The 56440-nt window shown below is 67.5% G+C and carries 52 protein-coding genes (1 of these 52 only partly in view); 25 read left to right on the top strand and 27 right to left on the bottom strand.

Features of this window, described 5'->3' with window-relative positions; all coding sequences use genetic code 11:
- The 6 genes from TX88_RS20660 to TX88_RS20635 form a co-directional block, all read left to right on the top strand.
- On the top strand, positions 1–487 hold the 3' portion of the coding sequence (locus tag TX88_RS20660; RefSeq protein ID WP_044521464.1) for a YflT domain-containing protein. 20 nt of this gene lie to the left of the window's left edge; the window shows 487 of its 507 coding nt (coding positions 21–507); its start codon lies off the left edge, out of view; it ends in the stop codon at positions 485–487.
- Positions 488–646: 159 nt separating this feature from the next.
- Positions 647–2044 (top strand): ABC transporter substrate-binding protein, encoded by a 1398-nt coding sequence (locus TX88_RS20655; protein ID WP_044519772.1) that lies wholly within the window; start codon positions 647–649, stop codon positions 2042–2044.
- On the top strand, positions 2041–2931 hold the full coding sequence (locus TX88_RS20650; protein ID WP_044519769.1) for a carbohydrate ABC transporter permease: 891 nt from the start codon (positions 2041–2043) through the stop codon (positions 2929–2931). The genes TX88_RS20655 and TX88_RS20650 overlap by 4 nt, the downstream gene beginning before the upstream one ends.
- An 8-nt stretch (positions 2932–2939) precedes the next feature.
- Positions 2940–3764 carry a carbohydrate ABC transporter permease gene (locus tag TX88_RS20645; RefSeq protein WP_209447101.1) on the top strand — a complete coding sequence of 275 codons (825 nt, stop codon included), beginning with the start codon at positions 2940–2942 and terminating at the stop codon, positions 3762–3764.
- Positions 3765–3768: 4 nt separating this feature from the next.
- Positions 3769–5073, top strand: coding sequence for an ABC transporter ATP-binding protein (locus TX88_RS20640; RefSeq protein WP_044519765.1), 1305 nt, complete (start codon positions 3769–3771; stop codon positions 5071–5073).
- Positions 5070–5690, top strand: a complete 621-nt coding sequence (locus TX88_RS20635; RefSeq protein WP_044519763.1) for a suppressor of fused domain protein — start codon at positions 5070–5072, stop codon at positions 5688–5690. Before TX88_RS20640 ends, TX88_RS20635 begins: the two co-directional genes overlap by 4 nt.
- A gap of 6 nt (positions 5691–5696) precedes the next feature.
- On the opposite strand, the gene corA is transcribed toward TX88_RS20635, so the two are convergent.
- Entirely contained in the window at positions 5697–6800 is a 1104-nt protein-coding gene (corA, locus tag TX88_RS20630) for a magnesium/cobalt transporter CorA (RefSeq protein ID WP_044519762.1), read from the bottom strand.
- A gap of 109 nt (positions 6801–6909) precedes the next feature.
- Here corA and TX88_RS20625 point away from each other — a divergent pair, with 109 nt between their 5' ends.
- Both TX88_RS20625 and TX88_RS20620 read left to right on the top strand, forming a co-directional pair.
- Positions 6910–8145 carry an NAD(P)-dependent malic enzyme gene (locus tag TX88_RS20625; protein WP_210742829.1) on the top strand — a complete coding sequence of 412 codons (1236 nt, stop codon included), beginning with the start codon at positions 6910–6912 and terminating at the stop codon, positions 8143–8145.
- 8 nt (positions 8146–8153) lie between these two features.
- Positions 8154–8996, top strand: a complete 843-nt coding sequence (locus tag TX88_RS20620; protein WP_044519758.1) for a glycine betaine ABC transporter substrate-binding protein — start codon at positions 8154–8156, stop codon at positions 8994–8996.
- 88 nt (positions 8997–9084) lie between these two features.
- On the opposite strand, the gene TX88_RS20615 is transcribed toward TX88_RS20620, so the two are convergent.
- Positions 9085–9909, bottom strand: coding sequence for an SDR family NAD(P)-dependent oxidoreductase (locus TX88_RS20615; protein ID WP_044519757.1), 825 nt, complete (start codon positions 9907–9909; stop codon positions 9085–9087).
- A gap of 43 nt (positions 9910–9952) precedes the next feature.
- Positions 9953–10264 (bottom strand): helix-turn-helix domain-containing protein, encoded by a 312-nt coding sequence (locus TX88_RS20610; RefSeq protein ID WP_044519755.1) that lies wholly within the window; start codon positions 10262–10264, stop codon positions 9953–9955.
- A 47-nt stretch (positions 10265–10311) separates the two neighbouring features.
- On the opposite strand from TX88_RS20610, the gene map reads away from it, so the two are divergent.
- Positions 10312–11076, top strand: a complete 765-nt coding sequence (gene map, locus TX88_RS20605) for a type I methionyl aminopeptidase (protein WP_044521462.1) — start codon at positions 10312–10314, stop codon at positions 11074–11076.
- Positions 11077–11085: 9 nt separating this feature from the next.
- On the opposite strand, the gene TX88_RS20600 is transcribed toward map, so the two are convergent.
- The 3 genes from TX88_RS20600 to TX88_RS20590 all read right to left on the bottom strand — a co-directional run bounded on the left by TX88_RS20600 (position 11086) and on the right by TX88_RS20590 (position 17167).
- Entirely contained in the window at positions 11086–12390 is a 1305-nt protein-coding gene (locus TX88_RS20600) for an MFS transporter (protein ID WP_110918171.1), read from the bottom strand.
- A gap of 160 nt (positions 12391–12550) precedes the next feature.
- On the bottom strand, positions 12551–16279 hold the full coding sequence (locus TX88_RS20595) for a multifunctional oxoglutarate decarboxylase/oxoglutarate dehydrogenase thiamine pyrophosphate-binding subunit/dihydrolipoyllysine-residue succinyltransferase subunit (RefSeq protein ID WP_044519750.1): 3729 nt from the start codon (positions 16277–16279) through the stop codon (positions 12551–12553).
- Between the two features lie 105 nt (positions 16280–16384).
- The gene (locus TX88_RS20590) at positions 16385–17167 is read right to left on the bottom strand and encodes a hypothetical protein (RefSeq protein ID WP_209447100.1); all 783 of its coding nucleotides are present in this window, start codon (positions 17165–17167) and stop codon (positions 16385–16387) included.
- 127 nt (positions 17168–17294) lie between these two features.
- Here TX88_RS20590 and TX88_RS20585 point away from each other — a divergent pair, with 127 nt between their 5' ends.
- Both TX88_RS20585 and TX88_RS20580 read left to right on the top strand, forming a co-directional pair.
- On the top strand, positions 17295–18581 hold the full coding sequence (locus TX88_RS20585; protein WP_044519747.1) for a multidrug effflux MFS transporter: 1287 nt from the start codon (positions 17295–17297) through the stop codon (positions 18579–18581).
- Between the two features lie 79 nt (positions 18582–18660).
- Positions 18661–20379 carry a DHA2 family efflux MFS transporter permease subunit gene (locus TX88_RS20580; RefSeq protein ID WP_044519746.1) on the top strand — a complete coding sequence of 573 codons (1719 nt, stop codon included), beginning with the start codon at positions 18661–18663 and terminating at the stop codon, positions 20377–20379.
- On the opposite strand, the gene TX88_RS20575 is transcribed toward TX88_RS20580, so the two are convergent.
- The 3 genes from TX88_RS20575 to TX88_RS20565 are packed head-to-tail and all read right to left on the bottom strand — an operon-like array spanning position 20342 to position 25701.
- On the bottom strand, positions 20342–21706 hold the full coding sequence (locus tag TX88_RS20575; protein ID WP_044519745.1) for an FAD-binding oxidoreductase: 1365 nt from the start codon (positions 21704–21706) through the stop codon (positions 20342–20344). The genes TX88_RS20580 and TX88_RS20575 overlap by 38 nt on opposite strands.
- Positions 21699–25124 carry a TM0106 family RecB-like putative nuclease gene (locus tag TX88_RS20570; protein WP_044519744.1) on the bottom strand — a complete coding sequence of 1142 codons (3426 nt, stop codon included), beginning with the start codon at positions 25122–25124 and terminating at the stop codon, positions 21699–21701. Before TX88_RS20570 ends, TX88_RS20575 begins: the two co-directional genes overlap by 8 nt.
- Before the next feature lie 40 nt (positions 25125–25164).
- Positions 25165–25701, bottom strand: coding sequence for an LppP/LprE family lipoprotein (locus tag TX88_RS20565; RefSeq protein ID WP_044521460.1), 537 nt, complete (start codon positions 25699–25701; stop codon positions 25165–25167).
- A 111-nt stretch (positions 25702–25812) separates the two neighbouring features.
- On the opposite strand from TX88_RS20565, the gene TX88_RS20560 reads away from it, so the two are divergent.
- Genes TX88_RS20560 through TX88_RS20550 form a run of 3 tightly spaced genes read left to right on the top strand, consistent with a single transcriptional unit; the run spans position 25813 to position 29470 of the window.
- A complete protein-coding gene (locus tag TX88_RS20560) occupies positions 25813–27582 on the top strand; it encodes a DEAD/DEAH box helicase (protein ID WP_044519743.1) in 1770 nt (589 codons plus the stop codon).
- Complete coding sequence (locus TX88_RS20555; RefSeq protein ID WP_044519742.1) at positions 27579–28739, top strand: acyltransferase family protein; 1161 nt, start codon at positions 27579–27581, stop codon at positions 28737–28739. The genes TX88_RS20560 and TX88_RS20555 overlap by 4 nt, the downstream gene beginning before the upstream one ends.
- A gap of 26 nt (positions 28740–28765) precedes the next feature.
- Positions 28766–29470 (top strand): siderophore-interacting protein, encoded by a 705-nt coding sequence (locus TX88_RS20550; RefSeq protein WP_044519740.1) that lies wholly within the window; start codon positions 28766–28768, stop codon positions 29468–29470.
- Positions 29471–29480: 10 nt separating this feature from the next.
- Here the strand turns inward: TX88_RS20550 and TX88_RS20545 are convergent, their stop codons facing one another.
- From TX88_RS20545 to TX88_RS20535, 3 genes are read right to left on the bottom strand one after another with little or no spacing between them, the layout of a single operon-like run.
- Positions 29481–30317, bottom strand: coding sequence for a DUF5995 family protein (locus TX88_RS20545; RefSeq protein WP_044519738.1), 837 nt, complete (start codon positions 30315–30317; stop codon positions 29481–29483).
- A gap of 45 nt (positions 30318–30362) precedes the next feature.
- On the bottom strand, positions 30363–30953 hold the full coding sequence (locus TX88_RS20540) for a TetR/AcrR family transcriptional regulator (protein WP_044519737.1): 591 nt from the start codon (positions 30951–30953) through the stop codon (positions 30363–30365).
- Positions 30953–32191, bottom strand: coding sequence for a cytochrome P450 (locus TX88_RS20535; protein WP_044519736.1), 1239 nt, complete (start codon positions 32189–32191; stop codon positions 30953–30955). The genes TX88_RS20540 and TX88_RS20535 overlap by 1 nt, the downstream gene beginning before the upstream one ends.
- Positions 32192–32284: 93 nt before the next feature.
- Here TX88_RS20535 and TX88_RS20530 point away from each other — a divergent pair, with 93 nt between their 5' ends.
- Positions 32285–33157: a rhomboid family intramembrane serine protease gene (locus tag TX88_RS20530; RefSeq protein ID WP_167333302.1), complete on the top strand. Its 873-nt coding sequence runs from the start codon at positions 32285–32287 to the stop codon at positions 33155–33157.
- 3 nt (positions 33158–33160) lie between these two features.
- Here TX88_RS20530 and TX88_RS20525 read toward each other — a convergent pair whose 3' ends face one another.
- Genes TX88_RS20525 through TX88_RS20515 form a run of 3 tightly spaced genes read right to left on the bottom strand, consistent with a single transcriptional unit; the run spans position 33161 to position 35729 of the window.
- Positions 33161–34516: an FAD-binding oxidoreductase gene (locus TX88_RS20525; RefSeq protein WP_044519734.1), complete on the bottom strand. Its 1356-nt coding sequence runs from the start codon at positions 34514–34516 to the stop codon at positions 33161–33163.
- Positions 34517–34538: 22 nt separating this feature from the next.
- A complete protein-coding gene (locus TX88_RS20520; protein WP_044519733.1) occupies positions 34539–35027 on the bottom strand; it encodes a DUF3237 domain-containing protein in 489 nt (162 codons plus the stop codon).
- A 12-nt stretch (positions 35028–35039) separates the two neighbouring features.
- On the bottom strand, positions 35040–35729 hold the full coding sequence (locus TX88_RS20515; RefSeq protein WP_044519732.1) for a maleylpyruvate isomerase family mycothiol-dependent enzyme: 690 nt from the start codon (positions 35727–35729) through the stop codon (positions 35040–35042).
- Positions 35730–35805: 76 nt separating this feature from the next.
- Here TX88_RS20515 and TX88_RS20510 point away from each other — a divergent pair, with 76 nt between their 5' ends.
- Positions 35806–36456 (top strand): HxlR-like winged helix-turn-helix transcriptional regulator, encoded by a 651-nt coding sequence (locus tag TX88_RS20510; protein ID WP_044519729.1) that lies wholly within the window; start codon positions 35806–35808, stop codon positions 36454–36456.
- Here TX88_RS20510 and TX88_RS20505 read toward each other — a convergent pair.
- The gene (locus TX88_RS20505) at positions 36453–36947 is read right to left on the bottom strand and encodes a DUF4262 domain-containing protein (RefSeq protein ID WP_049925226.1); all 495 of its coding nucleotides are present in this window, start codon (positions 36945–36947) and stop codon (positions 36453–36455) included. The genes TX88_RS20510 and TX88_RS20505 overlap by 4 nt on opposite strands.
- Before the next feature lie 9 nt (positions 36948–36956).
- Complete coding sequence (locus tag TX88_RS20500; RefSeq protein ID WP_044519727.1) at positions 36957–38201, bottom strand: multidrug efflux MFS transporter Tap; 1245 nt, start codon at positions 38199–38201, stop codon at positions 36957–36959.
- Positions 38202–38269: 68 nt separating this feature from the next.
- On the opposite strand from TX88_RS20500, the gene TX88_RS20495 reads away from it, so the two are divergent.
- Complete coding sequence (locus tag TX88_RS20495; RefSeq protein WP_044519726.1) at positions 38270–39100, top strand: uracil-DNA glycosylase; 831 nt, start codon at positions 38270–38272, stop codon at positions 39098–39100.
- A 16-nt stretch (positions 39101–39116) separates the two neighbouring features.
- Positions 39117–40178 (top strand): LLM class flavin-dependent oxidoreductase, encoded by a 1062-nt coding sequence (locus TX88_RS20490; protein WP_044519725.1) that lies wholly within the window; start codon positions 39117–39119, stop codon positions 40176–40178.
- Positions 40179–40198: 20 nt separating this feature from the next.
- On the opposite strand, the gene TX88_RS20485 is transcribed toward TX88_RS20490, so the two are convergent.
- The 3 genes from TX88_RS20485 to TX88_RS20475 are packed head-to-tail and all read right to left on the bottom strand — an operon-like array spanning position 40199 to position 41570.
- Positions 40199–40642: a nitroreductase family deazaflavin-dependent oxidoreductase gene (locus tag TX88_RS20485; RefSeq protein ID WP_044521456.1), complete on the bottom strand. Its 444-nt coding sequence runs from the start codon at positions 40640–40642 to the stop codon at positions 40199–40201.
- A 10-nt stretch (positions 40643–40652) separates the two neighbouring features.
- Positions 40653–41090: an HIT family protein gene (locus tag TX88_RS20480; RefSeq protein WP_044519724.1), complete on the bottom strand. Its 438-nt coding sequence runs from the start codon at positions 41088–41090 to the stop codon at positions 40653–40655.
- A 9-nt stretch (positions 41091–41099) separates the two neighbouring features.
- A complete protein-coding gene (locus TX88_RS20475) occupies positions 41100–41570 on the bottom strand; it encodes a VOC family protein (protein WP_044519721.1) in 471 nt (156 codons plus the stop codon).
- A gap of 27 nt (positions 41571–41597) precedes the next feature.
- Between TX88_RS20475 and TX88_RS20470 the strand changes: the two genes are divergently transcribed.
- Positions 41598–42455, top strand: a complete 858-nt coding sequence (locus TX88_RS20470; protein ID WP_044521455.1) for an AraC family transcriptional regulator — start codon at positions 41598–41600, stop codon at positions 42453–42455.
- Here TX88_RS20470 and TX88_RS20465 read toward each other — a convergent pair.
- From TX88_RS20465 to TX88_RS20455, 3 genes are all read right to left on the bottom strand, one after another.
- The gene (locus tag TX88_RS20465) at positions 42424–42717 is read right to left on the bottom strand and encodes a CDGP domain-containing protein (RefSeq protein ID WP_044519719.1); all 294 of its coding nucleotides are present in this window, start codon (positions 42715–42717) and stop codon (positions 42424–42426) included. The two genes, TX88_RS20470 and TX88_RS20465, sit on opposite strands and share 32 nt — an antisense overlap.
- Positions 42718–42815: 98 nt before the next feature.
- Positions 42816–44339, bottom strand: coding sequence for an HNH endonuclease signature motif containing protein (locus tag TX88_RS20460; RefSeq protein WP_044519718.1), 1524 nt, complete (start codon positions 44337–44339; stop codon positions 42816–42818).
- 51 nt (positions 44340–44390) lie between these two features.
- Positions 44391–47558 carry an ATP-binding protein gene (locus TX88_RS20455; protein ID WP_044519717.1) on the bottom strand — a complete coding sequence of 1056 codons (3168 nt, stop codon included), beginning with the start codon at positions 47556–47558 and terminating at the stop codon, positions 44391–44393.
- A gap of 84 nt (positions 47559–47642) precedes the next feature.
- On the opposite strand from TX88_RS20455, the gene TX88_RS20450 reads away from it, so the two are divergent.
- Entirely contained in the window at positions 47643–47918 is a 276-nt protein-coding gene (locus TX88_RS20450) for a ribosomal protein L7/L12 (RefSeq protein ID WP_044519716.1), read from the top strand.
- Here the strand turns inward: TX88_RS20450 and TX88_RS20445 are convergent.
- From TX88_RS20445 to TX88_RS20435, 3 genes are all read right to left on the bottom strand, one after another.
- The gene (locus TX88_RS20445; protein WP_044519715.1) at positions 47881–48396 is read right to left on the bottom strand and encodes a DNA-deoxyinosine glycosylase; all 516 of its coding nucleotides are present in this window, start codon (positions 48394–48396) and stop codon (positions 47881–47883) included. The two genes, TX88_RS20450 and TX88_RS20445, sit on opposite strands and share 38 nt — an antisense overlap.
- Positions 48393–49097 carry a polysaccharide deacetylase family protein gene (locus TX88_RS20440; protein ID WP_044519714.1) on the bottom strand — a complete coding sequence of 235 codons (705 nt, stop codon included), beginning with the start codon at positions 49095–49097 and terminating at the stop codon, positions 48393–48395. Before TX88_RS20440 ends, TX88_RS20445 begins: the two co-directional genes overlap by 4 nt.
- Positions 49098–49181: 84 nt before the next feature.
- On the bottom strand, positions 49182–51011 hold the full coding sequence (locus TX88_RS20435; RefSeq protein ID WP_044519713.1) for a flavin-containing monooxygenase: 1830 nt from the start codon (positions 51009–51011) through the stop codon (positions 49182–49184).
- 128 nt (positions 51012–51139) lie between these two features.
- Here TX88_RS20435 and TX88_RS20430 point away from each other — a divergent pair, with 128 nt between their 5' ends.
- The 5 genes from TX88_RS20430 (at position 51140) to TX88_RS20410 (ending at position 56129) form a co-directional block, all read left to right on the top strand.
- Positions 51140–52195: a 2,3-butanediol dehydrogenase gene (locus TX88_RS20430; RefSeq protein WP_044519712.1), complete on the top strand. Its 1056-nt coding sequence runs from the start codon at positions 51140–51142 to the stop codon at positions 52193–52195.
- Entirely contained in the window at positions 52192–52971 is a 780-nt protein-coding gene (locus tag TX88_RS20425; protein WP_044519711.1) for an acetoin reductase, read from the top strand. Before TX88_RS20430 ends, TX88_RS20425 begins: the two co-directional genes overlap by 4 nt.
- Positions 52972–53016: 45 nt before the next feature.
- Positions 53017–54303 (top strand): GAF domain-containing protein, encoded by a 1287-nt coding sequence (locus tag TX88_RS20420; protein WP_044519710.1) that lies wholly within the window; start codon positions 53017–53019, stop codon positions 54301–54303.
- Complete coding sequence (locus TX88_RS20415; protein WP_044519709.1) at positions 54303–55409, top strand: adenylate/guanylate cyclase domain-containing protein; 1107 nt, start codon at positions 54303–54305, stop codon at positions 55407–55409. Before TX88_RS20420 ends, TX88_RS20415 begins: the two co-directional genes overlap by 1 nt.
- A 63-nt stretch (positions 55410–55472) precedes the next feature.
- Entirely contained in the window at positions 55473–56129 is a 657-nt protein-coding gene (locus TX88_RS20410) for a DUF305 domain-containing protein (RefSeq protein ID WP_044519708.1), read from the top strand.
- On the opposite strand, the gene TX88_RS35230 is transcribed toward TX88_RS20410, so the two are convergent.
- A partial coding sequence (locus TX88_RS35230; RefSeq protein WP_044519707.1) for a sensor histidine kinase occupies positions 56126–56440 on the bottom strand: 315 nt, incomplete at its 5' end. The two genes, TX88_RS20410 and TX88_RS35230, sit on opposite strands and share 4 nt — an antisense overlap.

Here is a 56440-nt window from a genome sequence, read left to right as displayed (position 1 = left end):
CGGTCAGACACCGGGTACCGCGCCCGCTGCGCGCGGGGCGTTGCCGACGCCGCCCAAAGGCTGGCCGATCGGTTCCTATCCGACGTACGCGGAGGCCCAGCGTGCCGTCGACTACTTGTCCGACCAACAGTTCCCGGTGCAGCAGGTGACCATCGTCGGGGTGGACCTGATGCAGGTCGAGCGGGTCACGGGACGGCTGAGCTGGCCCAAGGTGCTCGGCGGCGGTGTGCTGTCGGGAGCCTGGCTCGGCCTGTTCATCGGCCTGATCCTCGGCTTTTTCAGCCCCAACCCGTGGAGTGCACTGCTCACCGGCCTGATCGCCGGTGTCTTCTTCGGCTTGATCACCTCGGCCATCCCGTATGCGATGGCTCGCGGCACAAGAGATTTCAGTTCGACGATGCAGCTGGTCGCGGGCCGCTACGACGTCCTGTGCGATCCGCAGGGTGCCGAACAGGGCCGGGATCTGCTGGCGCGCTTGACGATCTGACCCGCGACCCGGCGGCGGGCCGGACGCGGTGGCAAAGGTGCCCAGGTCACGATTGTGACGCGGCACGCCCAAACTGTTGCACATACGCGGGCAGAGCTCTACGGTTTGCGCGCGGGAGCCGCTCCGGCGGCGACAGATTACTCGGACGGAGGCACAGCGGTGCGCGCTCGGCGGCTATGTGCTGCGGCAGTGGCCGCGTTGGCGACGGCCTCGGTGGTGTCGGCTTGTGGTAAGGGCGACGACGGGATCGTCATCAACTACTACACCCCGGCCAACGAGATGGCGACTTTCACCGCCGTGGCCAAACGGTGCAACGCCGAACTCGGCGACCGTTTCACCATCAAACAGGTGAGTTTGCCGAAAGGCGCTGACGACCAACGGTTGCAGCTGGCCCGGCGGCTCACCGGCAACGACAAGACCCTCGACATCATGGCGCTCGACGTGGTCTGGACCGCCGAGTTCGCCGAGGCCGGCTGGGCCGTCCCGCTGTCCGAGGATCCGGCGGGTGAGGCCGAGTCCGATGCGGAGTCGAACACGCTGCCCGGACCGTTGGAGACGGCCCGCTGGCAGGGCAAGCTGTACGCATCGCCGATCACCACCAACACCCAATTGCTGTGGTATCGAGCCGATTTGATGGATGAGCCGCCGTCAACCTGGGACGGCATGGTCTCCGAGGCGAATCGTCTGCACGCGGCGGGCAAGCCCAGTTGGATTGCGGTACAGGCCAAGCAGTACGAGGGCCTGGTGGTGTGGTTCAACACCCTGCTGGCCAGCGCGGGGGGCCAGGTGCTCTCCGATGACGGCAAGACCGTCACCCTGACCGATACGCCGGAGCATCGCGCGGCGACGGTCAAGGCGCTGCAGATCATCAAATCGGTTGCCACCGCGCCCGGCGCCGATCCGTCGGTGACCCAGACCGATGAGGCGACTGCCCGGCTCGCACTCGAACAGGGCAAGGCCGCGCTCGAGGTCAACTGGCCGTTCGTGCTGCCCTCGCTGCTGGAGAACGCCGTCAAGGGCGGCGTGAACTTCCTGCGGCTCGACGAACGTGCCGATCTCGCGGACGCCATCAACGATCTGGGCACCTTCTCGCCGACCGACGAGCAATTCCAGTCGGCGTACGAGGCGAGCAAAGACGTGTTCGGGTTCGCCAACTATCCGGGTGTGACCGAGGGGGAGCCTGCCAAGGTGACGCTCGGCGGGTTGAACCTCGCGGTGGCCGAGACCAGCCGGCACAAGGCCGAGGCGTTCGAAGCCATCCGCTGCCTGCGCAACGTCGAGAACCAGCGCTACACCTCGGTCGAGGGCGGCTTGCCCGCGGTGCGCGAGTCGCTCTACGACGATCCGGCATTCCAGACGAAGTATCCGCAGTACGCGATCATCCGCGAGCAGCTGACCAATGTCGCGGTACGCCCCGCGACGCCGGTGTATCAGGCTGTGTCCACCCGCATTTCGGCCACCCTGGCCCCGATCACCGACATCGATCCGGAGCACACCGCCGATGAGCTGACCGAACAGGTGCAGAAGGCCATCGACGGCAAAGGGCTGATCCCGTGAGCACGAAGAGCGGCAACCGCACCTCCGAACGCAAGTTGGCGTTCGGACTGATCGCACCCGCGGTGATCCTGATGATCGCGGTGACGGCCTACCCGATCGGCTACGCGGTGTGGCTGAGCCTGCAGCGCTACAACCTGGCCGCCCCCGACGACACGGCCTTCGTCGGGTTCGCCAACTACCAGACCATCCTCACCGACCGTTACTGGTGGACGGCGTTCGTGGTGACGTTGGTGATCACCGTCGTCTCGGTGACGATCGAGTTCGTACTCGGCATGGCGCTCGCACTGGTCATGCACCGCACCATCTTCGGTAAGGGCGTGGTCCGCACCGCGGTGCTGATTCCCTACGGCATCGTGACGGTGGCCGCCTCGTACAGCTGGTACTACGCCTGGACACCGGGCACCGGTTACCTGGCCAACCTGCTGCCCGACGGCAGCGCCCCGCTGACCGAACAGTTGCCGTCACTGGCCATCATCGTGCTCGCCGAGGTCTGGAAGACCACGCCGTTCATGGCGCTGCTGCTGCTGGCAGGCCTGGCGCTGGTGCCGCAGGACCTGCTCAACGCGGCCCAGGTCGACGGTGCCGGAGCCTGGACGCGGCTGGTGAGAATCATTCTGCCGCTGATCAAACCGGCCATCCTGGTCGCGCTGCTGTTCCGCACCCTGGATGCGTTCCGGATCTTCGACAACATCTATGTGCTGACCGGGGGTGCCAACAACACCGGATCGGTGTCGATCCTCGGCTATGACAACCTGTTCAAGGCCTTCAATCTCGGATTGGGTTCGGCCATCAGCGTGTTGATCTTCCTGTCGGTGGCGATCATCGCGTTCGTCTTCATCAAGATCTTCGGTGCGTCGGCGCCCGGTGCAGAGGTGGAGGGACGATGACCGAGCGAGTGGGCGCGCGGCGCGCGACCGGGTGGACGGTCGTGAACATCCTGGTGGTGCTCTACGCGCTGATACCGGTGTTGTGGATCCTGTCGCTGTCGTTGAAGCCGACGTCAAGTGTCAAGGACGGCAAGCTGATTCCGTCGCAGATCACGTTCGAGAACTACAAGGGCATCTTCACCGGAAACATCTTCACCTCGGCGCTGATCAACTCGATCGGTATCGGCCTGATCACCACGGTCATCGCCGTGGTGATCGGCGGCATGGCCGCCTACGCGGTGGCACGGCTGGAATTCCCCGGCAAGAAGCTGTTGGTGGGTATCGCCCTGCTGATCGCGATGTTCCCCCAGATCTCGCTGGTGACACCGATCTTCAACCTGTGGCGGAGCATCGGGTTGTTCGACACGTGGCCCGGCTTGATCATTCCGTACATCACCTTCGCGCTGCCGCTGGCGATCTACACGCTCTCGGCGTTCTTCCGCGAGATCCCATGGGATCTGGAGAAGGCCGCCAAGATGGACGGAGCCACCCCGGCGCAGGCGTTCCGCAAGGTGATCGCACCGCTGGCCGCTCCTGGCATCGTCACGGCGGCCATCCTGGTCTTCATCTTCGCGTGGAACGACCTGCTGCTGGCACTGTCGCTGACCGCGACACAGCGGGCGATCACCGCGCCCGTGGCGATCGCGAATTTCACCGGCAGTTCGCAGTTCGAGGAGCCGACCGGGTCGATCGCGGCGGGCGCGATGGTCATCACCATCCCGATCATCATCTTTGTTCTCATTTTCCAGCGGCGCATCGTCGCTGGCCTGACATCCGGTGCGGTAAAGGGGTAATTGGATGGCCGAAATCGTGTTGGACCGGGTCACCAAGAGTTACCCCGACGGCGCAGGCGGCACCAGGGAAGCCGTCAAGCAGTTCTCGATGACCATCGCCGACGGCGAGTTCATCATCCTGGTGGGACCGTCGGGCTGCGGTAAGTCCACCACCCTGAACATGATTGCCGGGCTTGAAGACATCTCGTCGGGCGAGCTGCGGATCGGCGGGGAGCTGGTCAACGACAAGGCGCCCAAGGACCGCGACATCGCGATGGTGTTCCAGTCCTACGCGCTCTACCCGCACATGACGGTGCGCCAGAACATCGCGTTCCCGCTGACCCTGGCCAAGCTCAAGAAGGACGAGATCGCGGCCAAGGTCGAGGAGACCGCCAAGATCCTCGACCTGACCGAACTGCTCGACCGCAAGCCGGCCCAGCTGTCCGGCGGGCAGCGCCAGCGGGTGGCGATGGGCCGGGCGATCGTGCGCCGCCCCAAGGCATTTCTGATGGACGAGCCGCTGAGCAACCTGGACGCCAAGCTGCGCGTGCAGATGCGCGCCGAGATCGCCCGGCTGCAGAGCCGGTTGGGCACCACGACGGTCTACGTGACACACGATCAGACCGAGGCGATGACGCTCGGTGATCGAGTTGTGGTGTTGCTGGCCGGCGAGATCCAGCAGATCGGCACGCCTGACGAGCTGTACAACAACCCGGCGAACCTGTTCGTGGCCGGCTTCATCGGATCACCCGCGATGAACTTCTTCCCGGCCACGTTCACCGATGTCGGGGTGCGACTGCCGTTCGGCGACGTCACCCTGACCCCGCAGGTGCACGATCTGCTGGCGCGTCAGCCCAAGCCCGACAACATCATCGTGGGAATCCGTCCCGAGCACCTGGAGGACGCGTCGCTGCTCGACGGGTACGCCAGGATCCGGGCGCTGAGCTTCCCGGTGCGTGCCGACATCGTCGAGTCGCTCGGTGCGGACAAGTATGTGCACTTCACCATCGACGGTGCAGGTGCCGAGGCGGCGCAGCTCGCCGAGTTGGCCGCCGATTCCGGGGGCGGCGTCAACGAGTTCGTGGCTCGGGTGTCGGCAGAATCGACGGTGGCCAACGGTCAGCAGATCCAGCTGGCGTTCGACACCTCCAAGCTGGTGATCTTCGACGCCGCAACCGGGGCGAACCTGACCCGCACCGAACCGGTGGCGGCCGAGGAGCCCGAGGTCGAAGAAGCCGAGGCATCCGAAGAAGCAGAAGTATCCGAGGAAGCCGAGGCCGCTGAGCCCGCCGAGTCGGCCGAACCGGCCGGAGAACCGACAGAAGAGTGATCGACGTCCTGGCTGCGGTTCGCGCCCATGTGGTCGAGTACTTCGGCGCGGCGGGCATCACTGCCGAACCTGTCAGCGCTAGCGTCACCTTCCTGGGCACCGAGCGCATCGACGTGCTGCGGTTCGGGCCCGACCTGAGGGCCGGCGGTGCCGACGGTTCCGGCCGCGATCTGTATCACTATGTGACGCTTGGGTGTTCGCGTCACCCGATGTTCGATCCGACGGAGCTGGTCTCCGACCCGATCCACGGTCCGCGGGCCGAGGTGGTGCTGTCGCTGCGGGGCCCGACCCCGGGCGGGCTGGCCCGGTCGCTGGCCGTCCTGGCCGCCGCGCCCGCCGTGGAGGGTCTGGTGCTGGAGGCCGACGCACTCATCGACCTGGAGACGCAGTTGTTCGACTCCGCACCGTTCAGCGCATTCCTGCTGGGCCCCAGCGATATCGGCGAGGTAACCCTGCCCGATCCGCTGTCGCCGGTCACGGTGCTCTCGGCCACGCCGATCACCGCGACCGAGGCGGCCTGGGTGCGGCTCAAGGGTGCGGATGCGATGCGCGAGGCATGGCAGACCGATGGCGTCGACGTGCTCGACCCGACCCGAAGGGCTGCCAGCCCAAGCTGATTCCGGCTAGAGCCAGTCGTTGTGCCGGAACGTGCGGTACAGCACGAAGCAGATGGTGGCCATCGTCAGCAGCACGGCGGGATAGCCCCACGTCCACTGCAATTCCGGCATGTGCTCGAAGTTCATCCCGTAGATCCCGGCCATCGCGGTCGGCACCGCGGCGATCGCCACCCACGCCGAGATCTTGCGCATGTCCACGTTCTGCTGCATCGCGACCTTGCCGAGCGCGGCCTGCACCAGTGAGCTGAGCATCTCGTCGTAGCTCGTGACACGGTCGGAGGCCTGCACGTTGTGGTCGTGCACGTCGCGCATGTACCGGCGCACCTCGACCGAGATGAGGTCGTTGTGGTCGGTCAGCAACCGTGCCAGCGCGAGGGTCAACGGCGCCACCGCCCGGCGCATCTCGACGACCTCCCGCTTGAGCAGGTAGATGCACTCGATGTTGGTGTGCGTGCCGGGGGAGAAGATGTCCTCCTCCATGGCGTCGATGTCGGTTTCCATCAGGTCGGTCACGTCGAGGTAGCTGTCCACCACGTGGTCGGCGATCGCGTGCATTACCGCGAACGGTCCGAGTTTGAGGGTGGCCGGCGAGGATTCGAGCCGTTTCCGCACGCCGGCCAGTCCGCCGTGTTCACCGTGCCGGACGGTGACCACGAAGTCCGGTCCGACGAAGATCATGATCTCCCCGGTCTCGACGATCTCGCGGGCCAGGGCCACCGACTCGTGCTCGACGTAGTTGATGGTCTTGAGCACCAGGAACAGTGTCTTGTCGTACCGCTCCAGCTTGGGGCGCTGATGTGCGTGCACCGCGTCCTCGACGGCCAGCTCGTGCAATCCGAAAACATCTGCCACCGACTGCATCTGGAATTCGTCGGGCTCGTGCAGGCCGATCCAGACGAACGCCTTCTGACCCGCTGCCTGTAGTTCGCGGACCTTGTTCAGCGCTGCGGCGTGGGTGTATTTGCCGGGCAACCGGTCACCACCGCTGTACACACCGCAATCGACCATGGCCCGTGCCACCGGGACGTGGATCGCCTTGGCATCGGGCTCCGCGGGCCGGGGCCTTGCGGTCGACCGCAGGGCCGGTGGCAAAGCGCGGAATGAGGGCATGGACTCCGACCTTCCTGCGCGGTGTGCAGCAACCTGATCAGCACAACGAATGCTACGCGTACCTACTGTTAAGTAACGCTCACCAGCGGGGAACCCGGCCCTGTGAGAAATGGCATTGAAGTACCCTTGCGCCGTGTCGGAAAGTACAGTCGCCTCCTCGCCCGAGCGCTCGCCTGCGGAGCGCACCCCGCAAGTTGTCATCGAAGACGCCGAGATCTTCGATCATCACGAAGGCGGAAAGCTCTCGGTCGAGTTGAAGGAGCCGCTGGACACCCAGCGTGCGCTGTCGATCGCTTACACACCCGGGGTCGCCCAGGTGAGCCGGGCGATCGCCACTGATCACACCCTCGCAGCCAAGTACACGTGGGCCAACCGCCTGGTCGCGGTGGTCAGCGACGGTACTGCGGTGCTGGGCCTCGGCGATATCGGCCCCGCGGCGTCGCTGCCGGTCATGGAGGGCAAGAGCGCGCTGTTCAAGTCCTTCGGCGGGCTGAACTCGATCCCGATCGTGCTCGACACCAAGGATCCCGACGAGATCGTCGAAACCCTGATCCGGCTGCGTCCGACGTTCGGCGCGGTGAACCTGGAGGACATCTCGGCCCCACGCTGCTTCGAGATCGAGCGCCGGGTCATCGAGGCGCTGGACTGCCCGGTCATGCATGACGACCAGCACGGCACGGCGATCGTGGTGCTGGCCGCGCTGCTGGGCGCCACCAAGGTGCTCGAGCGTGACATCCATTCACTGCGCGTGGTCATCTCGGGCGCCGGTGCAGCGGGTGTGGCCTGCGCCAACATCCTGCTGAACAAGGGCATCACCGACGTCGTCGTGCTCGATTCGCAGGGCATCGTGCACTCCGGCCGTGACAACCTCAATGCCTTCAAGTCGGAGCTGGCCGGGCGCACCAACCCGCGCAAGCTCACCGGCGGTGTGGCCGAGGCGCTCGAGGGCGCCGATGTCTTCCTCGGGGTGTCGGCCGGCGTCGTGCCCGAGGAGCTCATCGCCACGATGGCTCCCAACGGCATCGTCTTCGCGCTGTCCAACCCGGATCCCGAGATCCACCCGGACGCCGCCCGCAAGTACGCGGCGGTCGTGGCGACCGGGCGCAGCGATTTCCCGAACCAGATCAACAACGTGCTGGCCTTCCCCGGGGTGTTCCGCGGTGCGCTGGACGCCGGTGCCCGCCGCATCACCGAGAAGATGAAGGTGGCGGCTGCCGAGGCGATCTTCTCGGTCGTCGGCGACGATCTCGCGGTCGACCACATCGTGCCCAGCGCGCTGGATCCGCGGGTCGGCCCCGCGGTTGCGGCCGCGGTCGCAGCGGCGGTTGACCCCGCAGAGTCCTGAGCTCACGAATGCGCCGCACCCTGGCGTCGGCACTACTGCTGTTGTCGGCGCTGGTGTTCACCGGTTGCGGTGGCCATTCGGCCCCGGCCGTTCTCGCGGTCGGGGCAGGGCAGGGGCCCGAGTCGGCGCTGCTCGGCCATCTGTACGCGGCGGCGCTGCGCTACTACGGCACGCCGGCCGCGGTCACCGAGACGGACGCTGTCCCCAGCGTGCTGGATTCCGGATCGGTGACGGTGCTGCCGGGGTTCACCGGCCGGTTCCTGACCGAGCTGAATCCGAACGCGACGGCGCGGGCGGACGAGCAGGTCTACCGGGACCTGGTATCGGCGTTACCCGAGGGTGTCGCGGCCGGTGACTACACCATGTCGGCGCAGGACAAGCCCGCTCTGGTGGTCACCGAGGCCACGGCCACGGCGTGGGGCGGGACCGATCTGAGCGCGCTGCGCCGCAACTGCGCACAGGCGCGGCCGGGCGCGGTTTCCGGCGCCAAGGTGCCCAACGTCGTGGGCTCGTGCACGCTGCCCAAGGCGCTCGTGTTCCCCGACGACAAGAGTCTGTTCGCGGCGCTGCGGGCCGGCAAGATCAACGCGGCCTGGTCGACGACGGCCGATCCGGCCATCCCGTCGGACCTGACCGTGCTGGCCGACAAGACGTCGCTGATCCGTGGCGAGAATGTGGTGCCGCTGTATCGCCGCAACACGCTCGACGAGCGCCAGATCCTGGCACTCAACGAGATCGCCGGTGTCCTCGACACCGGGTCACTGGCCGATATGCGCAGGCAGGTCGCCGAGGGCAAGGATCCCGGTGCGGTGGCCGATGCGTTCCTCCAGGCCAACCCGCTGGGCCACTAGACCCACTCCGCGAGCGACCGTGTCTGTACGCCGACACGCCGCGCATCGCGTACCTCGACGGTCGCTCGCGGGGCAAAGGGCAAAGAGATCAGCGAGGGATCATGCGGCCCATCGCGGAGGCGAACAGCTTCTGGTATCCGGAGCCGGTGATCCGCACGATCACGTCGAGGATCTTGGCGTCGGGACCGACGAGTACGCGCGCCTTGTCCTTGCGCACCGCCTCGAGGATGATCTTGGCCGCGCGCTGCGGGGTGGTGTTGGCCAACTTCCGGTCGAAGGTCTCCGCGAGCGCCTTCTGGTCCAGTCCCTCGGCGACGGTGGCGTTGCGCGCGATGGCGGTCTTGATCCCGCCCGGGTGCACGCAGGTCACCTTGACCGGATGCTTGGCCAGGGCCATTTCCTGACGCAGGGCCTCGGTGAAGCCGCGCACCGCGAACTTGGCCGAGTTGTAGGCGGCCTGGCCGGGAACCGAGAAGATGCCGAACAGGCTGGAGACGTTGACGACGTGTCCGTCGCCGGAGGCGATCAGGTGCGGCAGGAAGGCCTTGGTGCCGTTGACGACGCCCCAGTAGTCGACGTCCATGACCCGCTCGATGTCCTTGAACTGGCTGACCTCGACGTCGCCGCTGAATGCGATGCCTGCGTTGTTGTAGATCTGGTTGACCTTGCCGAAGTGCTCCTTGACGGCGTCGGCGTAGAGCAGGAAAGCCTCGCGCTCGGTGACGTCCAGCCGGTCGGTCTTGACCTCGGCGCCGATCGCCTTGAGGCGTTCCTCGGTGACCGCCAGGCCTTCGGTGTCGACGTCGCTGATCGCCAGTTTGGCGCCCGAACGTCCCAGCTCGATGGCCAGCGCCTGCCCGATGCCCGATCCGGCGCCGGTGACAACGGCGACCTTTCCGGCGAAGCCCTCCATAGAACACTCCCTCGCGTAGTCCGACACGTGTTGAGTTACGAGGCTACGCGGTACCGGCGGTCTCGCATATGGCGGCCTCCGCTGCGGCGGCCTCCTGCCACACATCGGCCAGGACCTGCAGCGGGACGTCCAGAGCGGTGCTCAATCCGACGACCGTGCCGAACGCGGGGGAGGGCAGCCGGCCGGTCTCGATCTTGCGCAAGGTCTCCGGGGAGATGCCGGCGTGCGCGGCCACCTCGTCGAGCGAGCGGTCTCCCCGGGCGGTACGCAGGGTCTCGCCGAGTCGGCGGCCGGCGGCGATCTGCGCGGGGGGTGAGCGGGGTACGGGACCACGACACCACGGTAGCGCTGGTATTTATATACCGCTAGTGTTGGTATTTAAATACCGAGGAGGATGTGGACATGATCGAGCTGAAGACCGGGGCCGAGATCGAGAAGATGCGGGTCACCGGGCGGTTCGTGGCCGAAGTGCTCGGCGAGCTGAGCGGGCTCGCCGCGATCGGGGTCAACCTGCTCGACCTCGAACACCACGCCCGCGACATGGTCAAACGGCGCGGCGCTGAGTCCTGCTACTGGGACTACGACCCGTCGTTCGGCAGGGGGCCGTTCCGCAACGTCATCTGCCTGTCGGTCAACGACGCCGTGCTGCACGGCCTCCCGCACGACTACCGGCTGCGTGACGGTGACGTGCTCAGCATGGACTTCGCGGTGTCGATCGACGGCTGGGTCGCCGACGCGGCCCGCACCGTGATCGTCGGGACCCCCGCGGCCGCCGACGTGCGCCTGGTCCGGGCCACCGAGGAGGCGCTGGCCGCCGGAACCGCCGCGGCCCGGCCCGGTAACCGGCTCGGCGACATCTCGGCCGCCATCGGCGCCGTCGCGGCCGATTACGGCTACCCGGTCAACCTCGAATTCGGTGGGCACGGTCTGGGCCGGACCATGCACGAGGACCCGCATGTGCCCAACCGGGGCAAGCCTGGCCGCGGCATGAAGTTGCGGGCCGGGATGACGCTGGCCCTCGAGCCGTGGCTCGCCGCGGGCACCAACCGCATCGTCTACGACCGCGACGGCTGGACCATCCGATCGGCCGACGGCTCCCGCACCGCCCACACCGAGAACACCGTGGCGATCACCGAATCCGGCCCGCTGGTGCTGACGACGTGCTGAGCGCCGCGCTCAGTGCTCGGGGCGCAGCAGCAGCGTGGCGATGACACTGATGACCGCGGTGGCCACCAGGTATCCGCACGCCAGCCACGGTGCGCCGCCACCGGCGGCGATCAGCGCCGTGAGGATCAGCGGTGTGAGGCCCGAGGCGTAGACGCCGGAGAGCTGATACACCGTCGACAAACCCGTGTAGCGGGTGCGGGTCGGGAACAGGGACGCGTAGAGCGTGCCCTGCGCGCCGTAGAACCAGGCGTGAATGACGCCGAACGCCAACAACATTCCCACCGCGTACGCCACGATGCTGCCGGTGCCGAACAACGCGAACGCGGGGAACACCACCACGGCGTACGCGGCGATACCCGACGCGTAGACAGCCTTCGGGCTGAACCGGTCGGCCAGCAGGCCCGAGACCGGCAGCAGTACCGCCATGAGCAGCGCCGCCGCGGTCACCACGACCAGCACGGGCACCTTGCCCAGGTGCAGGGTCGCGGTGGCGTACGAGATGGTGAACACGCCCCAGGTGTTGAACGCGGCGCCCTCGCCCCAGCGTGACAGCAGGCCCAGCACGGTCGAGCGCAGCGTCGGGGGACGGAAGATCTCCTTGACGGGGACCGCCGAGCGTTCGTCGTCATCGCGCAGCTTCTCGAACGCCGGGGTCTCGGCCACCCGGAACCGCACCACGACACCGAAGATCACCAGCACGACGCTGAACAGGAACGCGATCCGCCACCCGTAGGCCTGGAATGCCTCGGCCGACAGCCAGAGCTGCAACAGCACGAACACCCCGGTGCCCAGCGCCAGGCCCAGCGCCAGACCGACCTGCGGGATGCTGCCGAACAATCCGCGGCGATGACGAGGGCTGTGCTCGACGGCCAGCAGCACCGCGCCGGCCCACTCACCGCCGAGGGCGAATCCCTGGACCACCCGCAACACCAGAAGCAGGACCGGTGCCAGCACTCCGATCTGCGCCGCGGTGGGCAGCACGCCCATCAATGCGGTCGCCACGCCCATCAACAGCATGGTCAGGGCGAGCGTCTTCTTGCGGCCGATCCGGTCGCCGATGTGACCGAAGACGAATCCGCCGATGGGCCGGACCAGGAACCCGACCGCGAAGGTGGCGAATGCCAGCATCGTGCCGACGAAGGAGCTCTGGTCCGGGAAGAAGGTGTGGTTGAACACCAGGCTCGCGGCCGTGGCGTACAGGAAGAAGTCGTACCACTCGATCGTCGTCCCGAGCACGCTGGCCAGGACCGCGGTGCGCACCGTGTTGGGCGCAGCGGGTGCCTGCGCCTCATCGACGAGCGGGTCAGCTTCGATAGTCACCCTAGATGAGTAGCCGCCGGCCCTGGTGCGGCCCAGGGTTGTACGCGCGGTGATTCGAATGCACGCGCGCCCGGGCACCCCCAGAACAACGAAATGGTCGCTACCGTCGTGCGGCAGCGACCATTTCGTTGATTTCGGTGATCAGGCGAAGCGGTTACCCGAATGCCAGGTCGATGATCTCCTGCTGCTCGACGGCATGCACCTTCGACGACCCCGAGGACGGAGCCGACATCGCGCGCCGGGAGATCCGCTTGATCGGGTTGAAGTACTCCGGAAGCACCTCGGGCAGGGTCAGTCCCAGCGACGGCCACGCACCCTGGTTGGCCGGCTCCTCCTGGACCCAGAACTTCTCCGTGACGTTCGGGTAGCGGTCCAGCGTCTCGGCCAGCCGGCGCCGCGGCAGCGGGGCGAGCTGTTCGAGACGCACGATCGCGACGTCCTCACGGTTGTCCTTGGCCTTGCGCGCCGCCAGGTCGTAGTAGATCTTGCCGCTGCACAGCAGGACCCGGGTGACCTTGCCGCGGTCGCCCTCACCATCGGTGTAGGAGGACTCCTCCAGCACCGAGCGGAACTTGTTCTCGGTGAAGTCGCGGATGTCGCTGACGGCGGCCTTGTTGCGCAGCATCGACTTCGGGGTGAAGACGATCAGCGGACGCTGGATGCCGTCGAGGCCGTGCCTGCGCAACAGGTGGAAGTAGTTCGCCGGGGTCGACGGCACCGCGATGGTCATCGAACCCTCGGCCCACAGCTGCAGGAAGCGCTCGATGCGGCCCGAGGTGTGGTCGGGACCCTGTCCCTCGTGGCCGTGCGGCAGCAGCAGCACGACGTCGGAGAGCTGGCCCCACTTGGCCTCACCCGAGCTGATGAACTCGTCGATGATCGACTGCGCGCCGTTGACGAAGTCGCCGAACTGGGCTTCCCACAACACCATTGCGTCGGGGTTGCCCACCGAGTAGCCGTACTCGAAGCCCACTGCGGCGTACTCCGACAACGCCGAGTTGTAGACCAGCAACTTGCCGCCTGTCGGGGTGCCGTCGGAGTTGGTGGCCAGCAGCTGCAGCGGCGTGAACTCCTCGCCGGTCTTACGGTCGACGATCACGGCGTGACGCTGGGTGAACGTGCCGCGCTGGGTGTCCTGGCCGCTCAACCGGACCAGCTTGCCCTCCGAGATCAGCGACCCGAGCGCCAGCAGTTCGGCGAACGCCCAGTCGACCTTGCCTTCGTAGGCCATCTCGCGGCGCTTCTCCAGCACCGGCTTGACGCGCGGGTGCACGGTGAAGCCGTCCGGCAGGGCCAGATGGGCATCGCCGATGCGGGCCAGCAGCGACTTGTCCACGGCGGTCGCGAGCCGCTGCGGGATCTGCTGGTCGGATTCGACCGACTCGCTGGGCTCGGCCGCGTGCTTCTCCAGTTCGCGGACCTCGTTGAACACCCGCTCCAGCTGGCCCTGGTAGTCGCGCAGGGCGTCCTCGGCCTCTTTCATCGAGATGTCGCCACGGCCGATCAGGGCTTCGGTGTAGGCCTTGCGGGAGCCGCGCTTGGTGTCGATGACGTCGTACATGTACGGCTGGGTCATCGACGGGTCGTCGCCTTCGTTGTGTCCGCGGCGGCGGTAGCACAGCATGTCGATGACGACGTCCTTCTTGAACGCCTGGCGGAAGTCCACTGCCAGCCGCGCCACCCAGGCGCAGGCCTCCGGGTCGTCGCCGTTGACGTGGAAGATCGGCGCGCCGATCATCTTGGCGACGTCCGTGCAGTACTCGCTGGAGCGCGAATCCGTTGGCGCCGTGGTGAACCCGATCTGGTTGTTGACCACGATGTGGACGGTGCCGCCGGTCGTGTAACCGTTGAGCAGGGCGAGGTTCAGCGTCTCGGCGACCACGCCCTGGCCGGCGAATGCCGCGTCGCCGTGCAGCATCAGCGGGACGACGGGGTACTCGCCGGAGACGTCGGCGTCCCTGCTGCCGTCCAGCAGATCCTGCTTGGCCCGCACCAGACCCTCGAGCACCGGGTCGACCGCTTCGAGATGTGAGGGGTTGGCGGTCAGCGACACCTGAATGTCGTTGTCGCCGAACATCTGGATGTAGTTGCCGGACGCGCCGAGGTGGTACTTCACGTCACCGGAGCCGTGGGCCTGGCTCGGGTTCAGGTTGCCCTCGAACTCGGTGAAGATCTGGCTGTACGGCTTGCCGACGATGTTGGCCAGCACGTTGAGCCGGCCGCGGTGCGGCATACCGATGACCACCTCGTCGAGGCCGTGCTCGGCGGCCTGGTCGATCGCGGCGTCCATCATCGGGATGACGGTCTCGGCGCCCTCCAGCGAGAAGCGCTTCTGCCCAACATATTTGGTCTGCAGGAAGGTTTCGAACGCCTCGGCCGCATTGAGCTTGGACAGGATGTACTTCTGCTCGGCGACGGTCGGCTTGTCGTGCTTGATCTCGATACGCTCTTGCAGCCACTTCTGCTGCTCGGGCTCGAGGATGTGGGTGTACTCGACACCGATGTGGCGGCAGTACGCGTCGCGCAGCACCGACAGCACGTCGCGCAGCTTCAGGTACTGCTTGCCGGCGAACCCGTCGACCTTGAACTCGCGGTCGAGGTCCCACAGCGTCAGGCCGTGGGTGAGCACGTCGAGGTCGGGGTGGCTGCGGAAGCGGGTCTTGTCCAGGCGCAGCGGATCGATGTCGGCCATCAGGTGACCACGGTTGCGGTAGGCCGCGATCAGCTCGATGATCCGGGCATTCTTGTCCGTGATCGAGTCGGGGTTGTCGGTCCGCCAGCGCACCGGCTCGTACGGGATGCCGAGTTCGCGGAAGATCTCGTCGTAGAACTCGTCGTCGAGCAGCAGCTGGTGGATGGTGCGCAGGAAATCGCCCGATTCCGCGCCCTGGATGATGCGGTGATCGTAGGTCGAGGTCAGGGTGATCAGCTTGCCGATGCCGACCTCGTTGATGCGTTCCTCGCTGGCGCCCTGGAACTCGGCCGGGTACTCCATCGCGCCCGCGCCGATGATGGCGCCCTGGCCGGCCATGAGCCGCGGCACCGAGTGCACGGTGCCGATGGTGCCCGGGTTGGTCAGCGAGATGGTGACACCGGAGAAGTCCTCGGCGGTCAGCTTGCCGTCGCGGGCCCGGCGCACGATGTCCTCGTAGGCGGCGATGAACTGGCCGAAGTGCATGGTCTCGCAGCGCTTGATCGCGGCCACGACCAGTGAGCGGTTGCCGTCCTTGCCGGGCAGGTCGATGGCCAGGCCCAGGTTTGTGTGGGCCGGCGTGACCGCGGCGGGCTTGCCGTTGGCCTCGGCGAAGTACCGGTTCATGTTCGGGAACTTCTTGACCGCCTGCACGATGGCGTAGCCGAGCAGGTGGGTGAAGCTGACCTTGCCGCCGCGGGTGCGCTTGAGGTGGTTGTTGATGACGACGCGGTTGTCGATCATCAGCTTGGCCGGGATGGCCCGCACGCTCGTCGCGGTGGGCACCTCCAGCGAGGCGTTCATGTTCTTGACGACGGCCGCGGCGGCGCCGCGCAGCACCTGCGTCTCGTCACCCTCGGCCGGCGTGGGACCCGCCTTGGCGGGCTTGGCCGGGGCCGCCTTCGCCGGAGCGGCCGGAGCGGCCGGAGCCGGAGCAGGAGTTGCCGGCGCGGGAGTTGCGGGTGCGGCCGCCGCGGGAGCGGCGGGAGTTGCTGCCGCAGGCGCCTGCGGCGCTGCCGGTGGTGTCGACTGTCCGTTGGCGACGGTGTTGTCGGTGGTGGGCTCAGGGGAGTAGTCGACCAGAAATTCGTGCCAACTCGGATCCACCGAAGAGGGATCCTCGCGGAACTTGCGATACATCTCCTCGACCAACCACTCGTTCTGCCCGAATGGTGAAGGTGAACTGCTCACGGCAGACACTCGCCTCGATTCTTGTGTCCGGCCAGCCGTCACAAGGAGGCTTGCCGCTTGTGTTCTTCTGTGGGCGGTCGACCCCGTTCGACCGCCGCATAAAGGCTATCGCCTTTCGGCGCCACCCGAGGTCGGCATGGGGGTGGCGGACTTAGCGGACGGCAGCACATGCAACGTTGCAGGCCACCGCGGCGGGGGCGCGCCGAACGCCTGGCGGGCGTTGGCGACGATCTTCTTACCCATCAACCGGTTGCCGACGCCGCCGATGACAGCACCGATGCCGACCGGCAGCATCTTGCCGAAAGCCATCGCGCCGCGCTTGAGCGTATACCGCTTGACGAAGTACTTGACCAGCCGGGAGTTGAGCTGGGAAACCGCGGGCAACGGCAGTGTCGCGGCACCGTCGGACAGCCACGCGCCGCTGGTACGTCCGGTGCCGAGCAGGTCGGCGATGGCGTGCTTGCTGTCGTCGCCGACGAGCACCGAGAGCACCAGGGCGCGGCGCCGTTCGCGGTGGTCGGCGGGGATGCCGTACACCTCGGCGACCGCGAGCACGAACACCGACGTCGCCTCGAGGAACACCACCGTCTCCCCGGCCACGGCCGAGAGCGCCACCAGCGTTCCGATACCGGGGAATGCCGCCGCCGAGCCGACGGCCGCGCCGCTGGCCATCACCGCGGCCAGGTAGTGCTTCTCCAGCCGGGTCACGATCTCGGCCGGGGTGGCATCGGGCTGCTGGCTGCGCAACCGGTCCACGTATGCCTTGACCGCGGGGGCCTGCACGCGTGAACTGCCCTCGATGATCGCCGAGAGCACCTTGGCCGCGGCGCTGGGATCGGTCGTCTCTTCGACCTTGGCCGGTAATTGGGCTTTGGACCGCGCAAACACTTCGGGGCCTCCCAGGTGTGAACCCATCGTTGACTGCCAGGCTAACGAACGACGACCCGCCGTGGGTGCCCGAGGGTGACCGCTGTCACCGGGAACAAAAAACTCGAATGCGGGGCTGTTCAGCTTCATGGCATCATCGCGCGACGTGGACCAGACGACATCGCCAGCCGCGCCGAGCCGGATCCGGATGATCCTGGTGCTGGGGGCCCTCGTCGCGTTGGGGCCGCTGACCATCGACATGTATCTGCCTGCGCTGCCGCGGATCGCCGACGAGCTCTCGGTTTCCTCCTCGGTGTCCCAGTTGACGCTCACCGGAACCCTGGCAGGCCTGGCGCTCGGGCAACTGATCGTCGGCCCGCTGTCGGACTCGCTGGGCCGCAGGCGCCCGTTGATGTGGGGCATCGTGCTGCACATGGTGGCCTCGGTGCTGTGTGTGCTGGCGCCCGACATCGCGATCCTCGGGCTGGCGCGCGGACTGCAGGGCATGGGCGCGGCGGCCGCCTCGGTGGTGGCCATCGCCGTGGTCGGTGACCTGTTCAGCGGCACGGCGGCGGCGACGGTGATGTCACGGTTGATGCTGGTGCTCGGGGTGGCCCCGGTGCTGGCCCCGTCGCTGGGCGCGGCGGTGCTGCTGCACGGGTCCTGGCACTGGGTGTTCGTCGCGTTGGTGGTAGTGGCCGGCGGCCTGCTGCTGATGGCCGCGCTCGCCCTGCCCGAGACGCTGCCGGTTTCACACCGGCGCCCGCTGGCGGTGGGCGGCATCATCGGCACCTACATCGAGCTCCTGCGCGACTCGCGGTTCGTGATCCTGGTCCTGGTGGCCGCGCTCGGCATGTCGGGGCTGTTCGCCTACATCTCGGCCGCGCCGTTCGTCCTTCAGGGCCACTACGGCCTGGACCAGCAGGCCTTCGCGCTGGTGTTCGCCGCGGGTGCCATCGCGCTGATCGGCTCCACCCAGTTCAACGTCGTGCTGCTGCGCCGGTTCTCGCCGCAGGCCATCACGGTGGCGGCGCTGAGCTGGTCGACGCTGGCCGGCGTGGTGTTCGTCGCGCTGACCGTCGCGCACGTGGGTGGGCTGTCCGCGTTCTTGGTGCCGGTGCTGGCGATCCTGGCCGGGATGGGCCTGGTCCTTCCCAATGCCCCGGCGGTCGCGCTGTCGCGTCATCCCGACGCTGCCGGCACGGCGGCCGCGCTGCTGGGCGCGGCACAGTTCGGACTCGGTGCCGCGGTGGCGCCCGCGATCGGGGCCCTGGGCAACGGCGCGCCGGCGTTGTCGTGGGTGATGACGGCAGGCATGGCGATCGCCTTGGCGGCGCTACTGCTGGTGGGTCGGCGTAACGGTGACGAGGAGCCGAGCGAATACCCGGGCGACACGCTCGACGTCGCTCCGGAGGCGGTTGTCGAGCCGGCCTGACCCGCTCCCGGGTAGCGTCGGCTGGGCCCGCCAACAACCCAACTAGGTCGGACCCGAGGCCCAACCCACCACATTCGACATGTCTCCAGTGCTGAACGCCCGCACCCCGAACGCGCAGGGCAATGGGTCCGCGCGTCCGGAGAATCCGTGGAACGCGCTGTGGGCCATGATGGTCGGCTTCTTCATGATCCTGGTCGACGCGACGATCGTGGCGGTCGCCAATCCGACGATCATGGAAGCCCTGGGCGCCGACTACGACGGCGTGATCTGGGTGACCAGCGCCTACCTGCTCGCGTATGCGGTGCCGCTGCTGGTCGCCGGCCGGCTCGGCGATGTGTACGGACCCAAGAACCTCTACCTGGCCGGGCTGGCCGTGTTCACCGCGGCCTCGCTGTGGTGTGGTCTGGCCGGCAGCATCGAGATGCTGATCGCCGCGCGCGTGGTGCAGGGCATCGGCGCGGCGTTGCTGACACCGCAGACCTTGTCGACGATCACCCGCATCTTCCCGCCCGAGCGGCGCGGGGTGGCGATGAGCGTGTGGGGTGCGACCGCCGGGGTCGCCACCCTGGTCGGGCCGTTGGCCGGTGGCGTGCTGGTCGGGGGCCTTGGCTGGCAGTGGATCTTCTTCGTCAACGTGCCGATCGGAATCCTGGGTCTGGCGCTGGCGGTGTGGCTGGTCCCGGTGCTGCCCACCCAGCCGCACCGGTTCGACCTGCTGGGCGTGGTGCTGTCCGGCGTCGGCATGTTCCTGATCGTGTTCGCGCTGCAGGAGGGGCAGTCGCGGGACTGGGCGCCGTGGGTGTGGGCCACCGGTGCGGTCGGCATCGCGGTGATGGTGGCGTTCGTGTGCTGGCAGGCGGTCAACACCGCCGAGCCGCTGATCCCGCTGCGGATCTTCAAGGACCGCGATTTCAGTCTGGCCAACGTGGGCGTCGCGACGATCGGGTTCGCGGTGACGGCGATGATCCTGCCGTTGATGTTCTACGCCCAGACCGTGTGCGGGCTGTCGCCGATCCGGTCGGCCCTGTTGACCGCGCCGACTGCCATCGCCAGCGGTGTGCTGGCACCGGTGGTGGGTCGCATCGTCGACCGGGCGCATCCGACGCCGGTGATCGGCTTCGGCTTCTCGGCCATGGCGATCGGGCTGACCTGGCTGGCGGTGGAGATGACCCCGACGACCCCGATCTGGCGGCTACTGCTGCCGCAGTTGGTGATGGGCATCGGCATGGCATTCATCTGGTCCCCGCTGGCGGCGACCGCGACGCGCAACCTGCCGCCGGACCTGGCCGGGGCCGGCTCGGGTGTGTACAACGCCACCCGACAGGTCGGGTCGGTGCTGGGCAGCGCCGGGATCGCGGCGTACATGACGTCGCGCATCGGCGCCGAACTGCCGGGGGCGGCAAGCGCGGCGCCCCGCGGGGAGGGTGCGGCCGCCGAACTGCCCGAGTTCTTGCACGTGCCGTTCGCCGCGGCGATGTCGCAGTCCATGCTGCTGCCCGCGTTCGTCGCGCTGTTCGGTGTGGTGGCCGCCCTGTTCCTGCTCGGTTTCGGCAATGAATCGACCTTCGCGGCGGCGCCCGGGCGGGACGCGAACCCCGAGCCCTACCTGGATCCCCGTGACGACGATGACGACGACTACATCGAGTTCACCGTGAGCCATGACGGTGATCCGGACGCGGTCACCGACCAATTCCGCGCACTGCCGGTGGCCCTCCCCGAAGCCGCGGACCCCGACAAGTGGGAGAACATCTACGCCGAGTTCATGGCCGAGCGCGATGGAACAGCACAGCGGGATTGAGATAGCCGCCCGGATCGAACGCGGCCTTGACGGTGCGCATGGCCGCGATGTCGGCCTCGGTGCGTGACATCGCCACATAGTCGCGTTTACGTGAGCCGACGCCGTGTTCCGAGCTGACGTTGCCGCCGCAGTCGGCGATCAGCGTCATCATCGCGGCGTACAGCCCGGGTTCGGAATCGGTGGAACAGCGCAGCACGTTCAGGTGCAGATTGCCCTCGCCGATGTGTCCGAACAGCACCGGGATCGCTTCTGGCGCATGGCCGGCGATCAACTCGGCCGATGCGTCGGCGAAACCCTGGATCGCCGACAGCGGCAGGGAGACATCGAATTTCAGTGGCGGGCCGAACAATCCGAGCACCTCGGCCACCGACTCGCGGACCTGCCACAACCGCTGTTGCGCGGTTGTGTCGATGCCGACGGCGGGCTCGCCGCACAGGTCGGCGTCCTCCAGCGCGTCGGCCAGGCGTTCGGTCTGGTCGGTGTCGCCGGCCAATTCGATCAGCAGCTGCCAGGCGCCGTCGACCGGGGCGGCCACGCCGAGGTGCTCGGCGGTCAGCGCACTGGCCCGGGCGTCGATCAGCTCCAGGGCGGCGATGCCCTCGAGGTCACGGAAGATCCGGCCTGCGCCGACGAGTGCATCCAGGTCGGCGAACCCGCAGATCGCGGTGACCCGGTGGGTGGGCGCTGGGTGCAGTCGCAGGTCCAGCGTCGTGATCACGCCGAGGGTGCCCTCGGCGCCGACGAAAAGGGAGGCCAGATCGTAGCCCGTGTTGTCGCGGCGGACCTGGCTGTGCCGGTGCACCACCGACCCGTCCGGTAGCGCGATGTCCAGGCCCAGCACCTGCTCGCCCATGTTGCCGTAGCGCACCGTGCGCAGACCCCCGGCGTTGGTGGAGGCCATCCCGCCGACGGTGGCCGATTCACGTGCGGCAAGGTCGACGCCGAACACCAGACCCGCCGCCGTGGCGGCCCGCTGCACGGCGGCCAGGGGAGTCCCGGCACCGACGGTGACCCTGCGCTCGACGGTGTCGATGGCACCGATCCCGGTGAGTCGCTCGGTGGACAGCAGGATGTCGTCGTTCTCCGGAACCGTCCCGGCCACCAATGAGGTCCGGCCGCCCTGCACCGTGACACACGCTCCCGCGTCGCGGCAGGCTCGCAGCACCGCCGCCACTTCGTCGGCGTTGCCGGGGCGGACCAGAGCTGTCGCCTGCCCGCGGTACCGCCCGGTGTGGTCGACGCAGCGGCCGTCCAACACGTCGGGGTCGGTGGTGACGTACCCGGCACCGACAATCCCGGCAAGTGTTTCGGTAAGCGTTTCAGTCACCGGTTGGGTGTATCACAGGATCGGTCAGGGCCAGGAATGCGCCGAGCGCGATCAGGCTGTCCGGCTGGGACGGCAGATAGTCGGTGAGCTGGGGTGAGCGCACGATGTACGCGACGTACTTGGCCCGGCTGATCGCCACGTTGAGCCGGTTGCGGTTCAGCAGGAAACCGATCCCGCGGGGCACATCGGCGGCCGAGGAGGCCGTCATCGACACGAACACCACGGGCGCCTGCCTGCCCTGGAACTTGTCCACCGTGCCGGCCTGCACCTCGGTCAGACCTGCCGCGTCGAGAGCTCGCCGCACCGTGGTCACCTGGGCGTTGTAGGGCGTCACCACCAGGAAGTGGTCCTGCCCCAGCGGCGTGCTGCCGTACTCGTCGGTCCAGGTGGTGTCCATCAGGCCGGTGATGGCCGCGACGATCGCGTCAGCCTCTTCGGGACTGTCGGTCGAATTGCCAAGGTGGGCGACCTCGAGTACCCGAACGCCGGGTTCGATACCATCGAGTGTGCGTGCGGCACTGACCTTTTCGTGTGACTGCAGACGGCCGTCATAGGACAGCCGCGACACCGGGCCGCACACCGCCGGATGCATCCGGAACGAGCAGTCCAGGAAGTAGCCGCGCTCGGCAGGCAGCGTGTGCGCACCCTCGACCAGCCAGCCCAGTGCCGAATCGTCGACCGGTGCCGGGTGGGTGCCCTGGCAGACCTGGGGCAATTGCTGCGGATCGCCCAGCAGCAGCAGATTGCGCGCGGCCGGGGCCACCGCGATGGTGTTGGCCAGGTTGAACTGACCCGCCTCTTCGATCACCAGCAGGTCGAGGCAATGGCGCGGGACCCGGGCCTCGTTCGCGAAATCCCATGCGGTGCCGCCGATCACGCATCCTGGATGATCAGCGATGAACGAGGCGTAGGCGTTCTCGCCGATCTCCGTCCACCGCGGGTCGGCGCCCTTGCGTTTCTTGGCAACCAGCGCAGCGTCCACCCCGGCGTCGATCACCTGCTCCAACAGGTGCTCGATCACCGCGTGTGACTGCGCGACGATGCCGATACGCCAACGGTGTTCGTTGACCAGGCCGGCGATGATCTGCGCCGAGGTGTGGGTCTTGCCGGTGCCGGGTGGGCCGTGCACCGCGATGTACGAGCAATCCAGATCCAGCAGCGCCGCCGTGATGTCGGCGGCGGTCCCACTGCCCCGCGGCAGTGGCCGGCCGCTGACGGTGCGCGGCGGGCGCCGCAGCAGCACATCGGTCACCGCGTCGGCGGGCAGCGTCGGTAGACCGGCGGACACGGTGGTGGCCGTGCTGTCGATGGACACCTGCAGGGGCCGGGTGTTGATCGGTGGGCCCGGGGTCAGCGCGAACGGCACCTGGGTGAACGTGTCACCGTGCTTGGGCTGGCGTTCGGTGATCAGCACCTCGGTCGGTGCTTCCGGATTGTCGCAGCCGACGACCGCGGCGCTGCCGAAGCCACGACGGTCCGGGTCGTCGGACAGGCCTGCCGGCGCCGGCGGGGTGTACAGCGCGTAGACCTCGGTACCCAGTTCCCCGGCGTCGATGGCGCCGGTCAGCAGCACCTGCCGTTGCGGTTTACGGGCCCGCGGCGGAGTGTGCCAGTCGGTGACGACCCGCGCCTTCTCGGCGACGAAAACGCCTGTGCTGTCGGCCCATTCGTCGACCGGATTGTTGAGCCGGTCGAAATGGCCCCACCAGAACGGTTTGTCCTCGCGTTTGTGGAAGCCGCGCGCCGCGGCGATGAGCGCCACCGCCTGCTGCTCGGCCGTTCGGGGTTCCACTCCGTCGCCTGCGAAGCGCAGCAGCTTGCGGTCGACGGCGTCGGCCTTCTCGATCGGTGCTCCGTCGCGCACCGGTTGTGGGCCGCGCGGCGGCACCTCGGCTTCGAACGCCCGGTTGATCAGCCAGTCCCGCAGCCGGTGGGTGGACCGGCAGTCGTAGCGGTTGTAGTCCTCGATCTCCTTGAGCACGGTGGCGGCCTCGTCGTGGTGACCGGCGTCGCGCAGTGCGCAGTGGCGTGCGTATTCGGTGATCGAATCGGTGGCCTTGGTGACCTCGCCGCCGCGCAGTTCGTTGCCCATGTACAGGGGTTCCAGCGATTTGATGCTGTAGTTCTCGGTGCCGACGCGAATGCTCTTGCGTACCAACGGAAGCAGGTCGACGAGGATGCCGTTGCGAAGCAGGTCGTCGACGTCGTTCTCGCCTACCCCGTAGCGGCCGGCCAGCCGCAGCAGGGTGCTGCGCTCATAGGGTGCGTAGTGGTAGATGTGCATCTTGGGGAAACGCTTGCGCCGCTTGCGGACCAGGTCCAGGAAGTCGATGAGCACCTGGCGTTCGCTGGCCCGGTCGTGCGCCCACAACGGCTGGAAGTTTCCTTCCGCGCCCAGGACGCCCCACAGGTATTCCAGACCCCAGTCCTGGCCGTTGGCCGTCCACAACGGGTCGCCTTCGTAGTCGAAGAACAGGTCGCCCTTGTCCGGGTCCGGCAGCAGCATCAGCGGTTGCGGATCGACTACTTCGTACGGCGGCTTGCCATCCGGGTGCGGTGCCACCTGCAGGCGGGCCTGCCCCCGCAGCGCGGTCAGGTTGCGCTGGGCCAACCCCGGCACCGCATCGGTGTGGCCGGCCAACTGATGGGTGGTGGTGACACCGGCCTCGATGAGCCGGGCGCGCTGGCCGGCCCGAATCCCGGCCACCAGGAACAGGTCGTCGGTGGCGCGGATCTGCTGCTCGCATTCACTGCAGCCGAAACACGCCCGCACCGTGTCGTCGGACCAGCGCACGGCGGTGTCGCCGGCCAGATGACCGTCGAGCAGTGCCTGTAGCGCGGCGCGCCGTGGCCGGTACACCGCGAGCAGTTCGTCGACGCGGTAGCTGGACATCGCGCCGTCGCCGAGGACCAGGTCGACCTCGTCGGCGACCGGCACCCCGGCGGCCGACAGCACATCGGCGTAGGCGGCCAGCTGGAGCAGCGCCTCCACCTTCACCGAGCGGGACAGTTTGGTGTCCCGCAGGCGGTAGCGCTGCCCGTCCCAGATCAGGAAGTCGGCGAACCCGGCGAACCGTCCGTCGAACATCGCGGCCTGATAGATCGCCGGGTCGCGGCGTCGCACGGCTTCCAGGGTGGCTTCGGCCGCGGTCGTCAACCCGGCTGCGGTGTAGGTGGGCCGGCCGATCACCGTCACCTCAGAGTTGGCGCGCAGGTCCTCGAGGTGGCGCTGCTCGTGGTCGCCGCCGAGTTGTGCGGTGCGAGCCAGCAATTCGTCGTCGGACGACACCGCCGGGCCACGACCGAGCTGCGCGTCGAACGATCGCAGCAGGGCGTACTCACAGCGGGCGGCCGCGGCCAGATCCGAGGCGCTGTAGATGACCGTCGGACCCGACGCGCCGTCGTCGGTGACGAACACGCTGCCACTGTAGGTGAGGGCACCGACATCGCGGGTGAAGCTAGATGTTGCCCATCAATTCCACACCGCCGCCGTTCCAGCGGAACTTCACCGTGCTGGCCAGTCCGTGTAATCCGCCGGAGTACTGCAGTGCCACGGTGTCGCCGGTGCTGGCCGTCTTGTCGATGCCGTTGAAGCCATAGGTGTCCGGCACGCCGGTCGGGATGAACTTGCCCAGGTGGAAGAGAACGGCTCGGGTATTGGGGTGTTCGGAGTTGGTGTTGGCCCGGACGATCACCGCCGACAGCTGGGCGCACTCGTTGTAGTTGCCCGCCAGCGGCTCGGGGCTCCAGGACTGATTGCTGCGTGGGTCCCGGGGCAACTCCGAGACTGCCTTGGAGATCTCGGGGGCGGCGAGGTTCACCGCGCAGGGATCGGCCTGTGGTGGCGCCGGCGCCGGGGCGGCCTTCGCGGCAGGGGTGGACACCGAGGTCGGGGCTGGACCGGGTCCGGCGTCGGGGGTTTTGGAGACGGTGGAATCGCCCGATCCGCACCCCGAGAGCGTGAGCACGGCCGTCACAACGACCCCGGGGGCCATGGCGAACACTGCGACCCGATTCACAGTTGGGCAACCTACCGCGCCCCCGTGGCGGGTTTGTGCAGGCGCGCGGCCGGGATTCCCTTCGATTGGCACTAGACTTCTGAACCGATGACCTCGCCAGACCCGGATTCGGGGGATACCGCCCCAACGTTTGCCGACCTGCAGATTGACCCTGCGGTGTTGAAGGCAGTCACTGATGTCGGCTACGAGTCGCCGTCGGCGATTCAGGCCGCGACCATTCCGGCCATGCTCGCGGGCTCCGATGTGGTCGGGCTGGCCCAGACCGGTACCGGTAAGACCGCGGCCTTCGCCATCCCGATCCTGTCCAAGATCGACACCACCAGCCGCAACACCCAGGCGCTGGTGCTGGCACCGACTCGTGAGCTCGCGTTGCAGGTCGCCGAGGCCTTCGGCCGCTACGGCGCGCATCTGCCCGCGATCAACGTGCTGCCCATCTACGGCGGGGCGTCCTACACCGTTCAGCTGTCGGGCCTCCGGCGCGGAGCGCAGGTGGTGGTGGGTACCCCGGGCCGGGTGATCGATCACCTCGAGCGCGGCACGCTGGATCTGTCGAACCTGGACTACCTGGTGCTCGACGAGGCCGACGAGATGCTCACCATGGGCTTCGCCGAAGAGGTCGAGCGGATCCTCGCCGACACGCCGGAGTACAAGCAGGTGGCGCTGTTCTCGGCCACCATGCCGCCGGCCATCCGCAAGATCACCACCAAGTACCTGCACGATCCGGTCGAGGTCACGGTCAAGGCCAAGACCGCCACCGCCGAGAACATCACGCAGCGGTTCATCCAGGTGGCCGGCGCGCGCAAGCTGGACGCGCTGACGCGGGTGCTCGAGGTCGAAGAGGGCGACGCGATGATCGTGTTCGTCCGCACCAAGCAGGCCACCGAGGAGGTCGCCGAGCGGCTCAAGGCTCGCGGTTTCGCGGCTGCGGCCATCAACGGTGACATCAACCAGGCCCAGCGTGAGCGCACGATCACCGCGCTCAAGGACGGCACGATCGACATCCTGATCGCCACCGATGTCGCCGCGCGCGGTCTGGACGTCGAACGCATCTCGCACGTCGTCAACTACGACATCCCGCACGACACCGAGTCGTACGTGCACCGCATCGGCCGCACCGGCCGGGCCGGCCGCTCGGGGCATGCCCTGCTGTTCGTCACCCCGCGCGAACGCCACTTGCTCAAGTCGATCGAGAAGCACACCCGGTCGAAGGTCATCGAGGCCGAGCTGCCCAGCGTCGACGATGTCAACGCCCAGCGCGTGTCGAAGTTCCGTGACTCCATCACCGATTCGCTCAACGGTCCGGGCCTGGAGTTGTTCCGCCGGATCATCGAGGACTACGAGCGCGAGAACGACGTGCCGATGGTCGATATCGCCGCGGCATTGGCGTTGCAGTCGCGCAACGGCGAAGAGTTCCTGATGACGGAACCGCCGCCGGAGAAGCGCCGCGAGCGTGACCGGGACGATCGCGGCGAGCGGCCCGTGCGCAAGGAGCGCCCACCGCGCGAGGGCCTGGCGACGTACCGGATCGCGGTCGGCAAGCGGCACAAGGTGGGGCCCGGCCACATCGTCGGCGCCATTGCCAACGAGGGCGGCCTGCACCGCAACGAGTTCGGCCACATCACCATTCGCGGCGACTACTCGCTGGTGGAGCTGCCGGAGAAGCTGCCGAGCAAGACGCTCAAAGCCCTGGAGAACACCCGGATCTCGGGCATGCTCATCAATCTGGAGCGGGAGCACGTCGAGCGCGCCGACCGGGGTGACCGTGGGCCGCGCCGCGAATACAAGGGCCGTTCGGAGTACAAGGGCAGATCCGAGAACAAAGACCGCTCGGGGAAGCCGCACCGGAAGACCAAGTGACGGTCTCCAGGAGCGTGACGGGGCTGTCGGATCAGGGTGGCCTTGAGTCGATTGACGCGCCAGTTTCCGCGTCGGCTCGGGTTGCGTCACTGACCGGGATCCGCGCGGTGGCCGCCATTCTGGTGGTGCTGACGCATGCGGCCTACACCACCGGTAAATACGGGCAGGGCTACCTCGGGCTGGTGTATTCACGCGCCGAGATCGGTGTGCCGATCTTCTTCGTGCTCAGTGGTTTCCTGTTGTTCCGGCCCTGGGTGAAGGCCGCCGCGACGGAGGGACGTGCGCCGTCGGTGCGCCGGTACGCCTGGCACCGGGTGCGACGCATCATGCCGGCGTATGTGGTGACGGTGCTGCTCGCGTATCTGCTCTACCACTTTCGCACCGCGGGTCCGAACCCCGGCCACACGTGGATCGGCCTGTTCCGCAACCTGACTCTGACCCAGATCTACACCGACGACTATCTCTTCTCCTTTCTGCATCAAGGGTTGACCCAGATGTGGAGCCTGGCGGTGGAGGCGGCGTTCTACGTGGCCCTGCCGCTGATCGCCTATCTGTTGCTGGTCGTGTTGTGCCGGCGACGGTGGCGGCCGGGGTTGTTGTTCTTCGGCCTGGCCATGCTGGCCGCGGTGTCACCACTGTGGCTGTGGATCGTGCACGATTCCACGAATCTGCCTGACGGTGCCCGGCTTTGGCTGCCCACCTACATGGCCTGGTTCGTGGCGGGTATGGCGCTGACGGTGCTGGGGCAGCTCAAGGTGCGCGGCTACGGGATGGTGTGTGTGCCGTTGGCCGTGGTGTGCTACTTCATCGCGTCGACGCCGCTCGCGGGGGAGCCGACGACGTCACCCGCCAAGCTGAGCGAGGCGTTGGTCAAGACGTTCTTCTACGCGGTGATCGCCGCATTGCTGGTGGCGCCGCCCGCGCTCGGCGACCACGGTTGGTACAACCGCTTTCTCGCGTCCCGGCCGATGGTCTTCCTCGGCGAGATCTCCTACGAGATCTTCCTGATCCACCTGATGATCATGGAACTGGTGATGGTCGAGGTGATGCGCGATCCGGTCTACACGGGGTCGATGTTCAACCTGTTCGTGCTCACGATGGTGTTCACCATCCCGGCGGCCTGGCTGCTGCACCGGTTCACGCGAGTCCGATCCTGAGCATTTAGTTAGGGTATGCTTACCTAATGACGAAGGCATCGCGCGGGCTGGAAGGAGCCCTGGTCAAACTCTGCCGGGGCGGTGATTACGAGCTGACGGTGTCGGGCCGTACCGAACTCACACCGAACTACCTCAGGCTGCATTTCAGTGCCGAGCGGTTGCTCGCCGAACAGCAGGTGCACCCCACGATGTGGGTGCGGGGCTGGTTCCCTGACGAGGGCAAGGCCCATCAGCGCGGCTACACGCTGGTCAACGCTGATCCCGAGGCCGGAACCGTGGACATCGATTTCGCCATGCACGACGGCATCGCCACCCGCTGGGCACGGGCCGCCCAGCCCGGCGACGTTCTGGACGTGACGGTCCTCGGCAGCAACTTCACGCTGCCCGAACCCACGCCGGCCGGCTACCTGATCGTCGGCGACACCGCGTCGCTTCCGGCCATCAACTCGCTGCTCGACGCGATCGGGGATGCCCCTGCATGGGTCTTCCTGGAGGCGGGGCACGACGACGACCGCGAGCTACCGGTCAACGGGGGCGCGGAGATCATCTGGGTTGACCGGTTCGACGAGGATCTGCTGGAGACCCTCAGCGCATCGGCTTTCGACGCCTCCGACCACTTCGGCTGGGTCGCCTGCAACAACCGCACCACCCGGGCCGTGGCGCGGGTCTTCCGCGAGGAGTACGGGATCCCGCGCAGATCCATCAAGGCGCAGGCGTACTGGGTGGCCTGAGCCACCCGGATCACAGCGCGGTTTGAATCGGGGCGGGCGTCGAAGCGATCTCGTCGAGCACTTGGACGTTGTGGGCCACGTCGCGACTCTCGCGCGCCGCGATCTCTTTGATCGCCAGATCGAATGCGCCGACCAGGCTGGGCGGGTCGAACGCGGCCTGCGCCTGCTGACTCACCTGTAGGTCTCGCGCCCAGATCGTCGCCGGCCGCGCGAATCCGGGCTCAAGTGCCAGCACCGTGGCGAATCGCCAGGCGCTGTCGCGCAGCGAGCGGATCGCCTCGTTGAGGACAAAGATCTGGTGCTGTTGGAGCACGGCATAGATGTCGGCCAGCGCCGGGGAGAGTTCGTTGATGTCGTTGACCACCCCGCCGATCTGGCTCGCCAGCACCGCGTTGATGGTGTCGAAATCCTTGTGCAGCGAGGGCAGTTGGCCCGGGCCGACGAGACCCTGCACCGCGATGCCGAGGTCCAGGACGATGTGGGCGGTGACCCCGGCGAGCATGTGCTGCACCAGGATCGGCTCGGGCTTGTCGGCCCACTGGAAGGTGGCCCGCCACGACCGGGTCGGCTTCGAGTACCGGTCGGGGTGGAAGTACCCGTTCAGCGCATCGAAGTAGCGCTGCGCGAACGCCGCGTCGAGCCGGTCCATCCGCGGGCCGTCCTCGAATGCCCCGTCCTCGACCGCGACACCGACCGCGATGGTGATCCGCTTGTACAGGGCTGCGAAATAGCCCAGCCGACTTGAGTTTTCCACCGCCCAGTCGGTGACCGTGTCGGTGGCCGACACGACCTCGGCAATGCTGGTGACCGGCGGTATCGGCGGCAGTGGCGTCGGGTGACTGGCCATATTCGAAAGTATGGGGCAGGTGAGCCTGTTCCGCCCGGCAATCGGCTACTCCACCGGTAGTTGTGCCGGAATGACCAGAGGGGCGACGAACTCGGCCAGCATGGTGCGCTCGTCGGTCTCGTCGCCGCCGGGGAAGACCAGCAGCGACACCATGACGCGCACCAACCACCTGGCCCGCCGGCCCACCTCGTCGTCGGCTTGCGTTGCTCCGCCGGCGAGCGAACCGACGAAGCCCTCGACCAGCGCCCGGATCACCTCGGAGTGTTCGGCCATCTCGCCGCCGATCGGCCGCTGCGCGGTGGCGAACCACGACGACAGGGCCGGGCTGTCGCGCACCGCGTTCAGCGCGGTGATCACACCTTCGATCAGTCGCTGCGTCGGATCCTTCACCGCGGCCACCTGTTCGCTGACCTCTTCGTACAGGCGGCGCGCCTCGCGGTGCACATAGGCGGTGTAGAGCGCGTCGCGATTCTCGAAGTAGCGGTACAGCGTGGCGCGGGAACAACCTGCGGCCGTCGCGATCTCGTGCATGCCGACGGTCGCCGCGTCCTGCTGGGTGAACAGGGCGTCGGCGGCGTCGAGGATGTGGTCGGCGGCCACTTCGGACCGCCGGGCCGACAACCAGTCGCGGGGCATCAGGCCCCTGCCCGGAACAGCACCGAGAACGGCCGCCGCACGTAGCTGCCGCCTGCCCACGTCACGGAGTCCAGGTCGACCTCGAAATCGGGGTAACGCGAGAGCAGTTCGGTCAGCGCGACCCTGGACTGCATCCGGGCCGCGGCCGCACCGAGGCAGAAATGCGCGCCGTGGCTGAAGGTCAGGATGTTGCGCGGGGATCGCCGCACGTCGAGTTCGGCTGCATCGGCGCCGAACTCGCGCTCGTCGCGGTTGCCCGAGCCGTACAGCAGCAGAGTCTTGCGTCCGGCCGGGATGGTGGTGTCGCCGATGGTGACCTCGCGGGTGGTGGTGCGGGCCAGGCCCTGGACCGGGGAGGTCAGGCGCAGGAATTCGTCGATCGCCTCCGGGATCAACTCAGGGTCGTCGATCAGGAGCTTGCGTTGATCGGGCCGCTGCTGCAGGAGTTGCACTGCGCCGCCGAGCATTCCGGTGGTGGTGTCGTTGCCGCCGGTGACCATGGTGAAGGTGAAGGCCAGGATCGACAGCACACCGGCGATGTCGCCGTCGGCGCCCACGCCCGCGGCCACCAGGTGCGAGATGGTGTCGTCGCCGGGTTCGCTGCGGCGCCGTTCGATGAGCTCCGAGAAGTAGGCCATCATCGAGGCCACGGCGGCGCCGGCGGTGCCCATGGCCGCGGTGATGCCACCGGCCGAGCTGTTGGCCGCGACGATCGCATCGGTCCAGCCGTCGAACTGGTCCCGGTCTTCCTCGGGCACCCCGAGGTAGTGCGCGACGACCATCGAGGGCAGTGGCTTGAACAGCTCGGCGGCGATGTCGCCACCGCCGTTCGAGCGCAACCCCTCGAGGCGCTCGACGACGAAGTCCCGCACCTTCGGCTCGACGGCTTCCACCTGGCGCGGGGTGAACCCGCGCGAGACCAGCTTGCGGAACTCGGTGTGTACCGGCGGGTCCTGCATGACGAACGGCGGATTGTCGGCCAGCCCGATCATGTCCAGCTCGCCGTAGGTGACCGTCAGGCCCTGCGCCGACGAGAAGGTGCCGTGGTCGCGGGCGGCGGCCCAGATGTCGGCGTGCCGAGACAGCACGTAGTAGTCCTGCTCGGGGTGCTCGTCGGGCACCACGTGGTGCACCGGGTCGTGGTCGCGCAGCGCGGCATACATGGGCCACGGGTTGGGCCAGGTATCGGCATCTGCGGGGACGAACCGGGCGGGGCTGTGAGACAAAGTCGCTGCCATGTCTTATTCGTACGACATAGAGGGGAATAGTGTCAATAGTCGGTTGGCTGGGCCGTCATCACCGTCCTGAGGTCCGCATTAGGCTCGGGCGTGATGAGCACCCCTGACGCGCCGCAGTTACCTGCCCAGACGCCGACGTGTTACCGGCATCCGGACCGCCCCACCTACGTGCACTGCACGCGCTGCCATCGCCCCGTCTGCCCGGAGTGCATGCGCTCGGCGGCCGTGGGCCATCAGTGCGTGGACTGCGTCAACGAGGGAGCCAAGTCGATTCAGGCACCACGCACCCAGTTCGGCGGGAAGGTGCGCACGGGCGCCCCGATCCTGACCTACTCGCTCATCGCGGTGAACGTGCTGATGTTCGTGCTGCAGATGACCTCGAAGAACCTGGAGCAGGAACTCACGCTGTGGCCGCCCGGCGTCGCCGCGCACGACGAGTACTACCGCCTGGTGACCTCGATGTTCCTGCACTACGGCGCGATGCACCTGCTGTTCAACATGTGGGCGCTCTACGTGGTGGGGCCGCCGCTGGAACAGTGGCTGGGCCGGCTGCGGTTCGGGACGTTGTATGCGCTGAGCGGGCTCGGCGGCTCGGTGCTGGTATATCTGGCCTCCCCGCTGAACAGTGCGACGGCCGGGGCTTCCGGGGCGATCTTCGGTCTGTTCGGCGCGATCTTCGTGGTGGCCCGCAAGCTCAATCTCGATGTCCGCTCGATCGCTGCCGTCGTCATCATCAACCTGGTGTTCACCTTCGCCGGACCCGCGCTCGGGACCGGGTCGATCAGCTGGCAGGGCCACATCGGCGGCCTGGTCACCGGTGCGTTGGTCGCCGCGGCCTTCGTGTACGCCCCGCGTGAGCGCCGCAATGCGATTCAGGCCGGGGTCTCGGTGGCGGTGCTGGTGTTGTTCGCCGCGCTGATCGCCTGGCGTACAAGCAGTCTGCTCGCCGGCTTCGGCATGGCCTGAGGCCTAGATCGCCGCGCCGGGATTGAGGATGTTCTGCGGGTCCAGTGCCTGCTTGATCCGGTGATTGAGTTCCACTGCGTCCGGGCCGATCTGGCCGGCCAGCCACGGCTGCTTGAGCCGGCCCACACCGTGCTCGCCGGTGATGGTGCCGCCCAGTCCCACGGCAAGATCCATGATCTCGCCGAAGGCCAGCTGCGCCCGCGCGGCCATGTCGGCATCGGCCGGATCGAACACGATCAGCGGGTGGGTGTTGCCGTCACCGGCGTGGGCGATCACCGAGATCAGCAGATCCCGATGGGCCGCGATCGCCGCCACCCCGCTGACCAGTTCGGCCAGTGCGGGCAGCGGCACCCCGACGTCCTCCAGGAGCAGTGACCCCTTGGCCTCCACGGCCGGGATGGCGAAGCGGCGCGCGGCCACGAAGGCCTCGCCCTCGTCCGGGTCGGAGGTGGAAAACACCTCGGTGGCACCGCATTCGGTGAACACCTGAGCCATGAATTCGGCGTCGTCGGCCCCCGCGGCACCCCGATCGTCGGAGGCCGCGACCATCATCGCCGCGGCGTTGCGGTCCAGCCCCATCTTGAGCTTGTCCTCGACCGCGTTGATCGCCACCGAGTCCATGAATTCCAGCATCGACGGCCGGATCTTTCCGGTGATCTTCACGACCGAGTTCGATGCGGCTTCCACGGAATCGAACGTGGCCACCACGGTGCACGGGGAGTGTTGTGGCGGAAGCAGCCGCAGCGTCGCCTCGGTGACCACGCCAAGGGTGCCCTCGCTGCCGACGAACAGTTTGGTCAGGCTCAGGCCCGCAACGTCTTTCAACCGCGGACCGCCCAGGCGCACCGCGGTGCCGTCGGCCAGTACCACCTGCAGGCCCAGAATGTAATCGGTGGTCACGCCGTACTTGACGCAGCAGAGCCCGCCCGCGTTGGTGGCGACATTGCCGCCGATGCTGCAGATCTCGAAGGACGACGGGTCGGGCGGGTACCAAAGTCCCTGTGCGGCAACGGCCTTCTTTACCTCGGCGTTGAGCAGGCCGGGCTGCACCACGGCAGTGCGGGTGACCGGGTCGACGGTGATGTCGCGCATCTTCTCGGTGGACAACACGATGCCGCCGTCGAGTGCCGTCGCACCGCCGGACAACCCGGTCCCCGCGCCGCGCGGCACGACCGCCACCCGGTGCGCGCTGGCCCAGCGCAGCACGGCCTGCACCTCCTCGGTGCGGGTGGGCCGGACCACTGCCAGCGGTGTCCCCGCGGCCGGATCGGCAGCCCGGTCCTGGCGGTAGGAGGCCAGGATGTCGGGGTCGGTGACGACGACACCTTCGGGCAGTTCGGCGATCAGCTCTGACAGCACACCGCGATCCTACGAGCGGGTGTCAGCCGACGGCGAATACCCGGTAGTGCACCTCGCTGAGCGATACCTGGTTGATGGCAACGGTGTGGACGGCGTTCAGCCACCGGTAGCGCTCGTCACCGGTCTCGAAGAGCGGGCTGGACCTCGCTGTCATCTCGTCGTGACGGATCAGCTCTCCGGCGGTGAACCGGTCAGCGGTCGCCTTGTCCATCTGGACCCGGCCGGTGTTGGTCAGGTAGATGAGGGCGCCGTCGTCGGTGCGCAGGGTGGCGCGCACATCCAGGCGTGCCACCCCGTCGGTGCCGAGCAGGACCCAATCGCCTCCGCCGGGCAGGACGTCGGCCGCGATGCGCGGCCCGACGCACCGGCCTTGCTTGACGACGTAGGTCATGCGAGTGCCCAACGGGGTGGAAAAAACGTGTACAGACTCGAAGGCGATACGGATGTCGAGCAAGTGGTCGAAGGCCGGGGTGGCGTCGATATCGACGAGAGGTGTTGTCAGTGTGGTCATTTCGGTTCCCTCCTAGAGCGGACGAATCGCTGCGCCAACCAGGTCGTCGGCTTCGCCCCGGCGCAGCATGAGCCGGGCGATCGCGTCGTCGGAGCCTTCGACGCGGTGCTCGTCGGCGCCGGCGCCCTGGACCCAGTTCCTCCCGGTCCAGGTGATGGCCATGGACTTCGACGGTGCGGTCAGCCGCAGGGTGACGGGCCCGCTCTCCAGCGGTTGGGCCTGGCGTAGCAGGAACAACTCGCCGAATCCGAGGATCGCTTCGATGGTGGCCGGGGAGAACGTCGAGCGGCGGTCGCCGGTGGCCACCTTCAGGTCGTCCAGGTGTACCCCGAATTCCAGGATCAGCGAGCGCAATGCGGCGGCCACCGGGAAGTCGCCGAACGGTGCCGGTATCACCGGCCACTGACTGGGTGCCTGATCGAACGCGGCCTGCAGATGTCCGACCGCCAGCCGGATGGCCGCCGGTAGGTCGGGGTTGGTCAGGGTGAGTTCTCCTGGCGGCGTGGTGATTTGGGCCCGTGCGCGGTGGTAGGCCTCGGCGTCGCGGAAACAGACGACGGCCACGTGGTCGGCCAGGTCGTCGATGGTCCAGCCCGCGCACGGGGTGGGGGAGCGGCGCTGGTCCGGGTCGAGGCTTTCGAGCAGGTCGGCGAAGGCCAGGGCTTCGTCGGTGGCGGCGGTGAGCAGATTGTCGAGGGTCATGTCGTCACGGTAGGCCCATCAACTTGGAAAAAACAAGTATCAAGTTGGAAATTCCAATTGCGACTATGCTGGCCGTATGGCGTCACGGTCCTACGGGCAGCACTGCGCACTGGCGAAGAGCCTCGACATGGTCGGGGATCGCTGGACCCTGCTGGTGGTCAGGGACCTGCTGGAAGGCCCGCTGCGGTACGGAGACCTGCTGAGCTCGCTGGCCCCGATCTCCACCGACATGCTGGCCGGGCGGCTGCGCGACCTGGAGGCGAACGGCCTGGTGCGCAAGCACACGCTGCCGAAGCCGGCGTCCACTACGGTGTACGAACTCACCGACGACGGCCGGGCACTCGAGGACGTGATCAACGCCTACTCCCGGTGGGGCCGGCATCTCATCGAGACCCGCGCACCAGGGGACGCGATGCGTCCCGAGTGGTTGATCCGCTCGGTGCGCGCGTTCGTCCGTGCCGACCGTGACGGACCGCCGGTCACGGTGTGCCTCGTGACCCCCGAGGGGCAGGCGACCGTCGAGATCGGGCCGGACCGCATCGACGCGTGCGAGGACGGGACGGTGCCCGACGTGACACTCACCGGCGAGGCTGAGGTCTTGGGTGCGGCGATGGACCCGGCGCAGGTGCCGGCCCTGGTGGCCGATGGCAGCCTGGTGATCGACGGAGATCCCGCCGCGGTCAGGCAGCTGGCGAAAGTCTTTGCCCCACCACGGATCAGGAGCTAGTCGAGCTCAGTCCACGGTCCGCTGGTCTCCTCTTTCGGGATCCACAACAGGGGCTGGCCGGCCCGGCAGTATTCCTGCACCTGCTCGTCCCATGGGAATCTGCCGTCCCGGTCGGGCCAGAACATCTGTACGACCGGAAACCACGCTTGGTGGAAGTCGATCCCGGCACCGAAGAAGTCCCGGTACCAACTGGGGTGTACCTCCCGGACGGCCACCGAATAGTCCTCGAGGATGTCGTCACGCACCTGGCCGGATTCCAGCGGGCGGTCGTCGCGGACTTCCTGTCCCGCCACGTTGACGATCGTCATCATCGTCTCGATCCGTAGGCCGAACAGGCAAACCTCCGGACTGCGCAGGGTGTGCCACAAGCCGATCGAGTATGCCCAGTCGGCAGGCGCCTCACCCCCGGCGCCGACACCCATCACGTGCCAGCCGTGATCGGTCACGTTCGCGGAGATACGGCTGTCGCGTTCCTCGGGGGCGTCGCTCACCCGAAAAGGTTACGTCGAACCGTGTTCCGTTCGTGGCGGCCGGTCCAGCTCGCGCAGCGCGGTCAGGAACACCGCGACCAAGCCGAGCAACAGCATCGGCAGGGACAGTGCCAGGAACGTCGCGTGCAGCCCGGCGGCGTCGGCCAGTGGCCCGGCCAGGATCAGCCCGAGCGGGCCCGCGGCGTAGGCCAGTGAACCCATCACCCCGACCACCCGGCCGCGCAGGTGCTGCGGGGCGGTGGTCTGCATGACGTAGTTGTAGATGGGTGCGATCGGCCCGTAGACGAACCCGACGATCGCGCACAGCACCAGGATCAGCGGGAGTGGTGGCAAGAAGGCGATCACCGTCATCGCCACACCGAGCGTGATCACCGCGATCAGCATCGTGGCCCGTCGGCTCATGTACTTCGACAGCACCGCGTAGCCGAGTGCGCCCAGCAGCCCGCCGATGCTCAACGCCATCAGCACCCAGCCCAGTTCGGTGGGCTCGTTGCGGTCGGTGAAGTACTTCGGGAACAGGACGGATTCCATGGGCATGTAGAGGCCGGTGGCCACCAGGTCGACGATCGCCAGGGTGCGCAATACCGGTGTGTGCCAGACGAATCGCAGCCCTTCGGCGATGCCGGCGAGCACGCCTTCGGTCAGCATCGAGCGGTCCGGGGTGCCCGCGCCCTCCAGGCGCAGCACCGAGATGGCCAGAATCGAGCAGCAGAACGCGCCTGCGGTCACCCACATGGTGTTGATCCCGCCGAGGGTGGCGATCAGCAGGCCGCCGATGCCTGGGCCGACGATGTAGGCCAGGTTGAACACCGCCTCGTACACGCTGTTGGCGTGGTCCAGGGTCCAGCCGGCCCGGCCCGCGGCCTCGGGCAACATGGTCTCCCGCGCGGTCATCCCGGCCGGGTCGAAGAAAGCGCCGAGTGCGGCCAGGGCTGCCAGCACCGCGACGTTGACCGCGTCCACCCCGAATATCAGAGCCAGCATCGGTACCGCCGCGACCGACAGAGCCGAGAGCAGATCGGAGATCATCGACACCCGTCGGCGCCCCAGATAGTCGACGGCGGCTCCGGCGATCAGGGTGGCCACCAGCAGCGGCAGGGTCCCGGCCATCGCGACGATGGACGCGTCGAGCGCGGATCCGTTGCGCTGCAACACCAGCCACGGGAACGCGACGATCGTGATGCCGTTGCCAGCGCCGGCCATCAACGCGGCGAACAGGATCAGCAGCAGTGGGCCGCGCTTGGTGTTCGTCATGGGGTATCGCGGCGAATCTAACAGCGCGCCCCGGGTGTACGCGACGGATTTTGGGGCACAGTTAAGTGATGGAGCTGCCCCATCCGAGGACCGGAGATCTATTCGACTCCCCGGTACCGCCCGGTTCGGGCTGGCCTGGCGATCCGGCGGATGCGACCACGCCGGTGGCCAAGACCGCCGCGCAGGTGCGGCGGCTTGCCGCCCGGGTGTCCACCGTGCCGGAACTGGACGCGCCGGTCTCGGTGTGCCGGGCCTGCCCCCGGCTGGTCAAATGGCGCGAAGAGGTGGCCGTAGCCAAACGGAAATCCTTTGCCGATCAACCATATTGGGGCAGGCCGGCCACCGGTTTCGGTGCGGAGGCGCCCGGCATCTTCATCGTCGGGTTGGCCCCGGCCGCCCACGGCGCCAACCGCACCGGGCGGGTGTTCACCGGGGACCGGTCCGGGGATTTCCTGTTCGCGGCGTTGCACCGGGCCGGGCTGGCCAACCAGGCGGTGTGCGTCGATGCCGCCGATGGCATGCAGCTGATCGACACCCGCATGGCCGCGGCGGTGCGCTGTGCACCGCCGGCCAACGCGCCCACCCCGGCAGAGCGGGCCACGTGTGCGCCGTGGCTGCAGGCTGAATGGCGACTGGTCGGGCCGTCGGTGCGGGTGGTCATCGCGTTGGGGGGTTTCGCGTGGCGGGCGGCCCTGGAGCTGCTCGGCTCGACCATCAAACCCGCGCCCAAGTTCGGCCACGGTGCGACGGTGACGCTGACCTCGGAGTTCGGCCCGGTCACGCTGCTCGGGTGCTTCCACCCAAGCCAGCAGAACACGTTCACCGGCCGGCTCACCGAGGCCATGCTCGACGACCTCTTTGTCACCGCACGGCGTCTCGGGAACGAACCCGCCGGCTGATGACGTTGACGCTGTCATGCGGCTTTCTGTCCTCGACCTCGTCCCGGTGCGTACCGATCAGTCCACTGCCGATGCCCTGACGGCAACGACTCACCTGGCGCAGACCGCTGACCGGCTCGGATACACGCGCTACTGGCTCGCCGAGCACCACAACATGCCCGCGGTTGCTGCCACCAGCCCGCCGGTGCTGATCGCCCACCTGGCCGCGCACACCACGCAGCTGCGGCTGGGCTCGGGCGGAGTGATGTTGCCCAACCACGCACCGCTGGCGGTGGCCGAGCAGTTCGCGCTGCTGGAGGCCGCCAATCCCGGTCGCATCGACCTCGGCATCGGCCGGGCCCCGGGCTCCGACCCGGTCACCTCGCTGGCACTACGCGGCGCCGCAGGCCGCGATGATCGCGATATCGAGGCATTCCCGCAGTACCTCGACGACGTGGTGGCGCTGATGAGTGCGCGCGGGGTGCGGGTGCCGTTGCCGCGGGATCTGATGCGCGAGAACTATGTGCTCAAGGCGACTCCGGCCGCGCTCAGCGAGCCACGGATGTGGCTGCTCGGCTCGTCGATGTACTCGGCGCACCTGGCGGCGGCCAAGGGATTGCCGTACGTGTTCGCCCATCACTTCTCGGGGCACGGCACTGCCGAGGCGCTGGCCGTCTACCGCGACGAGTTCCAGCCCAGTGATCTGGCGGCCGAGCCCGTGACCTTCCTGACCGTCAACGCTTCGGTGGCAGAGACCACCGAAGAGGCCAAGGCGTTGATCCTGCCGCAGCTGCAGATGATGGGCCGGCTGCGCACCGGCCAGCCGCTCGGCGCCCTCGACCTGGTCGAGGATGCTGAGGCCGTGGCACAGTCGGGCAGCCTCTCGCCGCAGGCCCAGGCCGTCGTGGCCTCCGGGCTGGCCCGTGCCGTGGTCGGCTCACCCACCGAGGCTGCTGATCAGGTCCGGGCCCTGGCCGAAGAATTCGACGTCGACGAGGTCATGGTCAACCCGGTGGGCTCGGCCCGCCGCGGTGCCGATCCGGCCACCGCGACGGCGCGCGACACCACGCTGGAACTGCTCGCCAAAGAGCTGTTCTAGGTCTGTCTTCTATGGCGCTTCTAGGGCGTCAGCACGACCACCGGAATCGGGCGCGTCGTCCGCTTCTGGTAGCCGATATAGCGGTTCTTGTTGCCCTTCATGTCGTTCACGATGTCCCACAGCCGTGGGTAGTCGGGATCTCCGGGCAGCACCGGCTTGGCCGTGACGCCGAATCGCTTGGGGCCGACGTTGATCTCGACCTGCGGCTTGGCCTTCAGGTTGTGATACCAGCCCGGTGACGTGGGCTCGCCGCCCTTGGATGCCACCACGAGGTAGTCGGCGCCGTCCTTTGCGTAGGCCAGCGAATTCGCGCGCTGCTGGCCGGTTTTGGCGCCGACGGTATGCAGGATCAGCGTCGACGGGCCACCCGGGATCGTGTGCCCGATCCGGCCGTCCGTGGCTTTGTAGATCTTGTCGTGCAACATCAACATCGGGAGGCCGATATAGCGCTCCCACCAGGGCATGCTCATGCGCTCAATCCTGCGCGGATTCGTCGAGCTGCGCCAACGCCGCACGTAGGAGGCGTCCCGACTCCTCGCGGTCCGGGTCACGGCGCAGCATCATGCCCTTGGCGAACGACAACTTGTCACCGGAGCGGCGTGGCACCACGTGCAGGTGGATGTGGAACACGCTCTGGAACGCGGCCTTGCCGTCGTTGATCACGATGTTGTTCCCGTCGGCGTGCAGCCCGGACAGCCGGGCTGCACGCGCGATGCGCTGGCCGATGCCTGCCATCTTGGCCACGGTCTCCGGCGGCGTATCCGTCAGGTCGACGGTATGCCGCTTAGGGATCACGAGGGTGTGTCCCCGGGTGAACGGCCTGATGTCGAGAATGCCCAGGTAATCGTCGTCCTCGTAGATACGGATGGCCGGGGCTTCCCCGGCGACGATGGCGCAGAACACGCAAGACATGCCGCCACGTTAACCCCCGGCGGTGGCCGCCCACTCGGCGACGCGGCGTTCGCGCTCCTGGGGTGTGAAGTCCTCGACGCGCGTCATCACGGTCCAGCGCTGGCCGAACGGATCGAGGATGGAGGCGAACCGGTCGCCCGTGACGAAGGTCTGCGCGGGTTCGCGGATCGTCGCACCCGCCTGCTCAGCCCGGGCCACCACCTCATCGACATCGGGGCAGTACAACCCGATCGAATGCGTTGCCGCGGCTCCCGGCGTGGGGGCGGCGATCTGATAGGCCTCCTGCGGATCTCCTAGTTGTAGCCGGCCGGTGCCGAAGTCCAGTTCGGCATGCGCGACGGTGCCGTCGGGTCCGTCCATCCGCTCGATGACCTCAGCGCCGAATACGTTGCGGTAGAACGTGATCGCCTCGGCAGCTCCGTCGACGCAGATGAACGGGGTCAGGCTGGTGTAGCCCTCCGGGATCGGTGTGACACTCATGTCGACCAGTTTCGTAGGCTTGTGGCGATGCCGGCTTGGAAAAATGCGTCAGAGCCAAACGCGCCAGTGCGGGGCGTGGTCGGCCGCGCCGGCAATGCCGCGGCGTTCGACCTCCACAGGTGGGCGCCGTCGGAGGAGGCCGCGAGGTTCGTCGAGCACTTCTGGTCGGTGACTTGGGACCGGCATGAGGCAGGTCCGTTCGAGAGCACGGTGATCACCTTCCCGGCCATGCACCTGACCCGTGAGTGGGGCGATGACGTTGTGCGCCATGGTCATCAGCTGCCCTGCACCTTGCCCCACGGTGTGGTGCCCCAGGTCTTCCGCATCACCATCAGCGGGCGTGGGGCCGTGGTCGGGGCACGATTTCGGCCCGGCGGTTTCACCGCCCGGTTCGGCGGGGACGCCGCTGCGATGACCGGACGGGTCGTGCCGGTGGACGACGAGTTGTTGGGCGCGCCAGTCGTTCTTGGGGAGGACGTGACGGCGGTCCGGCACGGGCTGGATATGGCGATCAGTGCGATGACCGGAGAGGTGGACCCGACCTACTGTGCGTTGACGCCGCTGATCGACCGGATTCGTGACGACGCGACATTGCACCGGGTCGATCAGGTCATGGCGCTCTCGCCGTGGAGTACGCGAACCACGCAGCGGGTGTTCCGGCGCTATGTCGGGGTGACGGTCAAGTGGGTGCTGTGCCGGTACCGGTTACAACAGGCTGCCCTGGAGATCGAGAGTGTGCCTGACGTCGATTTCGCCGATCTCGCAGTACGACTCGGCTGGTACGACCAGGCCCATTTCATCAACGACTTCCGGTCCATGCTGGGCAGCACGCCGGGGGAGTACGCGGCCGCGACTAGTCGTCGATATGGGTCGGCGGGTCGGTGAAGGTGAAGTCCAAGGGATAGTCATGGCCGGGACCCATCGGGTCGCAGCGCTTGACAGGCACCAGATGGGAGCTCCAACCGCTGGGCACGTAGCCCCAGGTTCCGATGCACCGTTGCCAGCTGCCATCGGGCTGGATGGGCCCGTCGCACTTGCTGATGACGTTGCCGCCATACACGCAGCCGGCACTGGCAGGCGGAGCCGAGGTGATCAGCCCGCTCACCGTCAGCGCGGCGGCCAAGCCTCCGATGATGAAGAGCTTCATGGGTTCTCCCGTCTGCCGGTACCCACGAACCTACCGCTCACGCAACTCATTGGTGGCGCGTTTGTGCCTTCAGCCGTGGGCAGGCAGCGTCTACGTCATCAGAATGGTGGTGGTGGTCCGTATTCTTCGGCGAGCCAGGCTTGGTATTGGCGTTCGACTTCGAGGTCGTTGTTGAGTTCGGCGCGTTGACGCCGTTCGGCGCTGATGCGGTCTTGGCGGTCTTGTTCGCGGGTTTGGCGGCGTCTTGGCATCATCGCGGCGCGGTCCGGACTCGCGGCCGGTGGTTCGGGCAGGTTCAGGTCCCCGGTCGGCTGACCCAGGGTGGGGAACAGGCCGGCGCCGTGCGGTTCGGTGGCGTAAGTGTGGCCGGTGGGTGCGGTGATTTCGACGGTGCCATCGGGTAATTGGCGATCCGACCAACCGGGGCAGAAAGTTTTGACCAAGTGATGGGTCCGGCAGTAAAGCTTGGTGTTGGACGGGTGGGTCGGGCCCAGCGGATAGGGCATCGTGTGGTCGATGTCGCAACGTTCGACCGGGGCGTCACAGCCAGGGAACCGGCACGTGAGGTCCCGCCACCGGATGAACTCTGAGAGCGCCACCGACGGGCGATACCCCGGCTCGGAATTCTCGGGGTTGGTGAGTGCCCTCGCTGTGCCGGGCTCGGTCACCGCGCCGGGCTCAGCTGGCCCCGAGATGTCAGCCGGATCGCTCGGCTCCGTCGGCTCAGCGGTCGGTATCGGCACCGGCTTGAGTTTGGCGCTGGCCGCCAGGTCGCGCACGCTTTGGGCGGGCAGGATGCCATGGCCGGGTAGATAGCCCGGATCATCAGCGGCGCCCTCCAATGTGGCTTGGTCGGCCAGCACATGGATCACCGCGGCGTTGGCGGCGGCTCGTTTCTGTCCTGCCGGGCAGTCGGGTAGCCCGCACAGGCACGGCAGATGCGATTCCAGGCGGGCCAACGGACCGACCGCATCGGCGCGGCGCTGCTGCTGGGTACGCGGATCGTTCTCGCACACCGTGGCCGCCACGGCATCGAGGCGTTGGTTCAGTGCCGCCCCGTCGGCGGCATCGACGTTGCCCCACACCGAAGCCCTACCCGGGCTGTGCGGCTCGATCTGCACGAACCGCTCCTCGACCAGATTCGGCGGCACCCGCTCCCCGTTCGGATCGAGTTTGGCGATCCACTGATCCACCCGGTCACGCAGTTTGGGTTCCGACAGCCGCATCCACCGATGCGCCCGCGCCGCCAACTCCGCATCCAACACCGCCCACACCTCCGGATCGGCGATGCCGGTACGGGCGATGATCATGCACACCACCCGGTAGTCGATGTCCCCGGCCGCGAACCGCGCCGCCACCAACGGCAACTTGTCGCGCAACACCCGAGCCCGGTGCACCTGCGTGCTCGCGCGGCCCTGGCTGATCCGCAACGCGGCAGACACTTCGGCGGCGACCTCCTCGAACGGATCAGTACGCCAGAAAATCGATTCGATCAGCTCCTGTTCGCGCAGGGTGTCCAACGCCCCGATCGCCGCCAACCGGGCCGCGATCGCCACCGACTCCGCCCGCGCGGTGGCACTGATCCTGTCGATCAGCACCACATCGGAATCAGCGTCGAACATACGTTCGATTATGCCACCATCCACCGACACGCCAGGGGTGAATCCGCCAGATCAGGGCATTGCGGCGGCCAGCGCCATATGCCCCTCGAAGTCGAGTCGAGTAGCGAGGTCCCGGTACTGGTCCCGGAATTCGCGGTAGTTCGCATCCTCACCCTTGGCGCGCGCGATCAGCGCGTTCGCCCGCAAGAGCACGATGTCGCGGATGACCAGGCCGTCCTCGGCCGGGGTCGCCGCCAGTCGGGTGATCGCCGCCTCGGCCTCGGCCACGTCGCCCTGCGCGCCGCGGTCCAGCAGAGTCTCCGCGAGGATTCCCGTCGCCAAGATGTTGTACGGAAGCTGTCCACTGTGAAAGAGGTCGTCGATCGCTTCGCGCAGCACGCGGATGGCCCCGGCCCGGTCACCGCGCTTGGCCCGTTCGCGCGCGGTGTACACGTCGATGCCGATCAGTTCGGACATATAGAACCGTCCGCTCACGCACATCTGTCGCACCTGGCCGAGGATGGCCAGACCGCGCTCGCGGTCCGCGGGCGAATCCCGGTTCAGCAAGGCGTATCCCATGGTCACCCGGGCCAGGCCCAGCGCGATGTCGTCGCCTGCCCCTTCGGTGATCTGCAGCGCCCCGTCGATGTCGCGCAGCGCTTCGTCACTTGCGAGTAGCACTCCGCAGGACACCGTGGTGAAGTACGTCCAGGTGATGACGAGTGCGTGTGTGAACCTGTCGGTGGTACGTGCCATGGCGAGCGCATGATCGAGATCAGCGCGCCAACCCTCAAGGCCGAGAGCCCATTTGGCGATGCTGCGCGCCGCGAAGGCTGCCGCCAGTGGTGAGCCGACGATGAAGTTGCCCTTGGTGGTGTCGCCGTCGGCCAGGTCGATCGCCATCTGCGACCAGCGCAGCACCTCGCCCATTTCGCCGCTCTCGATCTTGAGTGCGATCGGGGTGGCCGACAAGCCGACGGTGAGCGCGGGATCTCCGATGGACTCGATCAGGGTCATGTGCTCGGACACCTGCCGTGACGCGTCGCGCACCCGACCCTGCAGCATCAGTTCGCCGGTGAGTCCGGCCATGCCGATGGCCAATGAGGCTTTGTCCCCGGCGGCCTCGCACAGCTCCTGCAGTTCCTCGAATCGGGCACCGGAAACCTTCACGTTGCTGCGGAAGCCGTTGCCGCACACGAGGGTGCGCGGAGCTATCCGCATCGCCGGCCGGTCGGGATCGTCGGTGGGCAACAAGTCGGCGATCTGACGGGCACGCTCCCAGCACATCTGGGCTGCGGCCGTATCCCGGGAGTTCGTCCACGCTCCCGCGCGCATGTGCCAGTTGTAGGCCGCGTGCAGGTCACCGGCGGCCTCCAGGTGTTCGGCGATCAACGCGGCGTTCTCGTCGGCCAGTTCGGGTTCGCGTTCTTCAATGGTGTTGGCCAGCCGCCGATGTAGTTCGGCGCGATCGGACTTGAGCTGCGATTCGTAGGCGACGGTTCGCACCATCGGGTGATGGAAGGCGTATTCCGCATACGGGGTGTACTGCACCTGGTCGATCAGTTCGGCTTCGATCAGGTCCTCGAAGACCGGCTCGGTGTCCAGGCAGGCCAACAACCCGGCACTGAACCGGGACCCGATCACCGCGGCGGCGCTCAGCGTCCTTTTGGCCGCGGGATCCAGCCGGTCGATGCGGGCGGCGATGGTGGCCTGCAGCGTGGCGGGCACGCTGACCCGGCCATGGCCTCCGTTCAGCACATAGGCGCCTCGTTCGCCGCGCAGCAGACCGCGTTCGGCGAGATCCCGGACGATCTCGAGGGCGAAGAACGGGTTCCCGGCCGCCCGGTCGGCGATGGTGTCGGTCAGGTCGGACACTCCGTCACCGGTCCCCAGCAGCTCGGTGATCAAGGTCGCGGTCTCCGAATCATCCAGTGGTGCAAGCACAATGGTCTGGGCGCCATGGACATGACTCAATGCCCCGTGGTATTCGGGGCGGTAGGTGATCACGACTAGGGACGGAGTCTGCGGCGTCACCGACAGGAAGTCCGACAGCATCGATTCGCTGACGCTGTCGATCCAGTGGGCATCCTCGACGACATAGACCGCCGGGCTGGTCCGCGCCAGCGACGCCGCGTTGACCAGGGTGGTGAGCCGGCGCCGCCGGGCATCGGGGTCGATCACCGGCAGAACGACATCGGGGTCGCCGATTCCCAGCAGGTCGTCGAGCAGCTCCAGACTGTCCTCGGTGTCGGCGGGAACCTGGTCTCGAAGCTTCGCGCGGGCGGCATCGCGGTCCAGGTCCGCCACGCCGAATCCCGCCCGCAGGAGGCCCGTGATGGCATGAAATGGGATCTCGCTGGTGTGGGATTCGCAGAAGGTGGAGTTCACCGGCACACCGCGCGCCGCCGCCTTCGCCGCGAGCTCGCTGACCAGCCGGCTCTTGCCGATGCCGGGCCCGCCCACCAGCAGGACAATGCTGCCGTGCCCCTGGATCGAGCGCTCCAGGATGCCCTCCACGGCGGACAACTCCCAGCCTCGGCCGACCAGGGTCGATTCGCCGACATTGAGCAGGTTGTGTGCGGAATTGAGCTCCAGCAGCCGGCGTGCCCGGATCAGGTGGTCGGTGCCTTTGACCTGCACCATCTCGGGCTCACCGAGCATCATGGTGTCTTCGACCAGGTGTGCGGTGGACTCGGTGAGCATCACCCCGCCGGGCGGGGCGACCGATTCCATGCGTTGTGCCATACCGACGTGCTCACCGATCGCGGTGTAGCTCATCGTGTCGGTGCCGACCTCGCCGGTGATGACCTGGCCGGAGCTCAATCCGATGCGCAACTGCAGGTCGAGGCCGTCGCGGGCCTTTACCTGCAGCGCCAGACCGGCGGTCTGCTGCTGGATCTCCAGCGCGGCCAGGCAGGAGCGAAAAGCGTGGTCCTCCAATGCAACAGGCGCCCCGAAGATGGCCATGATGCCGTCACCGGTGAATTTGTCGACGGTGCCGCCGTATCGGCGGACCACGGCCGCGGAGTGGTTGAACAGATCGCTCATGATTTCGCGGAGCCGTTCGGCGCCCAACGTCGCCGCGATGTCCATGGACCGCACAACATCGGCGAACAGCACCGTGACCTGCTTGTATTCGGCACCCGGCGTCGATGTGACGGGCGCGCCGCACGCGTCGCAGTACCGGGCGCCTGCCCGAGGTGCGGTGCCACATGCGCGGCACGTTGCAGTTTCCGTCATTCGAAGCCCCCGCCATCGGAGAACCTGCTGCAACGAGGATAGAACGCAGCAATGCAGAAAGGACAGTGATGCGACACTGGCACGATGGGACTTTTCGCCGGGCGTGACGAATCGAGCAACGACCTGCGCCGACGTGTCGAGGAACTCGAGCGCCGGGTCGCGGCACTGGAACGCGCGGCATCGGCGGCTGGGCACCCGGTGTCGGTGCCGCCGGCGGGTCAGCCCAGCGAGATGATGGCCAGTCAGATGGTCCGCCAGCTCGCCCTCCAGGGCAACAAGATCGCCGCCATCAAACTGTTGCGCGATGAGACCGGGCTGCGGCTCAAGGAGGCCAAGGACATCGTCGACCGGCTGGCCTGACCGCCCGGCGCCACGCCTCGAGTTTGTCCTCGTAGCGCATGGTCTGCGCGGGGCTGGTCGACGGTGCCCGCACGCTGGGCAGCGGGGGACTGCCGACCAGGCGCCGGTAGTTCGCCTCGGCGGCGGCCCCGTTGAACACCACCCGCTCGAGCATCGGATAGCGGGCGAAGAACGCCGCAAAGTCGTTGGGCACCATGCTGTCCCGCTCGACCGCGGAGTCCAGGCTGCCCACCCGGCGACAGGACCGCAGCACATCCCACACCGCCACCCGATGGGCGCACAGGGAGGCGACCCGATCCAGATAGGGTGCGTCGGCAGCGAACCCGAACAAAGAACCGGTGATGCGCCAGAACGCGTTGCGCGGATTGCCGTAGTACTGACCGGACGCCAGCGACATCACACTGGGCATGTTCCCCAGGATCAGCACGGTGGGCGCCTCGCCGACGATGGGATCCAGGCCGTGCAGCAGCTCGGTCATGGGTTCGCCAGCAGTTCGGACACAGTGGCGAACCGGTAACCGGCCGAGCGTAATTCGTCGATGATGCGGGGGACCGCGGCCCGCGATGCCGCCCGGCTGTCGTACATGGCATGCAGCAGCACGATCGAGCCCGGCCGTGCCCCGGAGACGGTTTCGGCCACGATCGCATCGGCACCGGCTCCGGTGGCCGAATCGGGTTCGACGTCCCAGGTGACCATGGTCCGGTCATGGGTGGACAGGTAACGCGGCAGGGTCCAGAGCTTCTTTCCGTAGGGCGGGCGGAAGGTGATCGGGCCGGTGTACCCCGTGGCCCGGATGGCTGCGTCGGTCCGTTCGATCTCGTCGGCGACGGTGGCCTGCGACATCAGCACCATCCGCCGGTGCGAGTAGCTGTGATTGCCGATCTCGTGGCCGGCCGCGGCGATCGCGGTGCCGAACTGCGGCGCGGCGGTCAACTCGGCGCCGGTGAGGTAGAACGTGGCCCGAACTCCGGCGTCACGGAGCATCCGCAGCACCTCGGGGGTATGGCTGGTCGGGCCGTCGTCGAAGGTGAGGGCGATGACCTTGGCCGAGGTGTCGACCCGGTGCACCAGATGCCCGGTGAGTGCGAAGGTACGCGAGTTCATCACCCAGTAGCCGCCGGCGAGCACGGTCACCGCCAAGACGAGCAGGACAACCAGGCTCCACATCCATCGGCGCATCCCAGCATGTATAGCAAGCGCATACACGCGGGCGCCCCGAACGGCGTGGGGGGATTCACGTTCGGGGCGCCATGTCGTGAGTCGTCAGCTCAGGTGATGGACCTCCTGCAGTCCGTACACCGGCGTTGCCAGGCCCTCGTAGCGGGCCTTGAGCTGCAACGCCAGATACAGCGAATAGTGCCGGGATTGGTGCAGATTGCCGCCGTGGAGCCAGAGGTTGGGTTGTTGGGTGGGCTTCCACATGTTGCGTTGTTCGCCTTCCCACGGCCCGGGATCCTTGGTGGTGCCGGAGCCGAGGCCCCACACCTTGCCGATCCGGTCGGCGACTTCCTGACTGATCAGGTCGGCCGCCCAGCCGTTCATCGAACCGAACCCGGTGGCGTACACCACCACATCGGCGGGCAGTTCGGTGCCGTCGGCCAGGATCACCGAATCCTCGGTCAGGCGATCCACCTCGCCGTGCGCGAGTTTGATGCTGCCGTCGGCGATCAGCTCGCAGGCACCGACGTCGATGTAGTAGCCCGAGCCGCGGCGAAGGTACTTCATGAACAGTCCGGAGTCGTCGTCGCCGAAGTCCAGATCGAATCCGGCGGCTTCCAGTCGTGCGTAGAAGTCCTTGTCGCGCTGGCGGATTGCATCGTAGATGGGCCGCTGGAAGTCGGCCATGATGGCATAGGGCAGTGACGCGAATGTCAGATCGGCCTTCTCGGTGGTCATTCCGGCAGCGACAGCCCGCTCCGAGTACAGGTCGCCGAGACCGAGCTCCATCAGCGAGTCCGATTTCACGATGTGTGTCGAGGAGCGCTGCACCATCGTGACGTCGACGTAGTTCTCGTACAACGCTTTACAGATGTCGTGGGCGGAGTTGTTGGAGCCGATCACCACGACTCGCTTGCCGGTGTACCGGTCCGGTCCGGGGTGGTGGCTGGAGTGGTGCTGCTCGCCTCGGAACGCGTCCTGGCCCGGGAGCGTCGGGATGCTGGGCTTGCCCGACATGCCCGTCGCCAGCACCAACTGGGCCGGCCGCAGCGTCACGGGCTCGCCGTTGCGGTTCACCTCGACGGTCCACCGCTGTTCGTCTTCGTCGTAGGACGCCGACAGGCAGGTGGTCGAGCTCCAGTACGGCACCTCCATGACCCGGGTGTAGAACTCCAGCCAGTCACCGATCTTGTCCTTGGGTGCGAACACCGGCCAGTTCGGCGGGAACGGGAGATACGGCAGGTGGTCGTACCAGACCGGGTCGTGCAGGCACAGCGACTTGTAGCGCTTGCGCCACTGGTCGCCGGGGCGTTCGTGCTGGTCGACGACGATGGCGGGCACGCCGAGCTGGCGCAGCCGGGCACCCAGTGCGATGCCGCCCTGGCCACCGCCGATCACCAGGGTGTAGGGCTGCTCGGTGTAGCCCAGTGTCAGGTCCTCGTCGAGGCGCTTCTCGGCCCATGAACGCCGGTCCGGATCGGAGCCGTGCACGGCGCCCAACGGCCGGTTGGTGCCCTTGCGCTCCTCGTGACCCTTCAGCTCCTGCAGTGTGGTCAGCAGGGTCCAGCCCAGCTCGTCGCGCAGGCGCAGGTGCCCCTTGCCGCGGCCCACCGCGGTTTCGAACTCGATGAACGCCGAGGTGACGACGTGCTCCCCGTCGAATTCCTCGGTCGGGGTTTCCGCCGTCCGGAACCCGGACGGGTCGGTGTCCGCCAGGCGAGTGGTCAGCATGTCGGCCATGCTGTCGCGGCCCTCGAGGGTCTTGAGGTTCCAGGTGAAGGCGACCAGGTCACGCCAGAAGCTGTCCGTCGCGAACTTTCCGACGACGCGCTCGATGTCTCGGTCGGCCAGTGCGGATTCGAAATCGGCCAGCCAGGCGTCAACCCGTTCCTGTGGTGACAGTGTGGCCAGCGGTGCGGCGGTGGTCTGCGTCATGTGGCCCAGCCCACACCGTGTCGAACACCGCAACAAGGGTTGCACGGGGTTGCAACGGACCCGGCGTTTGAGACCGCAACGTCTTGCAACCCTTACGGCGCACCCGGCAGGTCGCCTAGAACGGCCCTATGAAAGCAGCCGTGTACTACGGACCGAACAAGGTCGAAGTCGCCGACGTCCCCGAGCCCGACCCTGGCCCGGGCACCGTCAAGATCAAAGTGGGCTTCAATGGAATATGCGGCACTGACCTGCATGAATACTATGCAGGGCCGATCTTCGTGCCAACCGAGCCGCATCCGCTGACCGGCCGGCAGCTGCCGCTGACCATGGGCCACGAGTTCTCCGGCACCATCACCGATGTGGGCGCGGGCGTCACCGGCTTCGCCCCGGGCGACCGGGTGGCCATCGAGCCGATTTACCGATGCGACAATTGCGCACCGTGCCGGGCAGGCACCTACAACATCTGCCAGCAGATCGGTTTCCACGGCCTGATGTCCGACGGCGGCATGGCCGAGTACACCGTGGTGCCGACCGGCATGCTGCACCGGCTTCCCGACAACGTCTCCCTCGAGCTCGGCGCTCTGGTCGAACCGATGTCGGTGGCCTATCACGCCGCGACGCTCGGTGAGGTGGGCCCGCTGCACACCGCGGTGATCTTCGGGGCCGGGCCGATCGGTATCGGCCTGTGGTTCGCGTTGCGCGGCAAGGGACTCGACGACGTGTTCGTCGTGGAGCCCTCACCCACCCGCAGGTCCGCGATCGAGACACTCGGCGCCAGGACCCTGGACCCGACGGAACTCGACGTCCCGGCGTTCATCGCCGATCAGACTGGGGGACGCGGGGCCGACGCGGCATTCGACGCGGCGGGGGTGGCCCCGGCGATCGAGGCGGCCACCGCGTGTGTGGGTGCACGCAAGCCGACGGTGAGTGTCGCGATCTACGAGAAGCCGCTGACGACACCGCTGCTCAATCTGGTGATGAACGAATCCAGGATCCAGGGCTCGCTGTGTTACACCTCGGCGGACTTCGAGGCAGTCATTGATCTCATGGCGCAGGGGGTGTACGACACGAGGGGATGGGTCACTCCCATCGCCATCGACGACGTGATCGACGAGGGATTCGAAGCCCTGCACGCAGGCAAGAAGATGAAGGTTCTGGTCGACCCGAGCGGAGGCGCATCGTGACATTGCAGAGCAAGGTGGCGCTGGTGACAGGCGCGGGCCGCGGGATCGGGCGGGGTATCGCGCTGCGGCTGGCACGGGAAGGCGCTGACGTCGCACTGGTCGACGTGGTACCGGACGGCATCAACGAGGTGGCCGGGGAGATCGACGAAATCGGTGCGAAAGCAACCACTTTCGTCACCGACGTGAGTGACCGCGACTCGGTGTACGCCGCGGTCGAGCATTCCGCGGGAGCCCTCGGCGGGTTCGACATCATGGTCAACAACGCCGGGGTCGCGCTGGTCGGACCGATCGCCGAGGTCACGCCCGCAGACGTCGCCCGGGTGTGGTCGATCAACGTCGACGGCGTGCTGTGGGGAATCCAGGCTGCCGCAGCCAAGTTCATCGAACTGGGCCGGCCGGGCAAGATCATCAATGCCTCGTCGATCGCCGGTCATGACGGCTTCGCCATGCTCGGGGTGTACAGCGCGACCAAGTTCGCGGTGCGTGGCCTGACCCAGGCCGCGGCCAAGGAGTACGCGTCGGCGGGCATCACGGTCAACGCCTACTGTCCCGGCATCGTCGGCACCGACATGTGGGTCGAGATCGACAAGCGGTTCGCCGAGCTGACCGGCGCCGCCGAGGGGGAGACATTCCAGAAGTACGCCGGCGGCATCGCGTTGGGGCGGCCGGAAACACCCGAGGACGTGGCCGGATTCGTTGCCTATCTGGCCGGACCGGATGCCGATTACATGACTGGTCAGGCCGGTCTGATCGACGGGGGGTTGGTGTATCGGTAGCCCGAGATTGGCTTCCCGATGTGATGTGGAGCACAATCGGCGGTGATGGCCGGTTCATCGATACCTGAGCCCGCGGTCTCACCCGGTGAGGATCCGCGGCGGTACGCCATGCTCCTGTCGGCCGTGTACGACGCGACCATGTCGGGCGACCGCGCGCCCGCGCGTCCCCGGGCGGTGATCGAGGACTCCTGGAACAGGCTGCGCGCCAAGGGGATAAATCCGGCTCATCACATTCCGCCACAGGTCGAGACGACCGGGCTGGACTTGCTGCGGCAGCAGTCCGGACTCATCGCCGTACTCGACGATGTTTCGCGCGGGCTGGACTCGGTGATCGAAGAGGGTGACAACATCCTGGTGGTCGCCGACGCCCGCGGCCGCGTGCTGTGGCGCTCGGGTTCACCGCGCGTGCTCAGCCTTGCTGACCGCCTCGGTTTCATCGAGGGCGCGACATGGAGTGAGAACGCGGTGGGCACCAACGGGATCGGTACGGCGCTCGCATCGCACCGCGCTGTGCAGATCTTCTCGGCCGAGCATTTCCTGCGCAGCCACCACCCGTGGACGTGCGCAGGTGCACCCATCCGGGATCCCCGGACCGGTCAGGTCATCGGCATCGTCGACGTGTCCGGTCCGGCGTCCACCGTGCATCCGACGACGGTCGCCCTGGTGGACCTGGTGGCCCGGCTCGCGGAATCGCAACTGCGCGAGGCGCATGACAGAACGTTGAACCGCCTGTGTGCGGTGGCGGCACCCATCCTGGCCAGGGTGGGCAGTCCGGCGCTGGCAGTCGACGGCGAGGGCTGGGTCGCGGCGGTGGACTCCTTGCCGCTGCACAACCGGATCTTGTTGCCCGAGAGCGGGTTACCCGGCCGGGTGTGGATTCCCCCGCTGGGCATGTGCGATGTGGAGGCACTGCCGGGCGGATGGCTGGTCCGGGTGGCCGACGACGCCGAGCCCAGCGCGTCGCCATCGCGGGTCACCCTCGACCTACGGGATGGCGAACCGACGCTGGAGATGTCCGGTCAGTTCGGTAGCTGGCGGCGCAGCATCTCCTGCCGCCACGCAGAGATTCTGCTGGTCCTGGCGACCAGCCGGCAGGGCCGGTCGGCGCCGGAACTGGCGGAGGATCTCTACGGCGACCGGTCGAGGGTGGTGACGGTGCGCGCCGAGATGTCGCGGCTGCGTAAGCAGTTCGTCGGCCTGGTGGCCGGCAGGCCGTACCGCTTCGGGGATTCGGTGGTCGTGGACGTCCGTTATCCCCAGGACATGTCGTCGTTGCTGGCGTCCTCGACAGCTCCGGCCGTTCATGCGGCCCGTCGGTATACCTTGACCTGATGGTGGCAGACCCCACACTCCTTGACGGGCTCGACGGCGAAGCCGGCGCACAGCGTGCCGAACTGGTCGAATGGCTGTTGTCGCGCGGCATCACGGCCGACCAGATCCGCCAGGCCGGTACCCCGATGCTGCTGGCCTCGCGCCGGGTGGCAGGCGACGACGGTACCTATGTGTCGACGCGCGAGATCAGCGAGCAGACCGGGCTCGATGTCGGACTGGTACAGCGACTGCAACGGGCGATGGGGCTGGCGACAGTCGAGGACCCGGATGCCGCGGTGCTGTTGCGCGCCGACGCCGAGGCGGTGGCGTTCGCCGAGCGTTTCCTGGAGCTGGGCATCGCTCCGGACCAGATCGTGTTGATCACCCGGGTGCTCTCCGAGGGATTGGGCCGGGCCGCCGAGGTGATGCGCTACGCCGCGCTGGCGGCCGTGCTGACGCCGGGGGCCACAGAACTGGAAACCGCCAAGGCGACCGAGGCGCTGGTGGCGGAGGCGGCGCCGCTGATCGGGCCGATGATCCGCGACATGCTGTTCGTGCAACTGCGCCACTCGTTGGAGACCGAGGCCGTGACTGCCTCTGAGCGCGCCGAGGGATTGCCGATGCCCGGTGCCCGATTGGTCACCATCGCGTTCGCCGACATCGTCGGGTTCACCCGGCTGGGTGAGGTTGTGCAGCCCGAAGACCTTGAGCGGCTGGCGAATCGATTGGCCGACGCGGCACGAGAGGTGGCAGTCGGACCGGTGCGTCTGATCAAGACGATCGGCGATGCGGTGATGTTGGTCAGCACCGATCCGGCGGCGCTGCTCGATGCGGCCCTGAAGTTGGTGGCCGCCACCGAGACCGACGAGGACTTCCCGCGGCTGCGGGTCGGGTTGGCGACCGGGCCTGCGGTGAGCCGGGCCGGTGACTGGTTCGGCAGCTCCGTCAATCTGGCGAGCCGGGTCACCGGGGCGGCGCGGCCCGGCACCGTGCTGGTGGCCGAGTCCGCCCGCGCGGCGATCGCCGAGGCCGGGGCCGACGACCGGTTCGAATGGTCATTTGCCGGAGCCCGTCACCTCAAGGGCGTCAAGAATGACGTGAAGCTGTTCCGGGCCAGGCCCGCATAGACCTTTATCGAATCTTCATCGAACGACTAGGGCAGCCACATCGACTCTCGTAAGGCTTGAGATATGACGAAACTGATGATGCTGAGCGCCGGCGCGGTTGTCGCGGCGGCACTGGTGGCCGGTTGTAGCAACGACAAGGCCGACAGGACTGCCGATCTGGAAATGACCAACACCCAGAGCACCTCGGCGGCAGCGAGCTCACCGGTAGCCAGCGAGGCTCACAACGATGCCGACGTGATGTTCGCCCAGCACATGATCCCGCACCACCAGCAGGCGGTCGAGATGAGCGATGTGCTGCTGGCCAAGCAGGGTATCGATGCGCGGGTGACCGATCTGGCCACTCAGATCAAGGGTGCCCAGGCCCCGGAGATCGCGCAGATGCAGGGCTGGCTGAAGCAGTGGGGCAACCCCCCGATGCCGCCGATGCCGCAGCAGGGCCACGGAGACATGGGCCACGGCGACATGGGCCAGGGCAGCATGCCCGCCATGCAGGGCATGGTGTCGGAGACCGACATGACCGCGCTGCGCAACGCCCAGGGCGCCGAGGCGGCCAAGCTGTACCTGACGCACATGATCGCTCACCACGAGGGCGCGATCACCATGGCGCAGGATGAGATCAAGGACGGTCAGTACCCCGCCGCGATCGAGATGGCCCGCACCATCGTGAAGACGCAGCAGCAGGAGATCGACACCATGCGCCAGATCCTGGGTTCGCTCTAACCGGTCGGCAGGATGATCGTGAAGGTGGTCCCCGCACCCGAACTGCTCACGCTGATGTGGCCGCGGTGCGCTTCGACCAGGGCCTTCACGATCGCCAGTCCGATGCCGGAGCCGCCGTGGTCGCGGTCGCGCGCGGTGTCGGCCCGGTAGAACCGTTCGAAGACATGGGGCAGGTGCTCGGCGGGGATGCCCTCGCCGGTGTCGGTCACCGTCAGCTTGACGCTCCGGTCGGCAGCCATGGCGGCGTCGATCGTCACCCGGCCCCCGGCCGGGGTGTGTCGCAGCGCGTTGTCGAGCAGGTTGCCCAGGAT

Origin of the sequence: Mycolicibacterium septicum DSM 44393 (assembly GCF_000455325.1) — a bacterium.
Taxonomy (GTDB): domain Bacteria; phylum Actinomycetota; class Actinomycetes; order Mycobacteriales; family Mycobacteriaceae; genus Mycobacterium; species Mycobacterium septicum.
Note: the sequence above shows the minus strand (reverse complement) of the source record. Positions and strands in the feature narration are given on the sequence as shown.

What these genes read in the sequence shown, in the direction of transcription:
- TX88_RS20640 (WP_044519765.1), top strand. Translation starts at nt 3,769, where the DNA reads ATGGCCGAAATCGTGTTGGACCGGGTCACCAAGAGTTACCCCGACGGC.
- corA (WP_044519762.1), bottom strand. Translation starts at nt 6,800, where the DNA reads ATGCCCTCATTCCGCGCTTTGCCACCGGCCCTGCGGTCGACCGCAAGG.
- TX88_RS20625 (WP_210742829.1), top strand. Translation starts at nt 6,910, where the DNA reads ATGGCATTGAAGTACCCTTGCGCCGTGTCGGAAAGTACAGTCGCCTCC.
- TX88_RS20620 (WP_044519758.1), top strand. Translation starts at nt 8,154, where the DNA reads ATGCGCCGCACCCTGGCGTCGGCACTACTGCTGTTGTCGGCGCTGGTG.
- TX88_RS20615 (WP_044519757.1), bottom strand. Translation starts at nt 9,909, where the DNA reads ATGGAGGGCTTCGCCGGAAAGGTCGCCGTTGTCACCGGCGCCGGATCG.
- map (WP_044521462.1), top strand. Translation starts at nt 10,312, where the DNA reads ATGATCGAGCTGAAGACCGGGGCCGAGATCGAGAAGATGCGGGTCACC.
- TX88_RS20585 (WP_044519747.1), top strand. Translation starts at nt 17,295, where the DNA reads ATGGCATCATCGCGCGACGTGGACCAGACGACATCGCCAGCCGCGCCG.
- TX88_RS20580 (WP_044519746.1), top strand. Translation starts at nt 18,661, where the DNA reads ATGTCTCCAGTGCTGAACGCCCGCACCCCGAACGCGCAGGGCAATGGG.
- TX88_RS20565 (WP_044521460.1), bottom strand. Translation starts at nt 25,701, where the DNA reads ATGGCCCCCGGGGTCGTTGTGACGGCCGTGCTCACGCTCTCGGGGTGC.
- TX88_RS20560 (WP_044519743.1), top strand. Translation starts at nt 25,813, where the DNA reads ATGACCTCGCCAGACCCGGATTCGGGGGATACCGCCCCAACGTTTGCC.
- TX88_RS20550 (WP_044519740.1), top strand. Translation starts at nt 28,766, where the DNA reads ATGACGAAGGCATCGCGCGGGCTGGAAGGAGCCCTGGTCAAACTCTGC.
- TX88_RS20545 (WP_044519738.1), bottom strand. Translation starts at nt 30,317, where the DNA reads ATGGCCAGTCACCCGACGCCACTGCCGCCGATACCGCCGGTCACCAGC.
- TX88_RS20540 (WP_044519737.1), bottom strand. Translation starts at nt 30,953, where the DNA reads ATGCCCCGCGACTGGTTGTCGGCCCGGCGGTCCGAAGTGGCCGCCGAC.
- TX88_RS20535 (WP_044519736.1), bottom strand. Translation starts at nt 32,191, where the DNA reads ATGGCAGCGACTTTGTCTCACAGCCCCGCCCGGTTCGTCCCCGCAGAT.
- TX88_RS20530 (WP_167333302.1), top strand. Translation starts at nt 32,285, where the DNA reads ATGAGCACCCCTGACGCGCCGCAGTTACCTGCCCAGACGCCGACGTGT.
- TX88_RS20520 (WP_044519733.1), bottom strand. Translation starts at nt 35,027, where the DNA reads ATGACCACACTGACAACACCTCTCGTCGATATCGACGCCACCCCGGCC.
- TX88_RS20515 (WP_044519732.1), bottom strand. Translation starts at nt 35,729, where the DNA reads ATGACCCTCGACAATCTGCTCACCGCCGCCACCGACGAAGCCCTGGCC.
- TX88_RS20510 (WP_044519729.1), top strand. Translation starts at nt 35,806, where the DNA reads ATGGCGTCACGGTCCTACGGGCAGCACTGCGCACTGGCGAAGAGCCTC.
- TX88_RS20500 (WP_044519727.1), bottom strand. Translation starts at nt 38,201, where the DNA reads ATGACGAACACCAAGCGCGGCCCACTGCTGCTGATCCTGTTCGCCGCG.
- TX88_RS20495 (WP_044519726.1), top strand. Translation starts at nt 38,270, where the DNA reads ATGGAGCTGCCCCATCCGAGGACCGGAGATCTATTCGACTCCCCGGTA.
- TX88_RS20490 (WP_044519725.1), top strand. Translation starts at nt 39,117, where the DNA reads ATGCGGCTTTCTGTCCTCGACCTCGTCCCGGTGCGTACCGATCAGTCC.
- TX88_RS20485 (WP_044521456.1), bottom strand. Translation starts at nt 40,642, where the DNA reads ATGCCCTGGTGGGAGCGCTATATCGGCCTCCCGATGTTGATGTTGCAC.
- TX88_RS20480 (WP_044519724.1), bottom strand. Translation starts at nt 41,090, where the DNA reads ATGTCTTGCGTGTTCTGCGCCATCGTCGCCGGGGAAGCCCCGGCCATC.
- TX88_RS20475 (WP_044519721.1), bottom strand. Translation starts at nt 41,570, where the DNA reads ATGAGTGTCACACCGATCCCGGAGGGCTACACCAGCCTGACCCCGTTC.
- TX88_RS20470 (WP_044521455.1), top strand. Translation starts at nt 41,598, where the DNA reads ATGCCGGCTTGGAAAAATGCGTCAGAGCCAAACGCGCCAGTGCGGGGC.
- TX88_RS20465 (WP_044519719.1), bottom strand. Translation starts at nt 42,717, where the DNA reads ATGAAGCTCTTCATCATCGGAGGCTTGGCCGCCGCGCTGACGGTGAGC.
- TX88_RS20460 (WP_044519718.1), bottom strand. Translation starts at nt 44,339, where the DNA reads ATGTTCGACGCTGATTCCGATGTGGTGCTGATCGACAGGATCAGTGCC.
- TX88_RS20455 (WP_044519717.1), bottom strand. Translation starts at nt 47,558, where the DNA reads ATGACGGAAACTGCAACGTGCCGCGCATGTGGCACCGCACCTCGGGCA.
- TX88_RS20450 (WP_044519716.1), top strand. Translation starts at nt 47,643, where the DNA reads ATGGGACTTTTCGCCGGGCGTGACGAATCGAGCAACGACCTGCGCCGA.
- TX88_RS20445 (WP_044519715.1), bottom strand. Translation starts at nt 48,396, where the DNA reads ATGACCGAGCTGCTGCACGGCCTGGATCCCATCGTCGGCGAGGCGCCC.
- TX88_RS20440 (WP_044519714.1), bottom strand. Translation starts at nt 49,097, where the DNA reads ATGCGCCGATGGATGTGGAGCCTGGTTGTCCTGCTCGTCTTGGCGGTG.
- TX88_RS20435 (WP_044519713.1), bottom strand. Translation starts at nt 51,011, where the DNA reads ATGACGCAGACCACCGCCGCACCGCTGGCCACACTGTCACCACAGGAA.
- TX88_RS20430 (WP_044519712.1), top strand. Translation starts at nt 51,140, where the DNA reads ATGAAAGCAGCCGTGTACTACGGACCGAACAAGGTCGAAGTCGCCGAC.
- TX88_RS20420 (WP_044519710.1), top strand. Translation starts at nt 53,017, where the DNA reads ATGGCCGGTTCATCGATACCTGAGCCCGCGGTCTCACCCGGTGAGGAT.
- TX88_RS20415 (WP_044519709.1), top strand. Translation starts at nt 54,303, where the DNA reads ATGGTGGCAGACCCCACACTCCTTGACGGGCTCGACGGCGAAGCCGGC.
- TX88_RS20410 (WP_044519708.1), top strand. Translation starts at nt 55,473, where the DNA reads ATGACGAAACTGATGATGCTGAGCGCCGGCGCGGTTGTCGCGGCGGCA.